We start from the raw sequence: 57,671 nt of genomic DNA on the forward strand, positions 1-57,671 counted from the left end.
TCCTGGGTTTTGATGTTGGTGAGGATCAGGGGAACCAGGGTGATGGGTTTTTCACTCCAGCGGGTGCGGGTAATATCAATCTCACCGGCACAGCGCATTCCGTATTTGTTGAGATAAGCTTCGATCGCATCCCGGGTTTGCCGGCCACCGTTTAAATGAACCAGCTCATCGAGGAAGTTATCGGCTTTTGTTTGTTGTAGATAGTGAATTACTTCCGGGTAGGGGCGAATTACGTCAGCCACATCCAGTAAAGCCAGTCCCATTTCAGAAGTAACGTTATTGGGTACAGATTGAGAAAGGGTATCTGCTACATTTGTTTCACCTAACCACTCCTTCATTTTTTCATTCAACCAAAAGGAAGCGTCCATTGCTGCCAGGATCACATGCAAACTTTGAGGATCGGCTGAACGTTTTACCTGCTGAATATGTTCCACTATAAAATCCAGGAGCGCGGTACCTGATTGGGTTTGAATCTCCTGTTTTAATGTTTCAAGAGCAGTTTCATTCTTACTGATGAAATCAGGAACAAGCGCTGGATCGTTTTTTATCTGGGTACGAAACCCTACTGTGGTTATCGCTTTTTCGTTTTTACCGGCAGGCGTATCATCCGGTAACAGTTTTATAAAATCACCGCGTTCCAGAACGGTAAGTAAGGCGTCTTTTAAAAGTGGGTCCTGTCCAAACGTATGTAAGATCGTTTGCCTCGTTGCAGGCGAAGCCAGTAAGCCGGTAACATCGACAAACAATCTTCCACCGGCAATAGCCATGGGTTTCGGCGTGGTCAGGTTCCAGAAAGAAAGCCCCAATGGTTTAAAGGGGTCGGTCATCATTTGGTTATGACCAACGGAGACATACACATGATTTTCTTCGTCATTCGCTACAGGAACGGGAAACAGGGTAGTGATCGGCCGGCTTTGAACTATGTAAAATTTATGATCTGCCAGGCACCATTCGATGTCTTGTGGGGAACCGAAATGGGAGGATATCTTTCTGCCCATTTGTTCCAACTGTATAATTTGTTCATCGGTCAAGGTTTGTTGGCTTTGTTGTGCAACCTCGATGGCCTGTTCTTTTGTACCACCGCCAGGCAACGCATAAATGGCGAGTTTTTTGGCAGCTATCATTTTATCGATCACCTGGCCGTTGCGCACTTTGTAATTGTCTGCGTTTACCAGTCCGGCCACCAGCGCTTCACCCAGGCCAAAGCTGGCATCGATGGATACCACTTTTCTGTTGCCATTCACCGGATCGGCCGTAAACAGAATTCCAGCTGCCTGTGGGAAGACCATCCTTTGAACCACTACAGCCAGGTGTACCTGCCGGTGGTGGAACCTGTTTTGCATGCGGTAGGTAACAGCGCGTTCGGTAAACAGCGAGGCCCAGCACTTACTGATGTGCTGCAGGACGGACTGCTTACCAATAACGTTCAAATACGTATCCTGCTGACCGGCAAAGGAGGCTGTGGGCAGGTCCTCTGCCGTGGCGCTTGACCGTACCGCCCAGGCATCCTGTTCATTTAAATAACCTGCAATCGCGGCTTCGATCTCTTGGGGGATAGGAATGCTTTCTATGGCCATGCGGATGGTTGCACTAAGTTCGCCGATGCGTTTCCTTTCTTCCGGCTTCACGAGCGTTAGTTCTTCCAACAAGCTGTTCAACGCGGGATTGGCTGCCGTTACTTTTTTATAGGCTTCCGTGGTAATACAAAAGCCATCGGGTACCAATATGCCATCGATCCCTGACAATTCACCCAGGTTAGCGCCTTTGCCGCCTGCTTCCATCAGGCTGGTGCGGTTGACCTGCTGAAAAGAAAGTACGTATGAGGTCATGGTTTTAGTGCTTTTCGTGATACAAATTAGGGCGAAGGTGCACAAATACCCTGCTGTATCCCAGGCTTTTGGGATATCTTTTTTATTGAAAACAATGGCGCTGTTTCGTTGTTATAAAAGTAAAGAAGTGGTCATTATTGCCTTTGGAAGTTGAAACTTATGGGGTATCTTGCGAACCCATAATCCATGAAATTTATGACCACTAATTTGTACGATATAGTTGTTATTGGCGGCGGTTGTGTAGGGTTATCTACGGCCTATAAGATCAATCAAAAGTACCCTGACCTGAAAATTGCGGTTTTGGAAAAAGAAAGTCAGGTGTCTGCGCATCAAACCGGTAGAAATTCCGGCGTTATCCACTCAGGTATTTACTACAAACCCGGTTCCTACAAAGCCAAAAATTGTGTTACCGGACGAAGAGAACTGGTTGCTTTTGCAAAGGAATATAACATTAAACATGATATATGCGGTAAGATCATAGTAGCTTCTAAAGAAGAGGAGCTGGCGCATATGAATAAGGTTTTTCAGAACGGAATAGCAAACGGCATAGAAGACATCCGGATGATCTCTGCAAAAGAAATAACGGAGATTGAACCTTATTGTGAGGGAATAGCCGGAATATGGGTAGGATGCACCGGGATCATCGATTATGTTGGTTTCACAAAAAAACTGGCAGAGCTGATAGAAAGCAAGTTTACCGGCAGCAAAGTATTTTTAGAGACAGAGGTAAAAGATTTTATAAAAGACGGTCCTATAACCACGGTAAAAACCAACCGCGGCGATTTTACTGCAAAAAATGTCATTGCCTGCGCGGGCCTCCAAAGCGATAGAATTGCCATCAAAGAAGGAACAGGCACAGATAGTGCGATTGTAGGTTTCCGTGGCGACTATTACGACCTAAGTGAAAAAGGAAAGAATAAAGTGCGGAATCTGATCTATCCTGTACCTAACCCGCAGTTCCCTTTTCTGGGTGTGCATTTTACCAGAATGACAAACGGCAGCGTAGAGTGCGGGCCCAATGCCGTGTTCGTATTTAAACGCGAAGGGTATAACAAAACAGATTTTAATTTAAAAGACACCGTACAGGCGTTGGGGTATAAGGGTACGAGGAGATTTTTTGCCAAACACTGGCGTTTCGGGTTAGATGAATACCGGGGTGCCTTCTCCAAAGCGTACTTTTTAAAAAGGCTGCAAAAGCTTATTCCCTCACTTCAGTCAGATGATATTGTTCCCGGCCGTGCAGGCGTACGGGCTATGGCCCTTTCAAGGGAAGGTAATATGATCGATGATTTTAAGATTGAAGCAAAAGGGAATGCGATTCATGTGCTCAACGCACCGTCTCCTGCTGCTACTGCGGCACTGGCAATTGGTGCTGCGATAGAAGAAATAGCAACGAAGCAGTTTAACCTGGGGTAATAATAACTACTTATGTAAACATGCTCTTTGCTGCATCAAGACTATAAAATCAAGTGACAAGACCCATATTTTTTCTTTTGGCAGGTCTGATTACCTGTTTCCTGATAGCGTGTGCCTCCACAAATAACATCCCGGGCAGGTATCGCTCTAAGTTCGCCGTTTACGGTTTCTTTGGTACTGTAATTAAATTGAACCCGGATTCTACATTTGGGTATCGAATGAGCGGCGATATGCAGTTCGATACCTCTAACGGAGATTATAAGGTAAAAAATGGCTATGTGATGCTTTATCACAAGCCTTTTACGCCCGACACTTTTGATGTACTTGCTACGAACAGACACCAGCATAGTCCCGGAAAATATTTACCTGGACACAAGAAATTATTTGTTTGTGATACTACCGGCCACGTCATTAGAAAACAGTCAGGCTATTCAAAGCGTCGCCAGTATATATTTTTTGGTAAACATTACTATAAAAGGCGGTATTACTTAAAACGGGTTGACTGATGAATACGGAAATATTCAAACAGATATCGATAAGGGGACGCTTTGCCTTTGGACTGACTTGTGTAGAAAAAATAATTGATCACTATCGGATAAAAGATGCATTGCTGGATTCAGTCATCGAAGGATTTTGGAGATTTACAAGCGCTGAGAAATGGGGTGAATACGAGGGGTATTTATATAACAGAGATCCTGATTGTGTTTTGTCAGACTTTCCTTCATTGAAAATACAACCTGAAAAGAAACACGAGTTTGGCTATGATGATATTTCTTATTCAGAACTGGAGTCTATCTATGAGCTCTATTTAAAATTACCACCACACATAACAGGTATTTTGACCCATTTGACAACAATAGCTAATTCCAATATTTCAGCAGGCTGCGGTGAATACAGCGAATGTACATTTGCGCCTACTTTGGAGATCTTAGCTATAATTGAAGATTTTGATACTATAGATTTTTATAAACCGGCAGACTTTCTGTTTTCAGGTTTTGATCAGCAATCCGGTTGGGGAGATGAATTTTCAAAAGCGGATATTGAAAGGAAAAAATAGCTGCTTATAGCTCATTGCTGCATCATACGATTTCCAGGCTTTTGTCTATTGATTCCCATGTCTGAATGCAGTTTACTTTATGTGATATTCGGTGGATAGTCGATGCTTATTCCACCAACATCCCGGCAATATGCCACTGTAATGCCACTGTACAGTGGCATTACAGTGGCATTCTGGTGGCATTACAGTGGCATTATTATCGGGGAAACGATATATATGTCAGCAATCTGACTAGAACCTGACAGGAGTCAGACATGGAAAATGGTAGACAGTCTAATGAGTTTGAAGGCGAATGGGGCGCCGTAGTGCGTAATAGGCGCTTTTGGGTGGGTTTGGCTTCGGATGTGGATTTTCCTTCAAAATGGCTTAGGGGTGCTCCAATCGGCTCTAATCAGCAATGAGGCTGTGCGGGTTACCGTCAGTTTTCCCTTATGGACATAGCATTTGACGTGGATTTCTGTATTTGGGTCATAGCGTCGGCATATCGCTTGCCTAGTTTTCTGGCTGATGGCGTATCAAAATGAAGCTGATCGCCTTTGTCAGTAAGGTCTTTTGCCGAAACAACAGCAGTATAAGGAACCAGATCCGGTAAGTGATTAAGAACAGGATTTATAATGTTCTGTTTGTTGAAGTAACCAATCTCTCCTGCTACGAAAGGCAGTTTAGGGTTATTGAATTCGGTTCGTAACCGTGTTATAAGGGTTTTTAATTTTTCGAGATATACAATGGCATGCGCCGAATCGTTGTCGGATTCGCCCTGATGCCATAACACTCCTTTCAATTGCCCACCCTTATGCAGGGCTATCTTTACACGGGCAATCGCGTCATCATAAGGATGCCAATTAAAATAAGTGGCTCCGGGTTCCCATACGTTTATTGGTGAGCCGCCCAGCGCACAGGGAATTAATGCGATCATGATGTGTTTATCTTTGCCAGTCATTTCTTTGGCAAAAGAAATGGCCGGACCAACACCCACTAGTTTGGGTTTATCAAAATGAACCGGGTCTGTAGCTGTTTTCCATTGATTGAGTGAGTCGAGCATAATTATCCGGGGATTCGGATGGTTATCTGCCGAGTCCAAGGGCCCTCTGCCTGCCATGTTAGATTGCCCGATCAACAGATAATAATGAACCTCATATTCTTCCGGTTGAGTTTGTGCTTTGCTGTAAAATGGAATTAAATAAAAAATAAAAAGCAGTAATGAATGTGAAAATGGCAAAAAGTATCGTTTCATACGAATTAAAGATAACGAAATTGAAGGATACTTTTTGTTCCTTCGATGATGAAAGCTTCAGGCCTATTACCTGAAGCTTTTTTTCTTGCACTCGTTAATTAGATTTCGGCGAATTTGATGATATCCCCATCTCTGGGAATAACCACTTTATCGGCAATACCCATTTCATTTACATATTCGTGAAGCTCCCGTCTGCTCAACAGGCAGTGATTGAGTGCTTCCATATGTATCGCCACTAATTTTGCTGCCGGAACAATCTGGTGGACCCGGTAAAAGTCTTCTTTACCCATTATGATGGCACCGTATTTTTCCAGTGTAGCAAAGCCGGCATTGATAAGTACCACATCAGGCGTATGTTCTTTTAAAGTAGCTTCAATGGCAGGGATCCAAATACTGTCTCCGATCATATAAACCGTTTTTTCTGCGGGATGTTTAAAAAGTAAACCAGAAGCCTGTCCGAGAAATTCGGCAAGCCAGGTCACTGAATAAGCTTCGTCAGAGCCATGTTGACATTCTGTTCCAAAGAAACTGACTCCTTCAAAAGAACCCCCGTTTGCAAAAGAACGAACCTGTTGAAAGCCTGCTGCCCTGATCACCGTTGCATCGGCTTCATTTTGTGCGAAAACCGGTTTATTCTTTGGAAGTGTTTGGATAGCTACTTGATCCCAGTGATCCGCATGCAGGTGCGTTACAATTATTGCATCTACATCATATAAAGAGGCTGGGTTTACCGGCAGTGCCTCCAACGGATTACGCAAGTGTGAATTTATTGTGCCCGGAAAGCCAGCATATGCGCCTTTATCTGCCAGCATCGGATCAATGAGAAATTTCTTGCCTGCATAGTGTAATACCACCGTCGCATTTCTAATCAACTGAACACTTGAGTTAGATGACATATTTTTTTATTTAGTACCAGACAAAGGTATACGGGCAATGCTGCCGGTCTTATACCAAAGCGTGGCTGTTTACTACCATTTTGATAACCCGTTTAAAGTAATTTACAGGAGGTATATCTTTGCTATAAAATTACCGGACGTTGAAAACGATTAAATTTCATAAAGGAGAATGTGGGGTTGAATTTCTTTTAAACGTGTTGCCAGGTGGACGGGACAAGGGAAACTATAGAGATAGTGATTTTTTTAATACCGACTTTTTTGAAATAGTTTTCTTTAAAAAGGCAAAAGGGATTTTGATAATAAATCAGCAAAAGATAGAGGTAGCTGATAATAGCCTGGTATTTATATCGGCCTATCAGGAACGGCGGTGGGAATTAGATCCGGGCCATTTAGAATTTACGACCCTGGTTTTTCAGGAAGCGTTTTTAAATGATTTTTTTGCAGATAAGCTTTTTACTTACCGGCTTCAATATTTTCATCAGCTAAAATATCCATTAAAATTGTCGGCCACGGTGGAGGAAATTGAAAAATATTGTGCATTACTCACTGAGATCAAAGCTGAACTCATTACCACCAGGCCAGATAGTGAACATGTCATCCGGTCACTGCTTTATTATTTACTGCAAGCGCTTAACAGGAAATATTCCGACCAGTATAAACTTCCATTACACAGAACAGAGAATAATATTGCTTTTCAGTTTAAAAAAGTATTGGAATCCCGCATCTGTAAAAAACAGCGCATCAATGATTATGCAGCATTGCTGGGGGTTAGCAGAATTCAATTGAATAAAGTAGTGAAGGCGCAGTTTAACATTATCGCTTCGCAAATGATGAAGCAACGGTTATTGTTTGAAGTGCAGCACCTACTCATTTATTCGGGTAAATCGATCAGTGAGATTGCGGATGAATTGGGTTTTTCTGAACCCAATCATCTTATGCGTTTTTTCAAATCACATACAACCTTTACCATATCGCAGTATCTCAACAATTTCCATCAGCAAAAAAAGATATAAAAGAAAGCGCGCCCATTGAAAGCTTCGATGGCTTTGTTCTGAGCCAGGATGGATGGAACTTTTGTATTGGCATCTCTGTTGACTGTGCGTTGGCCCAGCCTTGCGATTGCTGCTTTCCCTTCGGTTTGGCTGATGGCTGCTGTATCGTAAAACAAGTGTAATAACATTTGCTGTGGTGTAAGCTTTTCCTTGTTTTCAATTACAGGTCCATTGTCTGTGATATCACCACCCTCTGGTCCGGTTCCGGCAAGGATCAGTTTATTTACCAGGGCTGGTTCATTAATTACAATCTTTTGGGCAATAAAGGCACCCAGCGAAAAACCGAGCATATCTACTTTTTTCAATCCCAGCGCATGAATGAAAGCGATAGCATCGTTTGCCATGGCATCGATGGTTTCAGGTGCTTCCCCTTCAGAACTGCCAACCCCGCGGTTATCAAATAAGATCACGCGATGTGTTTTGGCTAGTCCATCGGTTAATTCAGGGTCCCAGTTATCCATGGTTCCGGTCAGTAGTTTTAGTTGAAAGACCGTCTGAATTCGAGTGGGGAAGTATTGGTTTTTGTTTTAAAGAATTTACTGAATGACTGCGGGGTAGTAATTTTGGATTAAATGCGTAAGCCAATGATGTCGATTGAACCCTTCATTAAGAATGTTACCAATAAAATCCAATTGTCTCAGGAAGACCTCGACAAACTCATCTCAGCATTCAAAGAGATGAAAGTTGCCAGGAAACAATTGGTTATTCAACCCGGTTTCGTTGCCAGAAACAGGATGTATGTATTGAAAGGCGCTTTCCGGTCGTATGTAATAGATGAAAAAGGAAATGATTGTACCATACAATTTGCTATCGAAGACTGGTGGATCTCGGATTACAACAGTTATATTTATCAAACACCGGCAACGCAGTTTGTAGTAGCCCTGGAAGACAGTGTTGTAATGCAGATCAACTACCAGGATGAACTGGCCCTCAAAGCCTCCAGTCACGGGTTGGAAACCCTTTTCCGAATGATGGCAGAAAAATCGGCTGCGTTCTACGCCAGACGCATTGTTTCAAACCTTACACAGAATGCCGAACAACGTTACAATGAGTTTATTGAGCAATACCCGCAGGTAGCACAACGCCTTCCTCAATATGCACTTGCATCCTATCTTAATATGACCAGGGAATTTCTTTCCAAGATCCGCCATGATAAAGTAAAGAAAAAGTGAACTAGTTCACCTGCTTTTATTAAAGTAGTTCATTTTTGCCGGCTTCCCGACAAGGTAGTTTTGTGGAGTAATTAAAACACATAACAATGTCAGGAAAATTAAAAGGAAAAGTAGCTGTTGTTACCGGTGGCAGCAGCGGTATTGGTTTAAGTATTGCGAAGCGCTTTGCCGAAGAAGGCGCCCGGGTAGCCATTACAGGCCGTAATCAGGCCACAATTGATAAAGCCATTAAAGAGATCGGTCCAAACGGCTTGGGTATACAGGGGGATGTGTCCAGGCTGGATGATCTTGTAGGTGTCTATAAAATTGTTGGTGAAGAACTGGGAAAAGTAGATGCCCTTATTGTAAACGCCGGCGTGTACATACTGGGACCACTTGCGGAATTTACCGAAGAACAATTCGATAAGGTTAGTGACATCAATTTTAAAGGTGCTTTCTTTTCCGTGCAGAAGGCGTTGCCGGTATTGAAGGATGGCGCTTCTGTTGTGCTGCTTTCTTCCACAGCTAATGGAAAGGGATTTCCGAATCATGCGGCCTATTCTGCTACCAAAGCTGCAATACGTTCCCTGGCCCGGAGTTTCTCGGTAGAATTATTAGATAGAAAGATCCGGGTGAATACACTTTCTCCTGGCCCGGTTGATACACCTGTGTTTAGTACTCTTACAAACAATGAAGGGGAAGCAAAAGCAATGATGGAGGCAATGGGCAATTTTACGCCGCTTAAACGGGTTGCTTCTTCTGAAGAAATTGCGGCAGCTGCTTTGTATCTTGTTTCTGAAGAGACTGCTTTTATGCTGGGCGCCGAATTACTCCTCGACGGTGGCCTAAGAGAACTTTAGTTCATTTTTAATTCTAATAACATCATGGCAAAATTAAAAAATAAAGTTGCCGTCGTTACAGGCGGCAGCAGTGGCATTGGCCTGGCTACTGCTAAAAAATTTGTAGAAGAAGGTGCTTATGTATTTATAACTGGACGCCGTCAATCTGAATTGGATAAAGCGGTAAAAGAAATCGGTAGAAACGTTACTGCTATTCAGGGTGATATTTCCCGGTTGGAAGATCTGGACAGGTTATATACCATTATTAAAGCTCAAAAAGGCTCCCTGGACATTATTGTAGCGAGCGCGGGTTTTGTGGAGATCATGTATACCCCACAGGTAAGTTCCGATCACTTCGATAAGACTTTCGATGTAAATGCGCGAGGCACCTTTTTTACTGTGCAAAAAGCGCTTCCTCTTTTAAATGATAAAGCCTCTATCGTGCTGGTAGGCTCTTGCGTATATCTTAAAGGCTTCCCGCAATATGTAACGTATGGGGCTACAAAGGCAGCCATCAGATATTTTACGAAAGCCTGGGCCGCTGAATTGAAAGATCGTGGTATCAGGGTAAATACCCTGAGCCCTGGCGCGGTAGATACACCAATTGTGGATGGTCAGTTCAAAACAGCTGAAGAAGCAGCCGCTGCCAAAGCGATGTTTGCTCAGTTCACCCCGCTTGGTCGTATTGGTAAACCGGAAGAACTGGCTGCTGCTGCACTGTTTCTGGCATCTGAAGATAGTAGTTATATCACCGGGGTAGATCTTGTAGCAGATGGCGGCATGACGCAATTATAGTATCCAAACACTGTTTTATGGACATGAAAAAACAATCATCAATGGTGGATTTATTTCCAGCCATTGATGAGATACCGGCGGAAATAAGAATGGAAAAGCCATTATTTCAAAAGCATATTTTAGTAAATGGTGAGTTGGTAGAATGGAATGGCCCTAACCACCTGGTTAGTTCTCCCATATATGTACGCGACCGGAACGGTCAGTATATACCTGTGATGATAGGAAGTTACCCGTTGGGTAGCGTTAAAGAGGCCGGGGAAGCCCTGCTGGCTGCCGTGAAGGCTTTTGATCATGGCCGGGGATTATGGCCATCCATGAGCATGCAGGATAGGATAGAGCGGCTGGAGGATTTTACAGCTAAGATGGTAAGCAGGCGCCAGGAAATTGTTAAGCTCATAGTATGGGAAATTGGCAAAACAATAGGTGATGCAGGAAAAGAGTTCGATCGTACCGTTGATTATATCAGGGAGACCATCAAGGCGGCGAGCCGGTTAAACAACCGCAATCTGCGAGTGGTCTCTTCCAATAATTTCATTGGCCATAATCGCAAAGTGCCATTTGGGGTGGTATTGTGTATGGGGCCATTCAATTATCCGTTAAACGAAACGTTTACAACATTGATCCCTGCATTGTTAATGGGCAACACCATTTTGTTTAAGCCGCCAAAACAAGGTACGCTCTTGTTTGCGCCATTGCTGGAGGCATTTGCTGAAGCTTTTCCTAATGGAGTTGTCAATACTGTGTATGGCCGGGGCCGTGATGTAGTGCCGGCGCTTATGCAAAGCGCCTTCGGTAGCTGCATAAGATAAGGGCCCCCTTTTTAGGCGGGCCCTCTATTCTAAATTACCAACTGCCAAAAGAAAGAATAAATACTATTTACCAAACAGGTTAAAGGCAAAACCAAGAGTAAGATTGATACTATTGATGGCCTGGTTATAGGAACTTAATCTTCTGCCGGAATTCACTACAAAATTGTCATAAGCAATATCCACTTTAGGTTTGGTAGAGAAATAGTCGCCATTTGCTTTAATAGCAACTGTTTTGGTAAGCTGGTAGTTGATACCAGCGCCCACCTGGAATCCAAACCCACCGCCGGAAGATTCTTTTTGGCTCATAGCGTTATCAGTATAGTCTTCATAAAAGACCTGAAACCCGGCGAGGTGAGTGTTTACATATCCGCCCAAAACCCTTACATCGACCGAAAATTTATTGCCTGCAGGAATACGGTAATAAGGTCCTATCAATACACTTAGCATATGATTGTTGCCTTTCAGGTAAAGGGTAGTGCTGTCTGTACCGGAATCCTCTTTATAACCATCTGAAAGACTTTGTGAACCGGTATGGCCGAATTGTGAATACCCAACCAGTGCACCTACACCCCAGTTTTTGTTGAAATAATAAGTGCCGGTTATATTGAAATGACCGCCGGTAGTGGCATAACCCGATTTCAGATCGGCATAATCGGTTTTGGAAAAATTTCCTACAGGAATAGCGGTGCCGCCGTTTATGGATAACGTGACTATTTTATTAGCGGCATTTTGTGCAAAAGTGCCAACTGTAGCCATACAGGCGATCAGTATAAGCGTTGTTTTTTTCATTGCGAATATTTTATTCAGATCAGTTTATTCAGATCAGTTTATTTAATAGTGATGTTAAAGTCAACGTCCGCATCAGATGAGCCGGGGTCGCAGCTGCCATTCTTGGCATTGGGTTGGTGGCGCAATTGTACGTTTAAAATTCCTGCACTGGCCAAACCGGTGGTGAACAGGTCCTGTAAGCCAACCTCCAGGGAAGGGGTGTTAGTATCCTTATCTGTTCTTTTTACGGTGAGGTTAGGACCAGCTGGCGTGAAGCACAATAAATGATAGTTCCTTCTGTCATAAATATCCTCCGTAACGTCTCCCGCAGGCTTTTTTGTTTCATCCAGAAATTCTACCGACACATTATATGTGCTGTTTGCCTTTAATACCAGGTCGTGGTGGTCGATGCTGTCCGGCGGGTTTGGGATGATAGTAGTATCGGTGATGCTGGCTATCTGCACATCTGTAGGGTCATCGGTGTTGGTTGCTATCAACCTTACCGTTGTTAAAAATTCATTTCCCGGAACAGGAGGCGATACGATTTTTTCATCTTTCTTACAGGCATCAAAGGCTGTCATGATCAGCAATGCCGTAGCAAAAACCCAAAAAGGCTTTTTCATTTGGTTTTAATTTTTAAGATTAGAAATTATTGACTATTTAAAACATGTATTTCATCCGCAGTACCACATTCAACCCCAGGTCATCGGCATAATACCTGAACCGGTTCAGGTAGTCGCGATAGGCTACATTGGTGAGGTTATACGCTGCCAGTTCAATATGCAAAGGGTGTTTACCACTATACCATTCAAAACCGGTATTGGCATTGAGTAATGTATAACCTTTGGGGGGCTGCACATAATCGCTGTTGGGTGGCGTTCTTTTTTGTTGCAACACCGTAACTACTTCACCGCTGATGTACCAGTGCTGCACCCTTTTCCATGACCCTATATCATATTTGAGGGAATTGACGAACCTGTCTGCCGGCATAAACAGCAGGTAATCATGTATGGTTTTATTCCAGGCCCTTACCAGGGAAACCTTTGCATCAACCGATAATTTTTTAAGCAGACTATAGCGCAGCTCAGCATCGAGCCCTTTCATATTCACATCGGCCTGGGTATAGTTGAACAGGGGATAGGTGCCACTCACCAGTGTAATGGGGGTAAGGGCAGGTTTTGCATAAATAAAATTATTGATGATGTTGTTGTACAAAACCACCTCGGCATAGAACCGGTCTGTTTCATATTTGCTCGAAATGGTAAAGTTGTACGACCGTTCCGACTGCAGGCTGGAGTCGCCTTTTTCATAGGAGGCGGCGCTTAAATGAATACCGTTTATATACAATTCATTTACACTGGGCGCCCGCCAGGCGCTGCCCACATTGGCCGAAACAGAAAAATGATTACTAAAACTGTAAGTGCTGCCAATAGTGCCCGTTATATTCCGGTAATTGGTGGTAGTGTTGTAAGTCTCGAGCGTATTGTTATTTAATTTGTATACACGCAGCCAGCGGTAATCATAACGAATACCCGCCTCCAGCAGCCAGTTGTTCTTTGAATACTTTTCAATGGCAAAAACGCCGCCGCTGTAATTCCTGAAATTGGGCACCAGGTACCGGATACCCTTAAATACATTGCCCTGCGTGGCACCACTGATACCAAACAAACCTGAAAAATGATTTTTGTTTTCCTGCTGGTAACTTAGGTCCAATGCATCTGTTTTTATCTGGAAACTGATCTGCGGACGTTTTAAAATCTCAGGATCCGTTGAGTATGGAAAATCTATATCATACTCATCCCGTTTGTTTTTCTGGTGGCTATACTGCGCTTCAATTCTGTCCCCATTTTTCAGTTTATAAAAAGCCGTCACCTTTAACAGGTCGTGCGTGATCTGTTGATACGTTCTGGCAATGTCATAGGAAAAATAAGAAGCGGTTAAGGGTTTGGTTCGTGCAAAGGCTGCATACAAATCGTTTACATTACCTACATGCGACCCTTCGAAGATGCCCACTTTATTATGAAACTCGCTGTAGTAAACCTCTGCCCCAAGGTTGTTTTGTTTGCTTTTATAATTTGTTGCCAGGGAAAAATCACCTTCCCTAAGGCCGGTGTTCTTCAGGTAATAATTAGCAGTTTTAAAATTACCCGCTTGTTTCAACGTACCCTGTACCCGCCAGTTAACACCATACGGTTTGTCGCTGAATTTTCCTTCCAGCAAGCCGGAAAGCGTTCCAACCCGCCCGTTACTTCCTGCGACTGCGTTCACATCGCCCTGTAATTTTTTTTCGGAACTCAGCGTTTTGGGTTCAACCAATACCACGCCCACAATAGCATCGGAACCATACCGTACACTGGACGCGCCTTTTATAATGGTGATCTTATTGGCAATAAAGGGATCAATTTCCGGCGCATGCTCCGAGCCCCATTGCTGACCTTCCTGTTTAACCCCATTGTTTAAAATCAACAACCGGTTACTATGAAGCCCATGAATAACGGGTTTTGAAATAGAAGGCCCTGTTTGTATAGAATTCAATCCCGGTACACCTTTCAGGCTTTCACCCAGGGTGGCGCCCCTTGTTTGAAAAAGCGCAAGCATTTTTATATCAGTATGCGCATTGGTGGCTATACCCTGTTTTCTTTGACCCACTACCTCAACCTGGGACAACGCCTTACCGGTGTGCATTAAAAAAAATGTTTGTTCCATACTGCTGTCTGCTTTTATAACAGCAGTAAGTGAATCGAACCCGGGGCCCTTAATGATAACGGTATACGTTCCCCGGCAAAGACTGTCTATGGTAAACAGTCCATCCTGGTTACTGAGGAAGGAGATGTTCCGTTCCCGTATATGCACCGAAACAGTTGAAATGTGTTCGCGGGTGTCAATGTCGACTACATGGCCTGTAACGGTAAGGGTACAGGGCTGTGCATGCGCTATGGACATAACAAGTCCCAGCAACATTGCCAGAAATGAAGCTTTCAAAAGGAATAATTAAGAATAAAGCAATGGTATTACCGCTATGCCAATACGCAGTGTAATACTTTACAAGACAGTAAATGGGGAATTAGCTGATGGCAGGCGGCCCTCTGAGCTCAGCAAAGATTTGATGAAAGTAGTAGAAGTTTTCAGGACGTTCTGAAAAGATCAGACTCAGGGCAGGCGGTTCGGGGAGGTCAATGGTGCAATTGTTTTCTATAAACGGAGATTCTACAACCAGGTCTTCCGTATTACAATTGAAACCGGCTTTAACAATTTTTGTGGTAATGTGATCCGCACAGGCCTTGCTGTGGGTATCCCGGTGATTAGCAACCAGGTCGTGTAACACCTTTTTAGGCGTAATACTAAATGCAAACAACACCAGCAAAAAGCCGGACAACACGCGTTGTATGGTTGAATGATTTAGCATTTTTGTAACTGGGTTGCAAATTAGGGTATTGTTTTAGAATTACCAAACCCCTTGCATGATTATCAGATTACAATTACTGCGAGCATAAAAAGTAGTGACAATTGTCAATTTCAAATTGCGTCATATGACTTCGTTTTGGAGGACGGGGTGGTCCTAGTTTTGTTCAATGAAAAAACAAAATGATCCGGTCTATTACCAGCAGGCGTCAACGCTTGCTGAGATGATCCGCAACAAAGAAATAACTTCTGTGGAAGTTGTACAGGCGCACCTCGACAGGGTAGCGGCCATTAACCCTAAAATAAATGCTGTGGTAACCTTAATGGGCGAGCAGGCGTTAAAAGATGCGGCTGCTGCCGACAAAGCTGTTGCCGCCGGCCATATATTAGGCCCGCTTCACGGTGTTCCATTCTCTATCAAAGATGCCATTGATACAGCCGGCGTGTTTACGCAATACGGTTCAAAAATCTTTGAAGGCAATGTTCCTTCAAAAGATGCCACCGTTGTTACGCGTATGAAAAACGCTGGCGCTATACCGTTAATGAAAACAAACGTGCCCGAATTTTCTGCACATTGGGAATCGGAAAACCTGCTTACGGGAAGAACGTCAAATCCCTGGGACCTTAACCGCACACCGGGTGGTTCAAGCGGTGGCGAATCTGCAGTTATCGCAGCGGGTCTTTCACCCATTGGTTTAGGAAGTGATCTTTCTATTTCGGTAAGAGGTCCGGGCGCTTTCACCGGTATTGCAGCATTGAAGGCTACACACGGCCGCGTTCCCTATACCGGGCACTTTCCACGTGTATTGAGCCGGTGGTGGCATATTGGCCCTATGGCGCGTACTGTAAAAGATGTGGCATTGGGTTACTCTATCATAAAAGGCGCAGATGGTATTGACGGTTACAGCATTTTTTCAAACAATGCAAAGCCCGCCAACTTCCGCATACCCGGACAAAAAATACGCGTGGGCTGGGCATCTGAACCTGCGTTTGGCCCGATAGATCCTGAAATTACTGCTGCTGTTAAAAACACGGCCGCCTTATTAAAAGATCTTGGCTGTGATGTTGAGGAAGTAAGTCTGCCTTTTATGGAAGGTACTGACTGGCTGGGCTTATACTTTAAAGTAATTTACGGTGAGTTGGTTCCCTACATGGAACAATTTACCAAAGGCCGTGAGAACGAACTGCATTTCGTGGGCAAATTCACTATGAATGTTCCGCTGCTTAGCGAAAGGGAATATGCCAGAGCGGAAAATAAATTAGAGGAATTAAGAAGCCATTTTGCAAATTACTTTCTGCAATATGACATACTGTTGTTACCGGTAAATCCGATGACAGCAACACCGCATATGTTGGAAGAGGTTACTGTTAACGGTAAACAAATTGCTGCATTGGATTCAAGTAAAGCCACCGCGCCTTTTAACATTACTGGATTACCAGCTATTTCAGTACCGGTAACGCTTAGTACCGAAAAACTACCCATCAGCATTCAAATGGCTGCAAGGTGGTTTGATGAAGCTACCCTGCTGGAACTGGGTGAAAAAATTCAACTGGCAAGTCCTGCATACGGTTCGCACCCTATAGCATGATCTTTTAACCAGGTTTATTACAAGTCCTTCGGTGAAACGGGGGACTTGTATTTCAGGGGTGTTTGGTAAATTCTTTTCGTATTCTGCTGAGCGTTTCTCTTGAGATGCCCAAATAGGAGGCCACCATGTGCAGCGGCACGCGGTTAAATACACTGGGATATGTTCGCTGAAATTCTTTGTATTTTTCTTCGGCTGAATAACTGATTAAAGAAAAGATCCTGCGCTGGCTTGCCTCATAACTTTTAGCGAGTAACATTTCATTGAACTTTTTAAGCGCCGGAATTGTCTCCATCAGTTCACTCCATTTCGCTTTTGGCCAGATGAAAACGGTGCTGGCAGCAAGGGCTTCAATATTATATTCGGAAGGTTTATTGTTATTATAACTTTCCTGGTCACTGATCCACCAGTTATCTATCCCAAACCTAAGGGTATGGTCCCGGCCGTCTTCGCCCAACCTGTACAAACGAAAACACCCGCTGGCAATAAAACAATTAATTCCCCAGATCTCACCCTCCAGCAGAATGGGCTGCCATTTGCGGATTGAACGTTTCACACTCTCCACCCTGATCAGTTCCAACTCATCATCAGTAATAGGAACATGGTTGCGGAGGTGTTTTTCAAAAACGTCAAACATAAGGGTACAAATATAAAAAAAACAGCATGAAGTCTGCATACAAGCTTAAATTACGCTTAATGTTAATGTTATTCACACTGTGAATCAGGCAATTGGTAAAATTATATATTTATAAGTTAACAGACTTGTCAGTTATCTCGGAAGTCGTACTTTTGGGTTATGAAACCAGTAGTTGTATTGGACAAGATCATAGAGACAGCCGACAGGCTGTTTTATGAGCAGGGCTATAATCTTACAGGGATCAATCAAATTATTGAGGAGGCAGGCATTTCAAAACCCTCTCTTTACAATCACTTCAAATCGAAAAATGATCTGCTGCTGGCTTACCTCGACCAGCTTTATACTAAATGGTTTGATGGTTTGGATGCTTATAGCAAAGATTTCGACGCACCTTTGGATAAATTGATCGCCTTTTTCGATTACCGGATCAACAGGCAAATTGCGACAGGATACAAGGGTTGCCCCTGGAATAAAATTATTAACGAGGTACCATCGGAACAATTTGAAATTTTTGAACGTGCCTCAAAATTCAAAGCAGACCTAAAAGCCCGTATCACCCATCTTGTTAAACAATTAAACCGCTCAAAGGATAAACCACTCAATGATGAGGACCTGGTTGAAGTGATCTTTTCAGAATGCGAATCAGGCGTTTTGATGGCTCGTATTACAAAGTCACATACTTACCTGGAAAAAGCGAAGGATCGCGTTCTCAAGCTGGTTTAAACCGGCAGATTTCAATATACATCAATACGAAGATGCTACCATTTAAAAGCCCTGGCTTGCCGGGGAGGGGCTCCTTTTGCCCTTTTAACGATGGCCTTGCTTGTAACAACAACCTCTAAAGTTTTATGAACTTAATTCTTTTCGCGCTCAAAAAGCCGATCACCATTATGGTGCTGGTGGCATCTCTGCTGTTTTTCGGGATCAGCGCAATGAAGTCTGTCAAGATCGACATCTTTCCCCAGCTGGGTTTACCGGTGTTATATATTGCTCATCCATACGGTGGTTTTACTCCCAACCAGATGGAGACCTTTTTTACCAAGCAATATATCAACACGCTACTTTATGTAAACGGTGTTAAAAGCATAGAAACAAAAAACATCCAGGGTTTAGCACTTATTAAACTGAACTTTTATCCCGGTACTAACATGGCTGCTGCGGAGGCAGAGACCTCAGCGGCGTGTGCGCGTGCCCAGGCATTGTTTCCGGCTGGTTCTAACCCGCCATTCATCATTCGATTTGATGCATCAACGCTGCCCGTGGGACAGGTTATTGTAAGCAGCGACAAGCGTGGTAATAACGAACTGCTTGACCTGGCTAATACCTATGTACGGTCAGCGTTTACCAGTATTCCGGGTTTACTTTCTCCACCGCCATTTGGTGGAAACGTTCGTACCGTGGTTATTAAGCCTGATCCTGAATTGCTGCGCAGCCATAATATGACACTGGAGCAAATCATCCAGGCTATTGATCTTAACAACCAGACCACTCCTTCGGGCAATGTGCGTTTGGGCGATAAAAACTTTATCACGCCCATCAACACCACCATACATAAAGTAAAGGATTTTGAAGATATTCCCTTATTCAAGGGCAGTGTGGGCAATGTATACATTCGTGATGTGGCTACCGTAGAAGATGGGGCCGACATTACTGTAGGTTATGCTTTAGTGAATGGCAAAAGATCGGTTTATATGAGTATTGCCAAGAATGCTGACGCATCTACCTGGGAGGTAGTACAAAAACTGAAACAGGCTTTACCTAAAATGCAGGCCCAGTTGCCTGAAGATGTAAAACTTACTTATTCCTTCGACCAATCTGTTTATGTGATCAATGCGGTGAAAAGCCTGATCTCTGAAGGTGCTATCGGTGCTATCCTTACAGGCCTTATGGTGTTGTTATTTCTGGGTGACTGGCGTGGCGCAACGATTGTAATCCTGACCATTCCGACGTCTATAATCTCCGGCACCCTGTTTCTAAGCCTGTTCGGGCAAACGATCAACATCATGACGCTAAGCGGCCTGTCGCTGGCTATAGGCATCTTAGTAGACGAAAGCACTGTAACAATTGAAAACATTCACCAGCACCTTGACATGGGGAAGCCAAAGCGTTTGGCTATCTGGGATGCATGTAAGGAAATAGCTTTCCCCAAACTGCTCATCCTGCTATGTATACTGGCCGTATTTGCGCCGGCCTTTACTATGGGCGGTATACCGGGCGGTCTGTTTCTGCCATTGGCACTGGCAATAGGCTTCAGTATGATCACGTCTTACTTCCTGGCGCAAACCTTTGTACCGGTGCTCGGTAACTGGATAATGAAAGGTCATAGTAAAAAGGTGCGTGCGGTTCATTCATTCCCGGCATCTACTGGCAACCAGAAAGGTGAACTGGCAGAAGCGTTGGAGCAAACACCCGTGAACAGGCTGAGCCGTTTTGACAAGATGCGCCTGCGCTACCTCCGTTTCATTGACCGGATTTTACCCGTTCGCAAGCCTGTAGTGGTGCTTTATTTACTGGCTTCCATAATCGGAGCGGGGATCCTGTTAAACCTTATTGGTAAGGATATTTTGCCCAAAGTGAATGGCGGACAGTTCCAGGTGCGGATCCGTGCTGCCGAAGGGACGAGGATCGAGCGTACCGAAGAAAAAACACTTCAAACCACGCGAATCATCAAGGAAATAGTTGGCGCTGATAATGTGCTGATCACTTCCGCCTATGTTGGAATACACCCTAATTTGTTTTCGACGAACCCTGTTTTCCTTTGGATGGCAGGGCCGCAGGAAGCGGTGTTGCAGGTAGCCTTTAAGGAAGGCTACCATACAGACCTCGATAAACTGAAGGAAAAAATACGGGACCAGGTTGGCAGACAGATACCCGACGAGAAATTATCTTTTGAACCCATCGAGCTCACCGATAAGATCTTAAGCCAGGGATCACCCACGCCCATTGAAGTTCGTTTTGCAGGCCGCAATAAAAAAATGAACGAGCAGTACGCCGCAAAACTGATGGCTAAACTGAAAGAAATCCCCTACCTGCGCGATATTCAGCTGGGGCAGTCCAATAAATATCCATCGATCAATATTGAAATAGACCGCCAGCGAGCTGCCCAACTGAATGTAGATGTAAGTGAGATTTCACGCTCCCTTATTGCTTCCACTTCATCCTCGCGTTATACCAACCGTAATATCTGGACAGATGAAAAAACAGGCAACAGCTATAACGTACAGGTGCAGGTACCGGAAAACAAAATGCAAAGCCTGAGCGACATTGGGGAGATCCCGCTTTTACGTAATGGCACACGACCGGTACTGAGCGACGTGGCCACCATCAAACAAGACACTACTTATGGCGAAAACGATAACCTGGGTGCTTTACCCATACTTTCAGTTACCGCCAACCTGCATAACAAGGACCTGGGCAAAGCAGCTGCAGATGTGCAAAAGGCTATTGCTTCGCTTGGTGAGTTGCCCCGTGGTACAACCGCAGAACTGGTGGGCTTAAGCCACACGCTCACCGATACACTGAGCAGCCTCCAGGCCGGCCTGCTGGTGGCGATCGTGGTGATCTTCCTGATGCTGGCGGCTAATTTTCAATCATTCCGTATTTCGGCAGTTATCCTGACAACGGTGCCGGCTGTGATCATCGGATCGATGGTTATGCTGCTCATCACCGACTCTACACTCAATTTGCAATCGTATATGGGTATCATTATGTCGGTGGGTGTTTCTATTTCAAACGCCGTATTACTGATCACCAATGCTGAGCAGATCAGACTGAACAATGGTAATGCACTCTTGTCTGCCCGTGATGCCGTTTCATTACGCTTACGCCCCATTTTAATGACTGCCCTTGCCATGATCGCAGGCATGATACCCATGGCCAGCGGCCTTGGGGAGGCGGGTGATCAAACGTCGCCTCTTGGACGCGCCGTAGTGGGCGGCCTGATTGCCTCTACGTTTGCCACTCTTTTCATTTTGCCGCTTGTATTTGCCTGGGCTCAGGAGAAAGCAGGTGTTAAATCGGTTTCCCTTGAAGCGAATGACGAGGAAAGTCTGGAATATATAAATTCTTTAAGCGCTTAAACAGAACGTTCATTTATGAGTAAAACTATTTCGCCCTGGCTGGCGTTGGGAATTGTTCTAACCGCGCCACTCTTATCAGTAATCGATGTTTTTATAATCAATGTAGCCATTCCTTCTATTAAAACGGGCGTTCACGCCAGCGATGCACAGGTTCAGCTTGTTATTGCCGCTTACTTATTGGGTTATGCCGCCTTTCTGATCACCGGCGGGCGCTCGGGCGACCATTACGGCCGTAAGCGCACCTTCTTCTGGGGCATGATCGGTTTCACCGTTTTTTCTTGTTTATGTGGTATTGCTCAAACCCCCGACCAATTGAATCTTATGCGCTTTTTACAGGGTGTGAGTGCTGCCTTTATGGTGCCACAGGCTATCGCCTTCATCCAGGTGCTGTTTTCAGATCCCAAAGAGCGCTCGAAAGCCATTGGCTGGTTTGGCATTACCCTTGGGTTAGCATCTGTTATCGGGCAGGTGCTGGGTGGCTATTTTGCCAGCGGACATTTTTTTGTTCCAGGCTGGAGACTGATTTTCCTGATCAATTTACCGATAGGAGTAGCTTCGCTGATCGCAGCCTGGTTATACCTACCGGAGACTGAAAGGCATACAAACACTAAAATGGATATGTCGGGTGTACTGATTCTCACCATAGCTCTGTTCTGCATGATCTATCCGCTCATTCAGGGCCGTGAAGCTGGCTGGCCCTGGTGGAGCTTCGCATTACTGATTGTATCAGGACTGATCTTCTGGTTTTTCTTTTATGACCAGCACAGGAAGAAAGTAACGGGCAGAGCTCCGCTTATAGATACTGACTTATTTAAATTCCGTGATCTTAATATCGGTCTTGCTGCAGTGCTTTTTCATTTCATGATGCATACATCCTATCTTCTGTTGAGCGCAGTCTTTCTTCAAAATGGCCTTGGTGTGAGCGCGCTTACGTCTGGTTTGTATTTTGTTGCACCGGGTATACTATTTACCATCTCATCTGTTGCAGCTTCCCGCCTGATACCCCGGTATGGTACGCCAGTATTACAGGTTGGTATTGCTATCATTGTAGTGACCATTATCCTGCAGATCGTTTACTTTAAGACGGGTGCCGGTGTACCCATGCTATTTACGTTGCAGGCCTTATATGGTTTAGGCAATGGGCTGGTTTTGCCTTCACTCTTAAACATTACGCTTCGAAGCCTGCCTGCTCATTTTGCAGGAGCGGCAGCCGGCATTTATTCAACTGTTCAACAAACATCGTCTGCACTTGGTATTTGTCTGGTGGGTGGATTATTTTATTACCTGATCGATCATGCCAAAAATGTTCAGCTTGCATTTCATTATGGGCTTGCTACCCACATTGGCTGCCTGGTAATTTTAAGTATTTTACTCATGTGTCTGCCTAAGAAGACATCTGGCGTAGCTACAACGCATGTAGCGGAGTAATGTTTTTTGTGCTATTTTACACGCATGGAATATGTAATCCGTAGAAGATTGCCAGCGATGGCTCTGACTGGCCTGATCGTTTTAATGGTGGCCGTATCGTGTCGAAACCGAACAACAACCCCACCGGTTGCAGTTACACCGCCTGATGACAGTCTGCCTGTACCGCGCGCTGTACAAATATTGCCGGATAGCAGCGTGGCCTGTTTGCTCGACTCGTCAGCGAACATAAGGGTGCCGGCAAATTTTGCCAGCCATCCAATTGTAACTGTCTCCGGCGATGTTTTTCTACGAACTGCGGAACATGGGCTTACTATTCAAACTCCTTTGTTTATTATAACTGTACAAAAAAATTCAGGCCTGCACATTGACGCACCGCTGCATGATCCCTGGGCACAGGTAGACGTAGTTAGCGGGCAGGCCTTTATAAAGAAAAGCTATGCGCCCTCAGAGACAGATACCCTCGGTAGTGGGCAAATGGAAATGATCAATAGAAATATCGACCTTATGGAAAAAGAAGTGTTTGACCCGGGCAAGTGGCAAGCCTGGGTGTCGCTTCATCTGAAATCTACCCGCCTGCGCTAAAGCTTCGGCGGGCGAAGGCAGACCAGACGGGACTCCCTATCCAAAAATAATGTATTGAATTACGGTTGCGGTTATATTTTACTCGATTAATTACTCGTGAATTTGTCCTCCTAAAATATTCTTTTGGATGGATTAAAACAGAACAAACTACAATTAAATCTCTCCTTTAAGCAATTCATGAAACCTTAAAAGCAGCTCATTCATCGATCAACCATGTGATGGATCCGGGCTCCGTAATTTTGATTATTAGTATACACAGTACTGTTACTATTCGCTAATTGTTTACTGATATTTAATAATTATTTTTTTTACAACCAATTAACCATTAAACCAAATGAAACAAATTTCATTATTTGTCTTAAGGCATTTTCTCGCTACCACATGTTTATTTTCAGGTTACTTTTTACAGGCACAGTTAATCACCACCGTTGCAGGAGGAAACATTGGAGATGGCTGGCCGGCTACGTCCTACTCTGTTATAGGGATAAGCGGATTAGCAGTAGGCAGTGCAGAAAATCTGTATATAGCAGATTCAAGGAATTTTCGCATACGAAAAGTGGATCCGGTCAACGGTGTTATTACTACTATTGCAGGTAATGGGCAAAACATTTCATCGGGTGATGGCGGCCCGGCTGTAAGTGCCGGTTTGAAGATTCAGGCGGCAGCCGACGCCAAAATTGCCCTTGATGCCTGGGGAAATATTTACATTTCAGAAAGATCACGAATTCGAAAAATTGATGCAGCTACCGGCATCATTAATACTATTGCCGGAAATGGTTCAACATCATTTAGCGGCGATGGCGGGGCCGCAATAAATGCGGGATTTAATGCCAGTGCATTGACCATCGATGCAGCAGGCAATATCTATTTAACTGACAACAATCGTATCAGAAAAATCACAAAAGCTACCGGCATTATTAACACCATTGCAGGCAGCACAACCAGTGGTTATTCCGGCGACGGAGGCCCCGCTATTGATGCCTTGCTGGCAATTCCTAAGTCGCTTGCATTGGATACAGCCGGAAATTTATATATAGCAGATAGCAGAAACTATGTTATTCGGAAAATAGCCGTTGCTACGGGCATTATTGACACTTATGCAGGTGCAGGCCCCGGACATATCTCTGGTGGTGATGGCGGACTGGCAACGGCTGCAGGATTCAACGCATATTCGATTGTATTGGATGCTGCAGGGAACCTGTATATTTCAGACAATAGCAGGATAAGAAAGGTAGATGCAATCACGGGAATTATTAATACCATAGCCGGTAACAATTCATATGGCTATACCGGCGATGGAGGAGATGCATCGCTTGCCACCTTTTACGTGACCCAACATTTAGCGATTTCTCCTTCCGGCAATTTATACGTCAGTGAATTCAATAATTATTCAGTTCGAAAAATAACCGCTGCAACCAACATCATCACTACCGTTTGTGGCGATCACTCCAACGGTTATGGTGGCATTCCCGGCCTTGCCTTAAACGCCCAGCTTTGGACTCCCGGGCATTTTACTGTTGATTGGCATAATAATATTTATCTGTCTGATAATACGAACAATAAGATCTATCGCATTGATGCATTAACCGATAGCATCATCACCGTTGCAGGTACCGGCGTAAAAGGTGTACATCATGGCGACGGCGGGCTTGCCTTAGCTGCGAACATTGCTATTCCTGCAGGAATAGCAACTGATGCTGTAGGTAATTTTTACTTTTTAGATAATGGATTGGCTGTAAGAAAAGTTACTATTGCTACAGGCATTATTTCTACCGTAGCCGGTAACGGCGTTCAGTCGGGATATAATGGAGATGGCGGCCCGGCAACGTCTGCCTCTTTGAACGGTGCAACGGCATTGGCTTTTGATAAAGACGGCAATCTATATATTGCCGACACAAAAAACAATGTTATTCGAAAAGTTGATGCGGCCACCAGCATCATTTCCACTGTAGCAGGAAACGGCACAGCCGGATATTCGGGCGATGGTGGTTTGGCTACCGCTGCTGCGCTTAATCAACCTGTTTCTGTAACTGTCGACCGGTGGGGCAACCTGTATTTAGGAGAATATGAAAATGTGGTACGCAAGGTGGATGCCGCAACAGGTATCATTACAACTGTTGCCGGAACAGGAATTTATGGATATAGTGGGGATGGGGGGCCCGCAACTGCTGCAAGGCTTTGGACCCCATCCGGATTATCTACCGATACTACCGGCAATGTATTTATAGCAGACCAAAGTAATCGCCGGGTAAGAAAGATCTCCATTACAACAGGCATCATCACAACGGTAGCAGGAACAGGTAATTCAGTATTTAACGGAGATAGTATTCCTGCTTTAACAGCTGCATTAGGCAATGTTACCAACGTGTGCTTTGATACAAGAGGAAATTTATATTTAGTTGACGAGAGTCGGGGCAGAATATGTAAAATCATTTACGACACCCTATCGGCAGATATGGCACCTGTTGCCCGCATTGCATCAAAAACAACTTCTTCAAATGTGGGCCAGATAATTAGCACTAAAATTTATCCCAATCCGGCACATGGAAAGGTGAGCATTTTTGTGAAAGGTAAAATTGATGGAATAACAAATGTTTCGCTTACAGATATGAATGGAAAAGTATTGGTCAGCCAAAATGCAGGCATGCAGCATAGCAGTATGTTCACCACTACCTTACCCCTGCAGCGGTATTCAAAAGGAATTTATTTCGTAACGGTTTATGTAAACAGCGTAAAGTATGTTCAGAAACTGATGATTCAATAATTTAAAAGGCAACAAAGCGCCTAAAAAGCAAAAACCTGCAAATCATTGATTTTGCAGGTTTATTACTTTAAGTTTATCTCATAGTCTTTCCAATCTTGAAGACGCCAAGAAAATTCTTAGCTCCGAAATCGATAGACGAGAACAGAGCATTAGCCATTCGAATAAAGAGATCGGAAATGAAAACAATCTATTTAACAATCGTTACTTTAAAATAACTTGCTGTCATGTAAGCCATTAAGGAATTGCCCAATAGAAATATGCCGGGCTTGCCCAGGCGGTTGGGAGTCAGCCATTTTACTGTTGAATTTTTAAAACCGGCTGCTTTAAATAATTTTATCCAGGTGCCGGGTTTCTGATGTTTATGCCATTCTAAAGAGGGTGCGAGTAAATTTTTAACACCTATATCGTTAAAGAAATTTTTACAAGAACAATCAGTCACAATTAAAACACCCCCTTTTTTCATTATCCTGAATACTTTTTCAAAGATGGTTAAATAGGCCTTGTAACAGTTATCATTTTTTAGTAAATGGATGGCTGCCTCTTCGTTAAGATGGTTGATTGAATTGTGCATTATCACTACATCATACATTTCAGCCGCCGCCTCTTCCAAATGTTCCTGTAACGTAAGAGTTCTCAGTTCAACAGGTAGTGATGCCGGAAAACTCTTACGCAAATCATAAAATTTATTTATTATTCCACTTGTCGATCCGGCGAACTCAGGTTCAAGACATATAACCTTTTTGGCGCCTTTAGCCGCCGCATAAAACGACAGTAGCCCACTGCCTCCGCCCACATCCAACACCCGCTTTTCTGCCAGCTTAACATTGGCAAAAAGGGAGTTAAGTTTAAATTGAAGATTTTTTTTGCAGGAAAACATTTTCCTGTCAATCATAAGATCATAAAAATCGCTTACAATTGTCTGTTTCATTGATATGATATTTTTTATACTTCAAAGACTGCTTTTCTTGACCTTCAATCAAATTTGAAGGAGATTCTCGGATGAAACACAGCTTTTATCCTACGGCATATTTTTTCGAATCTGCAATTACCTTGGAACGATTAATGAAAATTTGCATCAATTTTGTAGCCCCAAAACATAGGAGTAGAATTGAATGTCTTTATTGGGAATTTTTGGCATTTATTTTCCTTTGCATATGAAAATTATCATCCAACAATTCAGCCTGGCCCAAAAACAAGAACCTTGAAGGAAGACTTTTTAAGACCATATGAATGATTATGAACAGTTGAAATTAATAAATACCTGGAAAACTAATAAGGTGATTTTAGTCATCATTGGCTAATTACCTCATTTAAACTTACTCTTCAAAACCTTCATGTCCTCACTGATCTTCTTATCCAAAATTTTTGCATAATGCTGTGTCGTTCTCAAATTTTTATGGCCCAGTAGCTTCGATACTGTTTCAATAGGAACACCATTACTTAGGGTTATTGTAGTAGCAAATGTGTGTCTGGCCATGTGAAAAGTTAGCACTTTTTTTATCCCACATACATCTGCGATTTCCTTCAAATAGGCATTCATTTTCTGATTACTGATAACAGGTAAAACCTGGTCATCCAAAACACATTGGGAGCTGTTTTCGTACCGCTTTATTATGGTAATAGCTGGCGCTAATAACGGTATACGGGCAGCGATATCCGTCTTTTGCCTCCGGCTGGTCAACCATTGAGCGCCATCTACTCCTATATAAATATCAAGTAACGCGCACATAAATGGGAAGATCTCCTGCTTTGTAACCTTTTGGCTTTTTCAGATAAAATAGCAAACCAAAACTCTTTTCCATAAACTCATTTTTAATGTTTTAAAGTTACCTCCGAAAAGGTGTTGAAAATTAGAGTTCGGTTCTTGCAAATTGTTAATAAAGTGCGTCTTATATAAGTTTCAGTGAGTATTTATAAAAAGAAGTAATACTCCACGAATTACTCACTGAACTATGCCCATAAAGTGCAGTAAAAGCAGGTATGTCTAAAAAGTAAAAAAGCCCGCAAACACTTGATTTTGCAGGCTTTTTTGTAAAAAGTTTATTTCATTTAACTGATCACAGCGGAAAGAGAGGGATTCGAACCCTCGGTACAGTTGCCCGTACAACGGTTTTCGAGACCGTCCCATTCAACCACTCTGGCATCTTTCCGAAAAGGGGATGTAATTTAAATGATTTAGGCTAACTGGCAAAAAAGCTATTTGGGGCAAAGAAAAGGCCGTCTCATATTGCTGAAACGGCCTTCGTTTTATTGACGCTGTAGGTTATTTTTTAGTTTTCTACCCATGTTACGGGTGTAAATGATTGAGTGGGGTCAGTCTGATATTGCTTATTTCATTGCCCAGGTCTTTGCCAAAACGTATTGAAATTTCCTGGGTAAACCGGTAATGCAAACCTCCATATATTCTTGAAACTGCCGCCTCATTAAGCAATGCCGACAGAGAGGTGAACTTCCGGGCTGGTAATCCCCGCCAATTGTATGCATTGTCGTTTACAGGAATATCTCCATACGCTCTTATTAATGCTTGTATATAGGGCGCGTAAAAGCCCACCAGGCCTGATGTATATTCAGGATAGGGTGGCGTAGGCAGATAAGATAGCCACGCAGTGTCTATGTTCCGCCGAACATAAGTAATGGGTCTAATGAGGTTGTAATGATATTTAGACCGGAACGTATTGATACCGCCGTCTTTTAATGCAATGCCTGTTTTGGCATACACCTCTGCTGCCTTCCATAAATTGGCGTGTTGATCTTCCTGTACCCAGGTAATGATGGAAAGAACGTGATGGGGTGCCGGTATGCCTACGTTGGGACCACCTGCATCGGCCCACCAATTGGCTGTTGCTTTTTGTTCATCGGTTAAATGTATTCCAATATCATATACTTCTTTAACTGCTTTATAAAACAGGGAAGAAGTATCTTCTGAAAATGGAAAAGGCAATGGGGGTGCAAGGTCCGTTAGGCTATATTCCAGGAAGGGTCTTGAGTCGGCTAAGAAAGGACCTACCGGACTGGCATAGGCAAGTGGGGTAGGCACCCAGGAACCGGGGGTAACAGGTGGTGGTACATACCCCACACTGGAAAGATTGAACCCGTCGGTTAAAGACCAGTCGTAAATAGCAGTTGCTATGGACCGCCCGAAAGCTTGTGAACGCTGCAATACATCTTCTGGCGTGCTTGCACTGAACCGGGTGTAATTGGCCATTTCCATGGAGTCGATACTTGCCTTATTCGCATCGGTAAGTACCAGAAACAATTTAAACATGCTTGCCAGGGCTGCATTGGCACTTTCGCTCCAAAGATATTGACTCCAGGTATCCGTCTGTGGCATGGCAGGCATTTGATACAGGCTGCCTGCTAAGCTTTCAGCTCCTATGTTTCCATTACGAACCGCTTCATATAGGCCTACTCCTATAAACCCAAAATTCCTCATATTCTGGATCACTGCAGGCTGTGGATTGGCCGGACGTTGAACGAGTGCTATAAATTTATACCAGTCATACACCACAGTAGCGCTTTCATCTTGTGGTAGTGGTGGCTTGGGAATTTCGACTTTATGACAACTAAAAAGCAGGCTTATGAGCAGTACAGCCAGCAATAATTTTTCAATACGCGTTCTTTTTGTTATAGGTAAATACATAACGACCCATTTAAAAGTGATAAATGAATGATGAATTGGGGTATGCGAAATCGTTATTGTGTCGTAGTGGAAGGATTGGTAGTAAAGGTCGCGTATTTAAACGGGATCATGATCATCTAATCAGCCAAATCTGTCAAATGCTGATGCCGGTCAGGGTTTGGTATCAAATTTTAATTTACAGTTTCCAATTGGTGTATTATTTCCTGAATATCATCATCGACATCTTTCATTTTTTTCTTTTTTACCGCTGTTATAACCTGGTTTAAATAAACATACCTGGTAAGATCGATGTTGTTATCGTAAACACAATCTTCAATGGCCCGTAACACTTTGTCTTTTTTTCCATTGATGAGGTCTGGCGTTTTTCCAGCTTTTAGTACATTGCCTTTTTCGATTTGATTGAAGGTACTGATTACATTTTTGGTTAAACTTTCATAGTCATTCAATAATTTAACCAGTTGTTTTGTTCCTTCCCGGTTTATAATGGGCTGTAAGGTTTTTATGGCCGATTCAATAGTTGCCTTATTGTGCTTATTACTTAAAAGTAATTCAGCCTGCTTGAACAACAACAGATCATTTAATGTTTGGGGAATGTCAGTTTCCTTTGCAAGTGTAGTAAAAACCTGTGAATCGTTTTTAAGCCGGTCGAGCGAGGTTATTTTTAGCAGGTCTGCAAAGGAAACGTCATAAAAACTTTTTAGGTCTGCTAACTGTTTATTATTGGCAGATTTAAATCCCTCCAGCTCAGTGCTGGTTTTAGTTAAATCATTTACTTTGGCAAGCAGGGCGTTTATACTATCCGTTTTTTTTATTAAACTTAGTTTTCTAAATCCATTGCCGGTGGTATCGTTTATAAGATTTGCTGAAAGCTCTTCTGCGTGTTTCGTTCTTTCTTCCAGGTTATTTATTATTTTGATCTTAGGCTGGTATTTAGCACTATCTCCACTTAGTCTGTTTATGCGTTTTGTCAAATGTTCCGTGTTGGTACGTAAAGTTTCAATGAGTGTGTTTAAAGAATCAGTAATCAATTTGCTTCTTAGCTGAAGCGCATTCAGCTGCAGGGTCTTCTGGTCATATTTTTCCCAGCATTCCTGGGTTTTGTCCGCGGCCTGTGTTTGCCCGCAGATCGTATGTTGTAGAGCCCAAAGTAAAATATTAAGGAGTAGTAGTTTTTTCATTTTTTGACTTATTATTAAAATAAAGTTCAGCGGCTTTATCTTCTTTAATCATCATTTCTTTTAGAGTCTCCAGATCAAATAGTGGCTTTTCAACGGAAACGGAGTAGGTGTGGTAGCTTTTGGCAAAAACATCAAATTCATCAAAAATGGGTCTGAATATGGTGTTGTAATAAGTTGGCATGTCTACCTGCGTTTCATATTTTCCTATGCAGTACTCTACTTTTTTCCTAAGATGTGTAAGGTGTTTATCGTACATTAGCCCTGGTACTGCTTCCAGGCGTTTTTGTAACGATTTACAGTGATTTACATAATGGTTTAAGGCATGGTACCCGGCTGCCCTGGTTATATAATTTTTTGCGCTGGCGAGATCAAATTGTTGAGCATACCCGGTGATCGGGACATTACAGGTAAAGCCACTGGCTTCTACATTAAAAGTATTGATCTCGTCAAACTTGGCCAGGATATCTTTTATGCCACTGAGCGTTGTTGTGTTTTTTATGAATGCTGACCTATACAACCTGCTTAATTCAGTACGAATAATATTTATATTACTTCTTTCCCATTCCGATCCTTTGAAGACGAAATAAGATTGGTTGACAAATACCGGGGTATAGGCAAATTCCAATAGTTGCGATAAGCTGTTGTTGAGATTTGCGTCAATCTTATTAGCATTGGTGTATTCTGTAATGTCATTTTTTATGTTATTATATTCATCTATACAAAAGCAGGAAGCGGGAGCGGTTTTTAAATGATCTATTTTTTGTTTGGTGCATTCCGCAAATGGATTGGGACCCGTTCCTGGTTGTGGATCTGTTTTGCCAGGCCCTATTCTAAAAAATTGAAACAGGCAGAAGCCTACTACCCCTACCACCAGAATTGCCAATGTTATTTTTGTGGCTTTCATGTCTGCAAGTATTAATAGTGAAGTAAATTTATCCGCACGAAAAGCGAATTATCTGGTATCTCTTTTCTGTGGGTTATTTTTAAAAACTTAGCGAAGTTTTCCTTTATTATATTGTAATATTTTTTTTGTACTTCCGTCATTCTGGCTAGTTCAAAATACTCATCCAGATCATTTCTGGTTTCAATGTGTCTTAACCTGGCTGCAAAATCAGTAAGCGTGTATTTTGAATAAACCAGTTTTTGTTGAGTTTTAAGCTTAGGAGAAAGAATTGCTTTAGGTTTATGTTTAGGCGGACGCGTTATTAAAGTATCTGCTGCCGGTTTGTTTTCCGGAATATTGTCAATGGTCGATTTTTTTATAGTGTCCTTTATTAAATCGAGATCCGGGCTATTGTTGGAAATAGGATCAGTGGTAGCAGGAATAAGAAATTGGGAGGTAATAATACCCAGCCACAAGACTACCAGAATTGCTAAGGTTATTTTTATAACTTTCATGGCTGCTAAAATTGATGTTTAAGTAAATCTATCCGGATAAAAAGCCGGGTAGTTGGTAAATCTTCCCGGCCGGCTATTTTTAAAAATTTACTGAAGTTGTCTTTTATTATATTGTAGTAGTTTTTTTCCGTATCCGACATTTTAGCTTCTTCAAAGAGTTTATCCAGATCATCTCTTACTTCAATCCTTTTTATCAGGGTGGCAAACTCTTCGAGTGAATATATTTGCGGAGCCTTCGGTTTTATATTGGGCTGTTTTTTAGGATTATTATCCAAAGATTCATGTCTTGTTGCTTTAACTGCATCTTCTGCCAGCTGTCTTCCCTGTTCTATTCTTTCATTTCTTAACTTATCCGCTTTTATTTTTTTTGCTTCTTTATCCCGTATATCGTTTATTTTATATTGAATGGTAGAGAGCGCTAAGCCGGATCTATTGTCGATTTTGGAAAATATTTCAAAATTATTTTGTATCAGGGTCAATAAATCGTTTTGAGGATCTAAAAGCCCCGGAATATTAGTATATGCGTTTTGGATGTCTTCTTTGTCAGTACAGCTATTGATCGCACTCCTTAATTTAATGGCATTTATCAACCTGGTATAAATTTCATTATAGGAACTATCTGGATGATTTTCCAACTGTTCCCTGTAATCATTTAATTTATTCAGAGACAGATCCATACCATTTACATAAGACTCGATAGCTCTTTTAAGATTGGGATCAGGAAAAGTGGCAGATGAAGAATGTGTAGTTTGGGATTGAGTGGGTGATTGATTCACCTCCTCTTTTGTAGTTGATTGATCATTTCGATAAGGGGGATCTAATGTCGTTATTGCAAGCGCCACTAAACCCATTATGAGGGCTAAAATGCCAAGTAAAACAAACCCAGGACTGTTAAGTTTTTTAAGTATAGGAAACCTGCGTTTCCTTTTTTTCAGTTCAAAAAAAACTGAGCCATACAGTTCATCCTCTGGTACAATTACTCTTGAGGCTGATGCGTATTTTTTCCTGCCATTAATATGAATTATCCAGCTTTGAGTTATGCCTTCTCCATCAAAGATGATGGTACTGTTCGGAACGGAAAATGATTCCGCGGAATTTTTTTTGTTGAAAGTAATACTTATATCTTCTCTTTTTACAACCCCATCCTCATCAGTGACATTGATGACAAGCTCTTTTTTATTAATCTTAAGCGACTGACTTTTTACAATAAATTTCCTCTCACTATGATCAACTTTAAATATGGAAGGATCCGTTTTTACAAGCTCTTCATACGTTCCAGTATATGTTTGGGGGATATGGTATAGTTTGGAATATTCTACATGCAGTTTCGTTTCCCTTGTTATTTCCTGCTTGTCCTCAATGGCTTCATTTTCTACCTTTATTGTAATAGTTTTTGTATCCTGAATGCAAAGCTGATAAGTTGGGTTTTCTATATCAACTTTATGGGTAATGTCCTCTGCTCCTTTTATAGCCGACAGGATGTTGTTGTCATGTCGCTCCTTTTCATTAACCAACAATATTTGCCGGTAATTTTTATACTGGCTTTGGTAAATTTCTTTAAAATAGACAGGTAGTTCGGTATCTGCGTAAAATATATAGGCTGCATCTTTTTCACCCTGTGAAAAAGTAGTGGGATTTGGCTCCTTCTCGAACACATATTTCTGTAAGGTGACTTCTATGAATGACCAGTCTTCAGGCTGAATACCCAGTTTATTTTCAATAGTGTAAGACAGGTACGTTTTCATCAATTCATTGAGCAATTCCTGTATTTGTTTACCACTCAGCTTTTGACCAGCTGGTATAAACAGGGAAATGCCTAAAAAACCAACTGCCATATTCCGGGGACCATCATACATGGCCCGGTATATGGTATATACTTTTCCACCGGGTGAAAAGGAAATGCCATAACATTGTTTGCTAATAGCGTTTTCTGAAGGCGAAGACAGGCGGATATCGTACCCGATGGACATTTTATCTGTTTCAGGTAACTGAGGGCTTACGTACAATGTCTTGAATCCATCTTTTGTACCCTGTATTATTATTCCTGCGTTTGACATAGTTATTGTTTAAAGAAATCCCAAAGCTTACTTTTTCCTCTAAGGATACCGGTTTTGTTTTTCAGTATCGATACGATCTCTGCGGATGAGGTATTATTGAACCTGCATATTTTATTAAAGTATACTTCCCCTAAACTAAATGGTAAAACAGATAAGTCGCTGTTGTCATTGATCCTGTAGTCTCTGCAAACATCTTTAAGTCTGTTTACAAACGAAGGATAGTTGGTATTTAAATAATCTTTTGCTTTATTAAGCCGGACTTTATAAAGTTGCGCAGGATCTAATGCTACATCGCCTTTCTTTTCCAGCAGATCGATCTTGGTTACTACCACATAAATAGCATCCGTAAGCTCTTTGAAAATATCATTATCCTTAAAATATTTCTGTGCGGCAGTTAAATAATCGTCCTGGCACAGCCCGTTGTCATCTTTTTCCTTGGGGTTCTTTCCAAAGTCGAACACGAAGAAATGGATCTTCCTGTTTTTGCTATTTAGAAAATTGGTTACCGTAGTAAATGTTTTTCTATGCTTATCGCTGGTGAATTTTCTGTTAGCCATTTCATTGTAGTAGCAGGTAAAGATCTCGCCAGACAATTCAATAAGCGCAATGGGGTGCTTTTTCCCATGATCATCAGTTAATTCAAATGGTAAACACTGGGTCAGTTCTGTAACAGTGGCTGCTGGCAGGAACCCAATATTAGTATTGAAGATATTCTTCAAGTGGGTCATATAGTGATATCCGGGGCCGCTTCCAATGCCAAACGCGGCTGATTTATCGGCATGGCTAAGAATGCCAGATAAGGCGCAGGTTTTACCTGAACCCGGAATGCCCCAGAAATAAACTTCTGTAAAGCCTTCCGGAATGAACTCAGGGATCTCTCCTAATTCAAGGGTTGGTTCTTTGAAGAAAGCCAGCGATTCAATCACATCCAGTGGAACCCCTAAATTGATTAGATCGGTTTTTGTGATTTTCTCCTGTGTGAGGTATTCGCTAATGATCTTCGGGGTGAAATCACCATTGAGGTTTGCCTTTAGCTTGTCGAGCAGGTCTTTCTTAAATTTGTTTTCATTGGCCTCTTTTTGCTTTAATGTCTCAATTCCAAATTCTGCTAACTGAATATGCTTTCCGGTGGGATAAGCTAAAATATATTTTTCATACGCTTCTATGGTGGACTGTTTTAATGTTTCCACCCAGCATTCCTCTTCCCGGGCTTCATCCTGCGCAATCAGGTCTTCAATTTTTCTTCGTTTGCTGGCTTCCAGCCTGCCTGTATCTTTTATTTTTGAGAATGGGATGTGGCCTGGTTTTATATATTTAAAATAGAGGTCTTCTGCTGAAATATTTTCTATATTATCCATCACATTCCTTTTTTCAGATTCACTCATATATTCTTTCATACATGTATTTGTTAGTAATTATGAATTTTTATAAAATGGCTCCCCGCTCTTCTGTGACTGTCTTTTTTCTGAATAACAGGTCTATTATTCCCGGGTTTCTCGGGTCCCGGTCAGCGGCAAAGTAGGGGATCAATAAAATAAGATATAATAAGGAGGCTATAACGATGGCGGTTACGGCAGGGAATTCACGCTGGGTAAGCTCGCCTTTTATTGAGCCAAATGTAAGTGGATAATCAAACGGGGTACTTTGCGCGTTTGAAGTTGAGTTATCGTAGCGCTTTAATTCTGTCAGCCAACCGTTCGCTGTTTTCTCAACGTTGTTTATGACGTTTAAAAACCTTACGGGCAGGATCCAGTTTGTTGCCAGCTGTTTATCCTGGTTTATTAAATTTATAGCATATTTTTTTGTGGAGTCGTATTTCGATGGCATCAAATCATCTTCGAAGATGGTCATTAACCGGTTTTTCTGTATGGTTAACGATTCACCATTATTTTTGAATCCTTCATTAATAAAAACGCTATAATTTAAATCCTTGCCTGCTATCGCTGCGTTCAGTTCGTATTCATATTTATTCATTCTATCTTTTGCAAACTCTTCATACCTCGTAAACATGTTTGCTACATTATCCAAATCGGTTTCGATCTTTCCTTTCAGCTGATCTTTTTTATTGAGGACCGTAAAGTAATGAGAGAAAGGAATTAAGAATATAATGCCTGCCGTTAGGAATACAATAAGCATGAGTATTTCCAGAAATGCGTTTTGCAGAAAGTTCCTTCTTACCGCCTTTATCTCTTTTAAGACCAGCACAAAACATACAAGAATGAAACTTAGGCATAAGGCTAATAATATGCTTTTTTGCAGGTTGCCATAGGTGAAAAAATACAGGCTAAAAAAGCAGACAGAGGCAAATAGTAAGGAGGCTATAAGACTGATTACTGTGCCAATAGATATTTTGAAGTTCATGTTCGTTTATTTATGTTCACTGATTTGTTGCTTTGTACCTTATAAAAGTTGCTTTGCGGATATTCTGACAGTTCGGCTTTCTTTAATGCTTTTCCCAATTGGACCATATTTCCTACATCGCCTGATACTCGCAAACCTGTTGACGTGAGTATGTTTTTGATCTCAGCTACGCTCAGATTCCGGTTTACGCTTTTTAAAAGCGCTACGGCGCCGGTTACAATGGCGGTGGCTGCACTGGTGCCGCTTAGGTAGTTGTAACTTTTTTTCCCGTAGGTGGTATAGATATTCACACCCGGCGCCGATACCGTTGAGCGTTCGCCAAAATTTGAAAACCGGGTTTTGGAATATGGTCTTTTTGATTTATTTACAGCGGCTACAATGATTGGCTGTGATGACCGCTGTAAAGGATCTACGCCTACCAGTATATTCCCATTACCTGCGGCTATTACTATAGCGGTATTATGTTCATCGGCAATCCTGAATACTTCTTTCCACAACCGCTCTTCTTCCTTAAAATGGTATTGTATAAAATTCCGTTGGGCTGCTCTGGAATAATTAACCAGTTTTTTGGTAAAGGACATACCAAGGGAAATATTTATCACATCTGCCCCGCTATATATCGCAGTTAAAATCCCTTCTACAACGGAAGTGATTGTCATGAGGCCTTTGGAATCTGCCACCTGAACGGGCATAAAGCTGCAATTCGGCGCAATGCCGGAAATGCCTATTCCGTTATTACCCCTTGCCAGCGCTACACCGGCCACCCTGGTACCATGGTCCCAGGCAGAAGGAATGATGGTGTTTGTTTTGTTCCATACGTTAAACGGTTTCACTACTTTTCCTGCCAGCTCCGGGTGATTGAGATTAAACCCTTCATCAATAATGGCCGTCACAATCTCTCGCTTTCCTAATGTTATGTCCCAGCCGTTCCGTACCTGGCAGGCGTTTATATGCCAGCTCCGGGATTTGTTTTGTAAGGCAGGGTCGTTCATTTGGAAAAAGTTTTCAAACAGCGATTCGTCCCAGATAAACACGCTGTACTTGTTCAGTTTTTTGGGTAGCTCCTGTTTTACCAGGTCCCGCTGGGTAGCCGGGATCTCTATTTGCAGGCTCTTTATCTGGGGATCATAATAGATGATCTGGTATTCATTGGGGGGATAAGCATTTTTAAAATCTATAGCAAACTGATAGATGGACGCATTTCCATCCAGGAGTAAATTCAATCTGTTAGTCACAATGTTAACAGCCTTATCGGATCCGATGCCAATGTGTAAGGTGTCTAACGAAATAATAACCCGTGGCTCCGGGGGCAGGTTTTTGCGGATGGGGGGAGGGGTAGTAGTAGAAGTATTAGGACCAGTAGGGATGGTAGGAATGGTAGGAATGGTAGTAGGAAGCGTATCCTTCCCTCTATTCTTATCAGCTGGAATCGGATAGATATACCTGTAAAATATAGTCAGCAGGTAAACTAAGATCACTATCAAACCCATAATACCTATGTAGCCCAATCTTCCGGGTTCGCGCCGGGGTGGTTTCTTCTTACCTGTTTCACCGCTTGGGGAAGCTTGTTGGGGAACCTGTTCATATTGCGCTGTGAATTCGATATCATCAGTTATTTTGATGTTGAGCGGGTTTGGTAGCCAGCCTTTAAAAATATACCCCAAAATTGCTTCAGCGACAGGTATGCCCGACATGGGTAGCTCTTCTCCGCTTTTGACCTTCACCACTGCTGTTCCTTTTATTACTCCCTTGTCACCTGTTATAAAGGATGCCTCATAAAAATCGGGTGATGGGGGATCAACCGGTAGATCAGTTTCCTTTTCCCGGTATTGGGCGGTGAAGATTTTTGTTTCAGTGGCTAAATACACTTCCGGGTCTTCATCCCAACCAATAAATTCAAAATTGCCCAGGGGTATTACAAATGGTATTTCGTCTTTACCAATGTGGGTGTCTTTATCTTTGAGGATAGTTTCGTGTCCATTGATAGTTCCCTGATTGCCTGCATTGAATATTATTTCTATTCTTGGTTTAACAAGGTAAAGGTCTTTGGTATATTCACCACTGATCCTGTTTTTATCACCTTTTGCTTTCATGCCCCAGATCCCAAGCACCACCTTTCCATCAAAACAATAGATAAAATTTTCGTCAATGAACTTTAATGCCTTCTCCAGGTATTCGTGTTCTTCCGTTTTATTTTCCTGCTGGAGGGCATTGATGATTGTATTGTAATGATCAAGTGTTGCCGTTAAAATGGCGTCATATTTTTTTCTGTCAAAACCAGAGAGTTCATAAATATGCCGGGGCGTTTCCTGAAAGGGTACACTATACCACGTAATAATTCCATTCATTCCTGGTTTCGGTTGCGCGACGAAATGCCGGTAATTTACGGCTACCGTATTTTCAATAACGGACCATAACTCAGCATAGCGATTATACAGCTCCAGTTTCCCCACACCTACAGGGGAGTGAAAATCATTTACGTTGCAGGAACAAATGGCAACTTTTCTGGCCATAATTATTTATTTATGCCGTGTAGTTAATATCACCGTATTCTTTCATCAATGTGCCCAATCGTTCATTGGCTTCAATGTCGTAATTGGGAATATCACATACTGAAATAAAGCCCAGCTTCAACAGATCGCGCCATTTTTTATAGTTGCTGTAGCGGGGGATATTTTTTACGATATCCTGGTTTATTTGAGGCTCGTTTAATAAGTCGGGCAGTTTGTCCAATACATCAAACAGTTCCGCTACATTTTCAGTGGTAAAGGTTTCATGCGAAAGTGCATCGTGGTTTAATTCCAGGCCCAGACTTTTGTTTACATTGGCTGTACGGATGTCGACAATTCTTTCTTCGGTGAAATAGGCAAACCCGATGGTGTTTACAAATTTGTTTATTATTTCAGCGCTTATATCCGCTATCATTTCCTGAACATCTTCTATTTTGTCATATCGGTCAACATACTTTCTGATGCTTTCGGCGATCCTGTCTACTAAATGAAGCTTATGGAAAAGAGAACGCAGCATGGTTGTTATATCCCCAATTTCCGATTCGGAAAATACCTCCTGCAGGTTGGTGTACAGTTTTACTTTCAGGCATTGGTCAAACCAATACGCCTCCAGTTCTTCTGCGAGCGTTTTAGAGTAATTTTTAATTCTGTTTTTATTGCCGTAGAAAAGTTCATGCAAATTGATTCCTTCTTTTTCAAAGTCGAGCCTGCATTGCTCCAATGATGACTTTTCATATGCTTTACGCAATATTTCCAGATTGGTATCGAAATCGTTGGTCAGGCTAAGGTTTGGGGTATTTAACCTGATGGCACTGTATTTTTCAATATTGATATTCTGGTCTATTTCTATACTTCTTAATTTGTTCCGGTAGAAGTTATAAATCTCGCCCTCAGTAATTAAAAAGTTTTTGATCAAATTGCTAAAGAAGAATTCTTCACCAAATTTGGCGTCGAGTTTAAGCTGGATATTACCGGCCATTTCTTTTGCTTTCAATAACTGGATGTCAGAGTTTTTACTATGATAGTGTTTCTCCAGTTCTTCCGTTATTTCATTTTTTATGTGTGCTAATTCCCTGACAAACTTTTCATTTCTGGCCACATTTATGTTCATGGCGGCGATGGAAAGGTTTTCAATAATTAAACCTGTTCCATCCTGGTTCATACCTGCCGACCGGCTCCACGATTCTTCCGGTGAGAGAAAGTGTTTTTTTACAAAATCGTAATTCAGGAAGGAGTCTTTTAAATCGATCCTGAAATCGGGATAATTGAAAGGAATAATCTCTTTTATTTCCTGTTTATCACTGTTGTACCCCTCATATAGTTGATTTTGCAGTTCCGATGAATAATAAAAGTCGCGTAGCAGGTAGATGTTCCTGAAATATTTGTCGGTCGTTGTCCAGTTCTTTAACCAGTCATAGATTTCGCAGTTAAAGATCTCCTTCTCCAGCACTATCGAAAATCTTTGCGACCATCGGTTGTTTAAGGCATCACTGTTTCCCTTTTTGTCATTTTGCTCATATTTCAAATCCAGGTTGAACATGGTGCCAATCACAAATAATGGCGGCAGTTTTGACGTAGTAATAAATGCCTGTCTTTTTTCGGGGGTACTACCAATAAAATTTTCAATCCAGCGGTTTAGCAGTTCCGGCATTAATCTTTGAACTGACTGATTTTTGCCATGGCAGAAAAGCAGGGTGTTTATTTTGTAACTGCTGCAGTATTTGTTGAACAGGTAAGCTACCTTACCACGCAACAGCATTTGTGGGATCAACTCGTCCTTAATATTGCTTTCATAAATTTCCATTCGGGCTCTTGCTCCGGGGAAATCAAGCAGGTCTGTTTTTTCTAAAAATGGTTTGCTCTCTTTTAGGTTTTCCGGCAATTTGAATATCAGTTCGGCTACTATGGCACACAGGTATGATTTCGACACATTTTTTTCTACCTTATTGTCGTTTCTATCAATATAACAGATGGGTGTTTCCGGGGTGTAATTTGCTTCCAGATAGGCATGCTGGGGATTTATTTCATTCAGGCGGGCCACATCGAGCAAAGTGCCGAATTCACGAAGAACAGCACTGTAAGGAATATGTGCTTCCGCTACAAATTCAATTTCTTTGAACTTCTGGATCAGTTTACTGAAAATATCGGTGATGCATTTGTTTTTATTCCATAGTATAGAGAAAACAGCAGGCCATTCTGCCGGTTCAAATAGCGATATGGTCAACGATATTTTTTCGAAGTAATCGGAGCACTCCAGGTACGGATTTTTCGATTTAAAGTGAATGTCGAAATAGTTTTTTATTTCAACGACATCATCCTCTTCGATGACCTGTTGGATCGTATTACTCCCTTCCTTTGATCTTACCAATTTATTGATCTCTTTATTAAGATCTTCTGAGTTTATAAGTTTGTGTGAGTTGGAGTCGTTGTAATAAGCGTCACACAGGATCAATACCACATCTACTATGGAAAGGATCTTTATTTTAATAGGGTATTGATTGTTTAGGCTTTTGTGGTGCAATGAAAATCGGGTTACCAGGCCGGTAGCTTCTTTTTGACCGCCAATGGGGTTTATTTCGTTAATAAAATCATAGTTTCTTCCATTGGCATCTGATACACAAAATCGTTGTTCGGGTGTTGACAGCAGCCCACTTACCAGGTAAGATTTACCAACCTGACTTTCGCCATATACGGCTGCTGCGGGATTTTCTCCCATTGCGTCAGCGATCTTTTTCAATTTACCTCTGTTGGTTACCAGCCTGCTGTAAGAGAGTTTCTTTTTTTCCCCATTCAGGTTTCCGTTAACCCAGTCAATTGATTTTTGTAACTTTTCAAGATGTAGGTGAATGGTATTTTTCATGGCTAACTTTCAATTAAGGCCTGGTTTTGATGTCTAAAATAAATTCTCCGGTATCGAGCCAGAAGTTTTCAGGTTCGCTCAAACTTTGAATTTGTAAAGTGAAATAACCAGATGGGAATTCATTGTTGTTATTATCATATACAGATTCCAGGGACAGGGTTTCTTTATCAAGTGCATAATCCTCTCTTGCAATCTTCATATTCAGCGGCATTTGACGGCGGATCTTCAATTTTTCACTTTCTACCATTTCCTTCAATTGCCTGATATTGGTAATGCCATTTTTTTTGAACTTTCGTTCCATGAATTCATCATTGAAATCCAGCACGTAAAAGGCTCTTGTGGGATAGGCTTCAGTGTTCAGTTGTCTGCATCCTAATGTAACAGGCAGGCCTGATACCACAATGGAGGAATAATGTAAATTGGGTGATAGAATAGCAGCGTCTATCCGTTTTGTTTTTTCGTTTATTATTCCAATGTAATCAGCGGTTGATCGCATTTTTTCCCGCAGGGCACTGAGGTCCAGTGAGAACCCTGATAAGCCACCCTGGTCGGAGGCGATATTGCCAATCATGGCACCGATCGTAACGATGGATTTCTGATTTTTAAAATATCCATTTCCATCCTGAAACGGATACCACCTTCCTATCCGGTAATTATTGAGGGTTATCAGTCTGTTGGGTGGTACAGGGAAGTTTTTCTGGAACAGTTCTTCCACTTTTTTTAGCGAGGTAGGCCGGCCGGCTAACAAGACAAAGTCACACTTATAGGCGTACATTAAGGCGGTGACTTTTTTTATCAGCGGTTCAAATGTTTTTACGATGATCAAATTGGCATCATCAATATTATAATTCCACTTTATAGACTTGATGGAAAACCCAAAGTGCTTTTCAAAGTGCGTAAGTATGGTTTCACTGGGGTAATTGCCAGTAGCGAATACTTCATCAAAAGTGAGGTCCTTCGTTTTAATATGCTGCTGAACCAGTTCAAGCAGTTTCAACGCTATGGGCAGTGATACCTGAAGGTTAAAATCGCTTCGATGCTGTCTGTCCCGGGCAGTCATGGAGGAATGGTTCATCCCAAAAAAGTCGAACAACAGGGCAGACGCGCTATCCCCTTTGCCCATTTCTATCAGTTTATTTTTTACAGCGCCATGCGGCCCTTCTATTATAAACTGACGTACAAATTCCTGCAACAGGTCATCACCTGCATAATAAAAACTTTCCCAGAATAAGGGTATCGGTTTCAAAGTTGTTTGGGCTGCATTCGTATTTTCATACGAACAGATCATCAGGTCTGAGGTCCCTGCGCCGATGTCAAAAGAACCTATGGTCAGCGATTTTTGATTGTAACCTGGCAGGTCTTTTCTTACTTTCCCATACAGTTCAAAGTATTCTTTACAGTTGTTAAGATATCGTTTTGAGATTTCAGCGTATAGAAATACAAATTGCGAACAGGTGGCTTCATCATAGGTCCATTCAAGACTTTCTTCTTTATTCGACAGGCTTTTTACAGAAGGAATAATATTGATCTTTGAAGCCAGTTCTTTATATTCAAAGGGAGCATTGTAGGTATTGGCTATAAATCTGTCGAGAATGATGGCTGCTTCTTCAGCACATTTGCGCAAAGAGATCTGTTCCATCTTTGACATGGCGGTGGGACAGGTAATAATGATCCTGTTAATTTTTCTGGGTTTGTCGGCATTGCCCATTTCATCGCGGTACCTGAAACTATTTATTTGCATCCGGGCCTGGGCCAGGATTTCTACAAATGATAGTGTCATCAGGGAGTTTCTTGAATAGGAACTGTTTCTGCCTCCATTTCCTTCCTTATTGATTGACCCGTCACTGTTCAATTGTTGCGATAAACCATTTAACCAGATCGATTCTTTTTCTTCTCCTTTTAACTGAACGGGTTCCCATTCAAATCCATGTTGTCGTTTATCCCATAAATACCGTTTGGGGCTTGAAAACGTAGTAACCTTTTCCTGGCCATTGTTTTCATTAATGGTACTGTAAAGCAAATTATTTGCTTCTTTTCCCAGCCGTACTATGCTTGGATAAATAAATTGTTTGCTCTCCAGCATGTTTATATCGCCAAATCGCGCCTTATGAAAGGCCAGGCGCATATCAAAAGGCTCATGATATTTAGTAACGGGATTGGAAAAATCCTGTAACTCCAGGGGCCTTACCCTGGTAAAATCACCTTCATCGAAAAGGACGGCACTTGTTTTTGAGTTACCGATGTCCAGGGCAAGATCTGCCGTGCACCATTGAACATTTCTGTCCTTATACAGGTTTACGATCGGGAAATTGCAGTTTTGCCGGATATAATTTACCAGGAAAACATAGGATGCCATATACACGAACTTGGGCGGCGTTATGGCAGCAATGTTATCTGTGTGGTGATAAATGCGGAGTATATATTCATTGACCCATTCGCAATTATAATTTTCCGAACAAAAGTCAATCAGCATGAATTCACTTTTACAGGGTGCATAGCTTTTTGCGCTTTCAAACTCACTGGCAAATACAGGTGTTTCGCGGAATTCATCTTCATAATTGCCATCTTCATAAAATGCTCTTGTATCGAAAGCAAAAACCACCTGATATTCCCGCTTACCGGCTATAGAAGCTGCGGTAGGGATCAATTTTATCCTGCACCAATTGGTAGGACCAAAGACTGAATTGTTTTGTTTATTAAGTTCGAAATAAGGAAATGGCAACCAGGTATTTTCAAAGTTTTCGATCTTACATTTATTCAACGACATATTAAAGTTTACGCCGTTGCTTTTGGAGATCTCCTGGATCTCTCTTCTTACAACGTCCCATTCGTCGGTCACTTTACCGTCCTTTAAATACCCATAGGTAAACAGTTCTTTTTTTCTTACCCAAACATCATCGTTGGCATAATAGTGTGCCAGTTCCAGTTTAAGCTTGTTCTCCGTTGAATCGAACCATTCGTAAAAATACATTTTGCCTCTTCCGTCACCGGTATCGATCAATATTTTTTCAGTATGGAATTGAATTCCTGTGTTGGCTATAAGAGATATCATAGACTTCAATTAACAGCAATTAAATTTCTTTTACTAGTTATACTTCAGTAATAGGTATGGAAGGACCTTGTTAGCTGGTAGCTGTGATAGTGTAATTTTACCTATCGGTATATGTTTCCTGTTGCAGTAATGAAGAATTAGATCAGGTGAATTAGATTCCCTGAATGGATGTTGAATAAGGGGCATAATGAGTTAAAACAATCCCAAAAGGATCGCCACGATTTTGATTAGTAATCTGATAAATTAAATAGTAACCAGGGAATCATTTCCTGAGAAACAAAAATTGGTCACGCCTTTCAGATATTGGGGAAGGAATCTCGAATAAGTTGCGATGGTTGGTTGGAAGCAAAGAAAAGCAAGATATGTAAAATAAAATATAATTCAACTATTGTTATGGATAAATTTAGTAAAGCTGATTACTAACGCAGGTTACTGTAACAAATAAAGAACCCGCCGAAGATTGCTTCGGCGGGCTATAACGATACTTCATTTATTACTGTGTTACGGGTACGCTTAATTTTTCTAACTGTTGATCAATAAATCGTAATTCATCGCTTCCAAATGAAAGATCCATAGTTGCAGCATTCTCAATTGCCTGTTGGGCATTTCTGGCGCCTGCCAGCACAACAGAGATTCGGGGTTGCAGGGTTGTCCAGCGTAAAACCAGTTGTGATAGAGATGCCTTTTTATTTTGGGCAATGGGTTCAATAGCCTGTAAGAAAGCTTTTACTTTTTCCAGATCAAACTGTCCAAAGTACCCATTTCGATGGTCATTGTCTTTCAGTTTACTTTCTTTAAAATATTTGCCGGTTAACAAACCTCTTTCCATTGGACTGTATACAATAATGCCTGTATTGGTCTCCTGCGCATAAGGAACCAGATCATTTTCTATTGACCGGTTAAGCATGCTGTAGGAAACCTGATTGCTTGTGAGGTGTAGGGTGCGGTCTGCTTCTTTCATTTGCGTTACACTGTAATTGCTTACACCGGCGGCGCGGACCTTACCCTGTTGTATCAATAGCTCCAGCGCTTCCATGGTTTCACTGATGGGGGTTGAGTTATCGGGCCAGTGCAGTTGCAACAGGTCGACGTAATCGGTACCCAGGCGTTGCAGGCTTTCTTCCAGTTCTTTTATCACGTTGGCTTTGGAAGCATATTTATATATGGGTAGCTTTTTTCCACCGGCTTCTGCATCGAAGAAATATTCACCCTTGCCTTTGTTACTGCCATCCCACACCAGGCCAAATTTGGTCAGGAGTTGAATTGCGGAACGGTCTTTCCCTTTTATCGCTTCTCCAATCATTTCTTCACTTAAGCCAAAGCCATAAAAAGGAGCGGTGTCTATGGTGGTTACGCCACGGTCGAGCGACGCATGTATAGAATCGATAGCTTCTTTTTTTTCTGTGCCGCCCCACATATTGCCACCGATGGCAAATGCGCCATAGGTGATCGCTGACAGTTGTAGGTTGGTATTGCCTAGTTTTCTGTATTCCATTTTAAATCTGTTTAATTATGTTGGTTTATTAACTCGTGTTTGGTGGTTGTTTTGAATACCTGGTTCAGGTGTGCCCGGTACTTTTTCATGTCCCGGTCGATATTGGCGTTCTTTTCTACGTCGTGAAAGTGAAAGCTTTTCAGGGGTTTCATGCCGGTAAAGGCATTCATTCTATGAAACCCAAACAAGGGGCCTTCGTCCACGCTGTGTTCATTAAAGAACTCACCTGGTAATGTGAACGCGGTTTCAGGGGCGTTCCAACTGCTGGTGATCATATACTGTCTGCCATGCAGCATGCCGCCAGTTCCGTAATTGATTGCCGGATTATCTGCTTTTCGACCGTCGCTGTGATAAATACCTTTGTTATGCCCGGCAGTAAATACTTCATCGATGTATTTCTTGAATCCATTTGGCACCTGGAACCACCAGATAGGGGTGTGGTAGATGATGACATCGGCCCAAACGAATTTCTCTACTTCTTCTTTAGGAATATATCCATCGGAGATATTAGTTTGTTTAACTTGCACCTGTTCCTGGTCGCCGAAAAAGGCAAGTGTTTCCGCTGTTACGGTGTGGTTAAACCGGCCACCTGAATGACCGAAATGTTGTCCTGCATTTATAATTAAGATATTTTTCATTTTCCTTCTTTTTAAATTGACAGGGCAAAATTAGACCGGCACCTGGTATTATGGAAATAAGATGATTTATACCTTTGTATCATAAAAATAATAGTTGATGTATGGTTAACCTGGAATGGTACAGGACCTTTAAAGCGATCTACAGAACGGGAACATTAACGGGCGCTGCAGATGCCCTGTTTATTTCACAACCGGGGGTTAGTTTGCATTTGTCTTCGCTGGAGACGTATGTTGGGTACAAACTATTCGATCGTACGGGGCGTAAAATGATCCCTACGGAACGGGGTAAAGTTTTGTACAATGCCATTTCCGATGCATTGACAAAGCTGGAGGATGTGGAGATGAACTTTCAACGGTCAATAGAAAAACATACGCCTACCATTAGTGTAGGGATGTGTTTTGAGACCTTCCAGATCACCCTTGAGCAATATGTTTCCAGACTGCCCTTTAACCTGATCATCAGCTTTGGTGAATATCCTGAGATGCTCGATCAATTAGATAAAGGCATTCTTGACCTGATCATTACTCCCAAAAAAGGAGTTTCCGGAACCATAGAACACGAGGCTTTTTCATCGGAAAATATTGTGCTGGTAGGCGGCAAGGACGTAGACCTCGAAGCGTTCAGAAAAGTTCATAAAACAAAAAACAGGGATAAAACCGAACATTGGCTGAAGCAACAAAAATGGTATGGCACCACGGGCGATATGGAACACCTCTTTAACTTCTGGACGCTGAATTTTGGCAAGAAACCGGAATTCAGACCGAATTATATTGTACCTAACCTGAACTCGATTGTGCGCTGTTTAAGTGGCGGGACAGGCCTGGCCGTGATCCCTGATTTTCTTTGTTATACAGAAATTGAAAGCGGCCAGATAAAGTTGATCTGGGAGGGAGATAAGAAGGTCAAGAATACCCTTTATTTTGGAACAAGAAAGAAAACCACACATCGGGAGGAGATCGACCATATCAAAGTGTTGTTCCGTCAGGTGATGGGAAGGATCAATCAGGGGAAGAAAGGGAAATAAACAACATGGAATCACTTACAAAACATATAGCCGCCCTGTTTAATTTAAGTGAAGAAAATGCCGGGATATTCCTGTCGCAATTATCCAGGATGGAATTAAAGACAAATGAGGTGTTTATTGCTGAAGGACAGGTGCCAGATAGGGTTATTAAAACGGGTAATTGGCGAGCGGTTCAATTTGGGGTTAAAGGCTGGGGGTTAAGCTATTTCTTAGCCCACAGCGGTTTTTTCTTCAACACAATGTTGTAAACGGGACAACCAGGCGCATGAGCTCCGGGCAGGTAACCAGCGCTCATGAGAAACTCATTTACTATTTCGCCGCCGGTGAACTTGAATGTCTTTTTAAACAACTTTACCCATTCTTCTTTTGTTTTGGGATGGTTTTGCTGGAGCCAGTTCTCAAACGAACCAAATTCCTTCTGAAGGGTTACAATGGTTTTGGCATTTTCGATAGCGGCATTTATTTTTAGTTTATTGCGAATAATACCCGCATCGTGCATCAAACGTTCCCGGTCGGCCTCCTTATAGGCAGCCACTTTTTTTATGCTGAAGTTGCTGTAGGCTTTGCGAAAAGATGCTTCCTTCTTCAAAATGGTTTCCCAGCTTAAACCGGCCTGGTTGATCTCCATGATCAAACGGCCAAACAGTTCATCGTCGTCATGAATAGGAAAGCCATAGTAGTTATCATGGTAGTGTTTGTGCAGGCTGCGCCTGGGTTCTTCCATAGATGGGATTACGCTGCAATAAGACATGTGGTAGAGTATTAATGCCTAAAGGTATTAATTGTACGTGGTAATTTTTGTAGCCGGAATGGTATAAGTTGTAGTTGATTGGGTTGGCAAAAAAATAGACTATCCGGGTGGATAGTCTATAAGACAAGAAACCGTCGAACTATATTATTTTTTATATATTTTGAGTGCTGCAGAATATAAGTAGCCGCCTGCCATTTGGTTGTTGGTTCTTAAACCGAAATTTAATTTTACAGGGCCCTTCGGCAGATCCTTTAAAAAATTGACAGTAGTAGATTTTAGTACTCCCTCCTTTGATTGGGTTGTAAGGATTGAATTGGCAATCACCTTGTTATTTGTTTGATCGTATAATTCTACAGAAGTTGTTGCCAGTCCATCGTATGAACTAATATAAGCACTGAATGCAACCGAATCAGCCGGGTAATTTGCGATGTTGAAATCAATGGCCGACAGGGACTCCATTTCATCGGTTAGTTCAATGGCGAGATAAGGACTTGAAGGAATGGGAAAATTTATGATCGTTTCCTTATTGTAAATGCCATTGGCATTACAAACGAAGTCTGTTTTTTGAATTTCGTTGCTGTCCAGCACATTGTTGCTGTTGGCATCGATCCCTGAAACGATCTTGACTCCGCCAACCGCACAATTGACACCGGCTGGTTCAGCTACCTGATTGATCAATGAGTTTTTTCCGGCGGGGCCATCTTCTTTTTTACAGGCTCCGAACATAATACCGGTAATAGCGACGAGAAAAAAGGGCGAACTGATCTTCATAATTACGGTTTGTTTAATAGGATGGTATATATAAACGCAACAAAAATATAAAAGCAAAAAGTCAGTGGCGGATGAATTTGATAAACGTGTCGATTTGGTGGAAAACCGCGCATTTTCTGGCAATAACTGTGTTGCCAACCTTTGATTTTCTAATTTTGCCCCTCCGGTTTTTTACTGCAATTTTGCACCCGAATGGTGCAGATAGGTAATATACAACTCCCTGATTTTCCTTTGTTACTCGCCCCTATGGAGGATGTGAGCGATCCGCCTTTCCGGGTGGTTTGCAAGCGCAATGGGGCCGACCTGGTGTTTACAGAATTCATTTCCAGCGAAGGGTTGATCCGCGACGCCATCCGGTGCCGCCGGAAACTGGATATTTATGATGAGGAACGGCCTACAGGCATTCAATTGTTTGGAGGCGATGAAGAACGCCTGGCGCTGGCTGCGAAGATTGTGGATGTTACGCAGCCCGAACTGCTGGACATCAATTTTGGCTGCCCCGTAAAAGGGATCGTTGCCCAGGGCGCCGGAGCCGGGGTGTTAAGGGATGTTGACCTGATGGTGCGATTGACCGAAGCCTGCGTAAAATCGACCAACCTGCCGGTGACAGTAAAAACCCGCCTGGGTTGGGATGATGATTCCAAAAATATTGAAGAGGTGGCGGAACGCCTGCAGGATGTAGGTATAAAAGCCCTCACTATTCATGGCCGCACCCGCTGCCAGTTGTACAAAGGCGAGGCCGACTGGAGCCTGATTGCCAAAGTAAAGAACAATCCACGAATACATATTCCCATCTTCGGGAACGGAGATATCAATAGTCCGCAGAAAGCGCTTGAATACAAAAACCGCTATGGAGTGGATGGCATCATGATCGGCCGCGCAGTTATCGGGTATCCCTGGCTGTTCAGGGAGATCCGCCACTATCTGCAAACGGGCGAACTATTGCCTGCACCAACCGTATCAGAAAGGGTTGATGTATGCAAACAGCAACTGCATAAATCACTGCAATATAAAGGTCCTGTTGCCGGCATATATGCTATGCGCGGGCATTACCTGCGTTACCTTAAAGGGTTGCCTGGGGTTAAAGAATTTCGCACATCACTAATGACGCTTACGGATCCTGAGGCCATCGCTGCGGTGCTGGATGACATTCTGGTGCGTTATGAAGGGTATACCATGGAGAGAGCGCCTATTGAACTGGTGAACTATCATGAGAATTGTCCTTTGTAATAGGGGGTGATTATTACTTTACAACTTAATGGTTAACACTTGCCGTTACATGTTGCAAGTTACAGGTTGCAGGGCCCGCTTTATTAACCTTGTAACCTGTAACTTGAAACCCGTAACCATTACTTAAGTGTGCCACAAATTGTTTTTACCTCAATGCTGGTTATTATCCAGATTTATATTCACCCGTAACGCTTTCAATCCGCTTACACCCTGTAATTCTTCCAGCTCCAGGAATTCGATTCCCGGCTGTAACAATCTTTTGTTTTGTAAAAACAGGATGTATTCCTGGTATTCCTCGGCTTCTTTAGGGTTGCTGTAAACCATGGCTATCTTTCCCGGTTGTGTTAGTCTTTCCTGGGTACCGCGAATATGTACTTTATCGAGCCTTTTTTTCATGATCTCATAGCGAATGTTATAAGACCCTTCCACATCAAACCGCCGTTCGTCGCGACGGAAGCTGATACTCATGGGTTGGCTGTGTATTAATATCAACTGTGTTGTTTGCAGTGGAACGGGCAGCGTTGGCTGCATGGCGTGTATCATTTGCGCAATCTCGGCCATGGAGGTTAGCTGAAACAACTGAATATTCTTCAGGAACAACATATTGAACGGATTGTGCGGGGCGATGGACTGCCCGATGTAGATCGTGTATTCAACTCCGTCTGTTCTGTATCTTTCAAAATAGTGCGGATACGATTGCTGCATGATGGCCTCCTGCTGCTGGAAGGTTTTTAATACCGCATTGTTGATAGTGGCAAGGGAGATTTCATAGTCGTTCCGGTTGCGATATAAATACCCACTGAAATCATTTACATGAACGAAGTAATTATTGATGATGTCCTGCATTTGCGGGTGACTGCTTTTCAGGTGCTTCAACACCGTATGTACTTCATTGTTGAAGAACTCTGAAATGCGCACTTCATCTTCTGCTGTTACCGTTTGGGCAATGGCCTGCCGGAAATTGAAATTCTTGAATTTTAATCCTTCCAGTAAAGGCAGTGGGAAACGGGTCTGCAGCTGGTCGAACGTTTCATCGACCAGGTCGATGTGTTCCATCAGGTCTTTTTGAAGTGCCCGGCTGCGTTCTACTGAAGAGTTGCGGATATCGATGGCGCCGTATAGCGGGTATACGTTGTCGAATACAACGTTACCCGATACGGGCGCTTCTTTGTATTGCTCTTTGTGCATATATTCCCAGGCCACTTCTGCAAACTTCCATTCCACTGAAGGTTGCAGGGCCGTAAATTTTTCCTTGATGATCTTTTCAATGCGATAGGAAAAGGTATCCCGGTTTTTCAGAAAGGCCAGTGAGATCAACGGCATTGCTTTCTCTACCCGGTTCATAACGTCCTGGTCTAACTGGTTGGGAATGGGCGAGGCCAGTTCCAGGATACCCAGTAAACCGTCGTCGTTTTGTATGGGAATGATGATATAACTCCTTATGCCTGCATCGATGAGTATTTGTGTAAAGGGAGCTACCTCCACCACTTTTTCATCGAGTATGGAAAGCGGCATTGGCGCGGGGTGCTCGCTAAAAAATTCTATGCATTTGTGGTAGGTATTAATACTATCCGCATCTGCAGTTCTCCATTTCTTTCCCAAAATACCATATTGGGAACAGGTTTCATCGAGCACAAACCGGTTGTTGAGTTGTAAAAAAGGTGTTAACCCAACCTCTACATCATTGAGGCCAACAAGTGCCTGGATATTGTTTTTGAGTTCATTAATGATGCCGGTGTCGCAGGCTTCCGAGCGCAACAGCACCCGTTTGATGGAATCCAGTGATTCCTGCAGGGTGAAGTCTTCGGCTATCCATACGCCAAAGCCTTCCACTTCAAACAGCTCGAGTGGCATTTTTTCCAGTTGCCGTTCAAGATCTAAGATGCGCAGTGTATTTAAACATACCCCGCAATCCTGTATTTGCGGCAGCTCGCCTTTGGCACTGATATCGATAAACCGGCGGTCGTACCTCAGTTTGTAATAACGCCGCATGCCGGTAGTTTTATCTACTACCGGGTACACGAGGTAGGGCGCTTCATTCAGTTTTATATTGTAGAACTTTTCGAGAATGTGTTCATACATAAGTGCGCACTGGGCCTGTTTAAGATAATCTTCTGTTGCATTTTCGGGCAACAGAAAATGTTCTTCTGTTTCATCGATAAACAATTTCCTGAACGGAGTAGAGTAGTTGAAGATCGAAAATTCGTAAGGCACACTCATGGTGAACATATTTTTTTCATGTTCACTAACTACGGGGAAAAGCGTGGTACCTAACATATCGAGCAGGTCCTGGTGTTCATCCAGGATATGCGAATCAGTAAGCGGCTGTAATAAAGCTGGTGTTTCTTCAAATTTTTCTATAAGGTAATTGTATATTCTCGACCGGGTATTGGAACCCTCGTGTAGTTTTTCTTTTAAATAATTTACAAATGGCCGGAAGGATATCTTGCTATCGATAGACAGGCTGTTATCAACATGTTCTCTATTAGCTGCAAGGATGTTCACTTTGTTAACAGAGCCTATGGCAGGAGCAAACAGATCCGACATAACGGAAATTTTAGCAGTGAGTAAAAAAATGACTATCTATAAAGTTACTAATTTACCCCTGCTGAAATGCTGACCGCCGTCACTGTTTTGCTCCTGATGTATTGTTATACAACCCTGCCCATAAAGGGATCGGTTTTACCCGGTTGTCCATCCTCCAGGTGGCCGGCAAAACGTTGTTCAAATTGTGTATAGCCTTTTATTTTAATTGTAAAGTCGTACCAGCCAAAGCTTTGGGTGAGCGCGAACGACGTTGCTGTTACATTGAATTGTTTAGCACTACCAGCCATTACAGAACCTTTTATAACAGGTAATTTGTATGCATTGTCAATAATTTCAAATGCTATCTTTTTCGGCTCATAATTCATAAATGAGAACGCAAGTTTAACCGGCTGGCTGGGGCCCTGTACCCTAATTTCAGGGGAGCAGACGATTTCTACACGTGGGTCACCAGCCAGGCCTTTGAATTCTCTAAAGAAGCCATTAGGGCCATACACCTGTAAATGGTAAGTGTTGTTTGCAAAATCATTCAGTTGCCAGTGATCCTCTACAGATTGGCCGGGTGCTACAGCATAGGCCCGGTTGGCCATCGTTTGTTGTTGATATTGGGCTGGTGCGTAAATATGAAAGGGTGAACCAGCCGATTGTTTACCGAAGGTGGTGTCGCTGGTTCCCATTTTGATCTGTACGGTTTTCCTGTCTTCCGATAATTTACAATTGGCATGCAATTCATACGGCAGTGCGCAGGCGTTGCGAATGCCTTTTTCCTGTTGTGGCATCAATGAGGAACTCCAGGGCGCTTTATTGATGGCGGCTATTTCATCGGCCGTCAACTTTTTATAATTGGAAGGCAGTGGGCGGAATTGTGCTTTGTGAATGCCTTCAATAAATTCATCTCTTTCAAGAAATTCGGGGAGCGTGATCTTTTCTCCATCATAAGGCCTGAATACTGAGGTGAGGTCGCCACACACCGTACGCCGCCATTGGGAGATATTGGGTTCTTCGATCTTCTTTCCGGTTTTGTTCGATAAGAACGCTTCGAGAAACTGTATAGAAGAAGTATGATCAAACACTTGTGAATTCACCCAGCCCCCGCGACTCCAGGGCGATGCTACCACCATTGGTACACGATAACCCAGCCCGATGGAACTTTCACGCGCCTGTTCCTTGATGGATTGCTGGTCGTTATTGGCCACATAATCTACACCGGTATTGATGCCGGCTGAGGTTAACCCGGTTGACGCTTTATGCGGATGCGGCGCTACGAATGGCGGGATGTGATCGTAGTAACCATCGTTTTCATCATAGGTCAATATGAAGATGGTTTTCTTCCAAACCTCGGGATTTTGCGTTAAAATATCCAGTACCTCACTGATGTACCATACGCCAAACCAGGCGGCCGACGGATGGTCAGAGAAATTCTCGGGCGCCACCAGCCACGATACGGTGGGCAGGGTACCGTTCTTTACATCGTCCCTGAACTGTTGCAGCACATCGCCCTTAGGGGCCTTCATTTGCCGTTCTGTATCGCCATCTTTATAAGTAATGTTGGTAAGCTCGTGGTAGTTAGGGTCTTTTATATTAGTATCAAATGCTTTTTTGTGCAGGGCTTTTTCCCGGGCTGTCAGGCGGTCGAAATTTTCCCTGGTGTATTTTTTTTGATCGGCTTCTATAACGGCCATTTGTCTTTTGAGTTCATCTAACCTCTTCCTGGTTTTATCCATTTCTGTAGTGGCTGCACCGGATGGCAAAGATTGTAACAGGGCTTCTGTTTTTTTGATTGCTGCTGCTGTGTCCGCTGCTGCCTTGGGCAGGTTGTCGATATAAGCCGGATGAAATTTTACATTATATTGCGTGAAGTATTCCAACGGGTTGTCGCCAAAATTGGCCAGCCAGCTGTCTTCTTCGCCGGTAAAACCAACGCCCACGCTTAACTCATTCTGATACACTTTCCAGGATATGCCATTTTCTTCTAATCTTTCAGGAAAGGTGGTCCAGCTAACCATGGTATTATAATCGGCATCTTCATTCCAAACGTTGGCTTGTGCGTTTTCTTCCTGCTTATCCCTGATGGTGCCGCTCCAGAAGAACAGACGGTTAGGTGTAGTGCCGGTGAGTGACGAACAAAAGTTGTGGTCACACACCGTAAAGGCATCGGCCAAAGCATAATAGAATGGAATGTCTTCCCGGGTATGAAAACCCATGGTCAATGGCATGGCACGGTAATCTTTATTGCCTGAATGTTTAGCCTCCAGCCATTTATCGTAATGGCCGTTGTTGCGGGCATCAACCTGGTTGGCCCAGGAGTGGGGGAGGGAGCTCATCCAGGTGGCTTTGGTGTTATGAATATCGAGGCGGAAGGGCGCATAGGTTTCGCCTTCTATATTGGATTGCAGCCACACCAGGTTCTTATTGGGTAAACGGATAGCCCGCGGGTCGTTAAAACCCCGTACGCCCTGCAGGGAGCCAAAGGCATGATCGAACGACCGGTTCTCCTGCATCAGGAATACGATGTGCTCAGCATCTTTCCAGGTGCTCCCGGCTTCGGGATCGATGGCCAGTGCTTTGGCAATAGAAGCCGGTAATAATTGCATTAATCCGGCGCCACCTGTTAGCAGGGATGCTTTTTTAAGGAATTCTCTGCGGGTATCCATAGTGTATTTTGATTGTTAGTGCCTGATAAAAATAAACGGATTAGCCATTCCGTCTTTTGAAAGTATGAAAAATTAAACAGATGTTAATAAAGGATGGTCAGCACTTACAATAATTGCACAGTATTTGCCAAGTATAATCAAACAAGTCCCTTCCCGCCGTTAATTCGTTAACCTATGACCTATGAAGGGGATCTTTACATTATTATTTTTTGTACTGCTATTGCATCATCTTACGCATGCCCAGGCTGGTACCTGTCCCGCCAATATTAATTTTGAAGCAGGCTCACTGCAAAACTTGAACTGTTATGTAGGAACAACCAGTGTTCAGAATAATGATAATATTATAACGGTCAATCCTTCGGCGCCGGTCACCGGCAGGCATATGTTATATGCCAAAGCCGCTGCCACAGTCGTTGATCCGTATGGGTTATTTCCGGTGAACCCACCCGATGGCAGTGGGTATGCCGTGCGATTGGGCAACAATATCAATGGCTCCGAAGCGGAGCGCATGACCTACGAGTTTACTGTTCCCGCCAATGCGAACGACGCCACCTTTACTTACCGGTATGCCGTGGTATTCCAGGACCCTGGCCATAACCCGAATGAACAGCCCCGGTTTATTGCCCGTATTCTCGATGTGCAAACAAACAGCTACCTGCCCTGTGCTTCCAATGAATATATTGCTACGGCATCGCTGCCGGGGTTTCAGACCTCACGGGTTGATGCAGCCGTGAAATTTAAACCCTGGTCATCCGTATTTATAAATCTCGGTGCATATGGCGGCAAACGGCTGAAAGTAGAGTTTACTACAGCCGATTGTACCAAAGGTGCCCATTGGGGTTATGCGTATGTTGATGTAGGGGAATGTAACGTCACTGCTTGTTGCGCAATCCGGCGCTGGCTGGTATTTTCTCGGGTAATTTTCGACTTACGGGTGCCTATCGCAATCAATGGCAGAGTGTAACGGTGCCTTATAGAACGATGGCGGTAAGTGGCGAGTGTAAAATGTTGCGGGGTTTTTCTAATGGCGATTTTATCACTGCGGGTCTGCAGGCTACCAATGACGTGGCGGGTGATTCTAAATTACAACGTACCCAGGTGTTCCCGGTTATTAATTACCACAAACTGTTGAACGAGGATAAAACCACATTTATTTCCCTTGCATTTATGGGTGGTCCGGTGA

Annotated in this window: 45 protein-coding genes and 1 tRNA gene (2 of these 46 cut by a window edge); 18 read left to right on the forward strand and 28 right to left on the reverse strand. The window is 42.7% G+C overall.

What is annotated here, in order from left to right:
- A protein-coding gene (ppsA, locus tag BMX95_RS09885; protein WP_081204259.1) for a phosphoenolpyruvate synthase crosses the window boundary here: on the reverse strand, positions 1 to 1,829 show its 5' portion. The gene continues 763 nt to the left of window position 1, outside the view; the window shows 1,829 of its 2,592 coding nt (coding positions 1-1,829); its start codon is at positions 1,827 to 1,829; its stop codon lies beyond the left edge, outside the window.
- 195 nt (positions 1,830 to 2,024) lie between these two features.
- Here ppsA and lhgO point away from each other — a divergent pair, with 195 nt between their 5' ends.
- Positions 2,025 to 3,245 carry an L-2-hydroxyglutarate oxidase gene (gene lhgO, locus BMX95_RS09890; protein ID WP_081204596.1) on the forward strand — a complete coding sequence of 407 codons (1,221 nt, stop codon included), beginning with the start codon at positions 2,025 to 2,027 and terminating at the stop codon, positions 3,243 to 3,245.
- A gap of 505 nt (positions 3,246 to 3,750) precedes the next feature.
- Positions 3,751 to 4,302, forward strand: a complete 552-nt coding sequence (locus BMX95_RS09900; RefSeq protein WP_081204263.1) for a hypothetical protein — start codon at positions 3,751 to 3,753, stop codon at positions 4,300 to 4,302.
- Positions 4,303 to 4,720: 418 nt separating this feature from the next.
- On the opposite strand, the gene BMX95_RS09905 is transcribed toward BMX95_RS09900, so the two are convergent.
- Both BMX95_RS09905 and BMX95_RS09910 read right to left on the reverse strand, forming a co-directional pair.
- Complete coding sequence (locus BMX95_RS09905; RefSeq protein ID WP_081204265.1) at positions 4,721 to 5,536, reverse strand: sialate O-acetylesterase; 816 nt, start codon at positions 5,534 to 5,536, stop codon at positions 4,721 to 4,723.
- A gap of 98 nt (positions 5,537 to 5,634) precedes the next feature.
- Positions 5,635 to 6,432 carry an MBL fold metallo-hydrolase gene (locus BMX95_RS09910; protein WP_081204267.1) on the reverse strand — a complete coding sequence of 266 codons (798 nt, stop codon included), beginning with the start codon at positions 6,430 to 6,432 and terminating at the stop codon, positions 5,635 to 5,637.
- A 140-nt stretch (positions 6,433 to 6,572) separates the two neighbouring features.
- On the opposite strand from BMX95_RS09910, the gene BMX95_RS09915 reads away from it, so the two are divergent.
- On the forward strand, positions 6,573 to 7,445 hold the full coding sequence (locus BMX95_RS09915; RefSeq protein ID WP_081204269.1) for a helix-turn-helix domain-containing protein: 873 nt from the start codon (positions 6,573 to 6,575) through the stop codon (positions 7,443 to 7,445).
- Here BMX95_RS09915 and BMX95_RS09920 read toward each other — a convergent pair.
- A complete protein-coding gene (locus tag BMX95_RS09920; protein ID WP_081204271.1) occupies positions 7,427 to 7,945 on the reverse strand; it encodes an alpha/beta fold hydrolase in 519 nt (172 codons plus the stop codon). The genes BMX95_RS09915 and BMX95_RS09920 overlap by 19 nt on opposite strands.
- A gap of 111 nt (positions 7,946 to 8,056) precedes the next feature.
- On the opposite strand from BMX95_RS09920, the gene BMX95_RS09925 reads away from it, so the two are divergent.
- The 4 genes from BMX95_RS09925 (at position 8,057) to BMX95_RS09940 (ending at position 11,078) form a co-directional block, all read left to right on the forward strand.
- On the forward strand, positions 8,057 to 8,656 hold the full coding sequence (locus tag BMX95_RS09925; RefSeq protein ID WP_242673255.1) for a Crp/Fnr family transcriptional regulator: 600 nt from the start codon (positions 8,057 to 8,059) through the stop codon (positions 8,654 to 8,656).
- 86 nt (positions 8,657 to 8,742) lie between these two features.
- A complete protein-coding gene (locus BMX95_RS09930; protein ID WP_081204275.1) occupies positions 8,743 to 9,495 on the forward strand; it encodes an SDR family oxidoreductase in 753 nt (250 codons plus the stop codon).
- Positions 9,496 to 9,519: 24 nt separating this feature from the next.
- Positions 9,520 to 10,269 (forward strand): SDR family NAD(P)-dependent oxidoreductase, encoded by a 750-nt coding sequence (locus BMX95_RS09935; RefSeq protein WP_081204276.1) that lies wholly within the window; start codon positions 9,520 to 9,522, stop codon positions 10,267 to 10,269.
- Between the two features lie 17 nt (positions 10,270 to 10,286).
- Positions 10,287 to 11,078 (forward strand): aldehyde dehydrogenase family protein, encoded by a 792-nt coding sequence (locus BMX95_RS09940; protein ID WP_081204278.1) that lies wholly within the window; start codon positions 10,287 to 10,289, stop codon positions 11,076 to 11,078.
- A gap of 63 nt (positions 11,079 to 11,141) precedes the next feature.
- On the opposite strand, the gene BMX95_RS09945 is transcribed toward BMX95_RS09940, so the two are convergent.
- The 4 genes from BMX95_RS09945 to BMX95_RS09960 all read right to left on the reverse strand — a co-directional run bounded on the left by BMX95_RS09945 (position 11,142) and on the right by BMX95_RS09960 (position 15,252).
- On the reverse strand, positions 11,142 to 11,867 hold the full coding sequence (locus tag BMX95_RS09945; RefSeq protein ID WP_081204280.1) for an outer membrane beta-barrel protein: 726 nt from the start codon (positions 11,865 to 11,867) through the stop codon (positions 11,142 to 11,144).
- 38 nt (positions 11,868 to 11,905) lie between these two features.
- Complete coding sequence (locus BMX95_RS09950) at positions 11,906 to 12,469, reverse strand: hypothetical protein (protein WP_081204282.1); 564 nt, start codon at positions 12,467 to 12,469, stop codon at positions 11,906 to 11,908.
- A gap of 37 nt (positions 12,470 to 12,506) precedes the next feature.
- Positions 12,507 to 14,828 carry a TonB-dependent receptor gene (locus BMX95_RS09955; protein ID WP_133054076.1) on the reverse strand — a complete coding sequence of 774 codons (2,322 nt, stop codon included), beginning with the start codon at positions 14,826 to 14,828 and terminating at the stop codon, positions 12,507 to 12,509.
- An 82-nt stretch (positions 14,829 to 14,910) separates the two neighbouring features.
- Entirely contained in the window at positions 14,911 to 15,252 is a 342-nt protein-coding gene (locus tag BMX95_RS09960) for a hypothetical protein (protein ID WP_081204285.1), read from the reverse strand.
- 166 nt (positions 15,253 to 15,418) lie between these two features.
- On the opposite strand from BMX95_RS09960, the gene BMX95_RS09965 reads away from it, so the two are divergent.
- Positions 15,419 to 16,837 (forward strand): amidase, encoded by a 1,419-nt coding sequence (locus tag BMX95_RS09965; protein WP_081204287.1) that lies wholly within the window; start codon positions 15,419 to 15,421, stop codon positions 16,835 to 16,837.
- 52 nt (positions 16,838 to 16,889) lie between these two features.
- Here BMX95_RS09965 and BMX95_RS09970 read toward each other — a convergent pair whose 3' ends face one another.
- Positions 16,890 to 17,471 carry a Crp/Fnr family transcriptional regulator gene (locus BMX95_RS09970; protein ID WP_081204289.1) on the reverse strand — a complete coding sequence of 194 codons (582 nt, stop codon included), beginning with the start codon at positions 17,469 to 17,471 and terminating at the stop codon, positions 16,890 to 16,892.
- Positions 17,472 to 17,630: 159 nt separating this feature from the next.
- Here BMX95_RS09970 and BMX95_RS09975 point away from each other — a divergent pair, with 159 nt between their 5' ends.
- From BMX95_RS09975 to BMX95_RS09995, 5 genes are all read left to right on the forward strand, one after another.
- A complete protein-coding gene (locus BMX95_RS09975) occupies positions 17,631 to 18,194 on the forward strand; it encodes a TetR/AcrR family transcriptional regulator (RefSeq protein WP_081204291.1) in 564 nt (187 codons plus the stop codon).
- A 125-nt stretch (positions 18,195 to 18,319) separates the two neighbouring features.
- On the forward strand, positions 18,320 to 21,550 hold the full coding sequence (locus BMX95_RS09980; RefSeq protein ID WP_081204293.1) for an efflux RND transporter permease subunit: 3,231 nt from the start codon (positions 18,320 to 18,322) through the stop codon (positions 21,548 to 21,550).
- 15 nt (positions 21,551 to 21,565) lie between these two features.
- A complete protein-coding gene (locus BMX95_RS09985; protein ID WP_081204295.1) occupies positions 21,566 to 22,978 on the forward strand; it encodes an MFS transporter in 1,413 nt (470 codons plus the stop codon).
- A 24-nt stretch (positions 22,979 to 23,002) separates the two neighbouring features.
- Positions 23,003 to 23,560, forward strand: coding sequence for a hypothetical protein (locus tag BMX95_RS09990; protein ID WP_133054077.1), 558 nt, complete (start codon positions 23,003 to 23,005; stop codon positions 23,558 to 23,560).
- A gap of 334 nt (positions 23,561 to 23,894) precedes the next feature.
- The gene (locus BMX95_RS09995) at positions 23,895 to 26,324 is read left to right on the forward strand and encodes an NHL domain-containing protein (RefSeq protein WP_081204298.1); all 2,430 of its coding nucleotides are present in this window, start codon (positions 23,895 to 23,897) and stop codon (positions 26,322 to 26,324) included.
- 187 nt (positions 26,325 to 26,511) lie between these two features.
- Here BMX95_RS09995 and BMX95_RS10000 read toward each other — a convergent pair whose 3' ends face one another.
- The 15 genes from BMX95_RS10000 to BMX95_RS10070 form a co-directional block, all read right to left on the reverse strand.
- Complete coding sequence (locus BMX95_RS10000) at positions 26,512 to 27,252, reverse strand: class I SAM-dependent methyltransferase (protein WP_081204300.1); 741 nt, start codon at positions 27,250 to 27,252, stop codon at positions 26,512 to 26,514.
- 378 nt (positions 27,253 to 27,630) lie between these two features.
- Positions 27,631 to 28,053: a site-specific integrase gene (locus BMX95_RS10005; protein ID WP_081204302.1), complete on the reverse strand. Its 423-nt coding sequence runs from the start codon at positions 28,051 to 28,053 to the stop codon at positions 27,631 to 27,633.
- Positions 28,054 to 28,387: 334 nt separating this feature from the next.
- Positions 28,388 to 28,474, reverse strand: a tRNA-Ser gene (locus tag BMX95_RS10010).
- A gap of 137 nt (positions 28,475 to 28,611) precedes the next feature.
- Positions 28,612 to 29,964 carry a vanadium-dependent haloperoxidase gene (locus BMX95_RS10015; protein ID WP_081204304.1) on the reverse strand — a complete coding sequence of 451 codons (1,353 nt, stop codon included), beginning with the start codon at positions 29,962 to 29,964 and terminating at the stop codon, positions 28,612 to 28,614.
- Positions 29,965 to 30,134: 170 nt separating this feature from the next.
- Positions 30,135 to 31,142 (reverse strand): hypothetical protein, encoded by a 1,008-nt coding sequence (locus tag BMX95_RS10020; RefSeq protein ID WP_081204306.1) that lies wholly within the window; start codon positions 31,140 to 31,142, stop codon positions 30,135 to 30,137.
- The gene (locus tag BMX95_RS34930; RefSeq protein WP_081204308.1) at positions 31,120 to 32,046 is read right to left on the reverse strand and encodes a hypothetical protein; all 927 of its coding nucleotides are present in this window, start codon (positions 32,044 to 32,046) and stop codon (positions 31,120 to 31,122) included. The genes BMX95_RS10020 and BMX95_RS34930 overlap by 23 nt, the downstream gene beginning before the upstream one ends.
- Positions 32,047 to 32,057: 11 nt before the next feature.
- On the reverse strand, positions 32,058 to 32,540 hold the full coding sequence (locus BMX95_RS10030; RefSeq protein ID WP_081204310.1) for a hypothetical protein: 483 nt from the start codon (positions 32,538 to 32,540) through the stop codon (positions 32,058 to 32,060).
- 5 nt (positions 32,541 to 32,545) lie between these two features.
- Positions 32,546 to 34,597, reverse strand: a complete 2,052-nt coding sequence (locus BMX95_RS10035; protein WP_081204312.1) for a hypothetical protein — start codon at positions 34,595 to 34,597, stop codon at positions 32,546 to 32,548.
- Positions 34,598 to 34,599: 2 nt separating this feature from the next.
- Positions 34,600 to 35,994 carry a hypothetical protein gene (locus tag BMX95_RS10040; protein WP_081204314.1) on the reverse strand — a complete coding sequence of 465 codons (1,395 nt, stop codon included), beginning with the start codon at positions 35,992 to 35,994 and terminating at the stop codon, positions 34,600 to 34,602.
- Positions 35,995 to 36,022: 28 nt separating this feature from the next.
- A complete protein-coding gene (locus tag BMX95_RS10045) occupies positions 36,023 to 36,958 on the reverse strand; it encodes a hypothetical protein (RefSeq protein WP_081204316.1) in 936 nt (311 codons plus the stop codon).
- Positions 36,955 to 39,471, reverse strand: a complete 2,517-nt coding sequence (locus BMX95_RS10050; RefSeq protein ID WP_081204317.1) for a S8 family peptidase — start codon at positions 39,469 to 39,471, stop codon at positions 36,955 to 36,957. Before BMX95_RS10050 ends, BMX95_RS10045 begins: the two co-directional genes overlap by 4 nt.
- A 10-nt stretch (positions 39,472 to 39,481) precedes the next feature.
- Entirely contained in the window at positions 39,482 to 42,328 is a 2,847-nt protein-coding gene (locus tag BMX95_RS10055) for a virulence factor SrfC family protein (protein ID WP_081204319.1), read from the reverse strand.
- A 13-nt stretch (positions 42,329 to 42,341) separates the two neighbouring features.
- Complete coding sequence (locus BMX95_RS10060) at positions 42,342 to 45,380, reverse strand: virulence factor SrfB (RefSeq protein WP_081204321.1); 3,039 nt, start codon at positions 45,378 to 45,380, stop codon at positions 42,342 to 42,344.
- A 493-nt stretch (positions 45,381 to 45,873) separates the two neighbouring features.
- Positions 45,874 to 46,875, reverse strand: coding sequence for an aldo/keto reductase (locus tag BMX95_RS10065; protein ID WP_081204323.1), 1,002 nt, complete (start codon positions 46,873 to 46,875; stop codon positions 45,874 to 45,876).
- Positions 46,876 to 46,886: 11 nt separating this feature from the next.
- Positions 46,887 to 47,513, reverse strand: coding sequence for an NAD(P)H-dependent oxidoreductase (locus tag BMX95_RS10070; RefSeq protein ID WP_081204325.1), 627 nt, complete (start codon positions 47,511 to 47,513; stop codon positions 46,887 to 46,889).
- 101 nt (positions 47,514 to 47,614) lie between these two features.
- Here BMX95_RS10070 and BMX95_RS10075 point away from each other — a divergent pair, with 101 nt between their 5' ends.
- Positions 47,615 to 48,538, forward strand: a complete 924-nt coding sequence (locus BMX95_RS10075) for a LysR family transcriptional regulator (RefSeq protein WP_081204326.1) — start codon at positions 47,615 to 47,617, stop codon at positions 48,536 to 48,538.
- Positions 48,539 to 48,543: 5 nt separating this feature from the next.
- Positions 48,544 to 48,786 (forward strand): hypothetical protein, encoded by a 243-nt coding sequence (locus BMX95_RS10080; protein ID WP_081204327.1) that lies wholly within the window; start codon positions 48,544 to 48,546, stop codon positions 48,784 to 48,786.
- Here the strand turns inward: BMX95_RS10080 and BMX95_RS10085 are convergent.
- Both BMX95_RS10085 and BMX95_RS10090 read right to left on the reverse strand, forming a co-directional pair.
- Positions 48,741 to 49,262, reverse strand: coding sequence for a DNA-3-methyladenine glycosylase I (locus BMX95_RS10085; protein ID WP_242673256.1), 522 nt, complete (start codon positions 49,260 to 49,262; stop codon positions 48,741 to 48,743). The two genes, BMX95_RS10080 and BMX95_RS10085, sit on opposite strands and share 46 nt — an antisense overlap.
- Before the next feature lie 171 nt (positions 49,263 to 49,433).
- Positions 49,434 to 50,060 carry a DUF7151 family protein gene (locus BMX95_RS10090; RefSeq protein WP_081204329.1) on the reverse strand — a complete coding sequence of 209 codons (627 nt, stop codon included), beginning with the start codon at positions 50,058 to 50,060 and terminating at the stop codon, positions 49,434 to 49,436.
- Between the two features lie 192 nt (positions 50,061 to 50,252).
- Here BMX95_RS10090 and dusB point away from each other — a divergent pair, with 192 nt between their 5' ends.
- Positions 50,253 to 51,290 (forward strand): tRNA dihydrouridine synthase DusB, encoded by a 1,038-nt coding sequence (dusB, locus tag BMX95_RS10095; protein WP_081204330.1) that lies wholly within the window; start codon positions 50,253 to 50,255, stop codon positions 51,288 to 51,290.
- Between the two features lie 150 nt (positions 51,291 to 51,440).
- Here dusB and BMX95_RS10100 read toward each other — a convergent pair whose 3' ends face one another.
- Both BMX95_RS10100 and BMX95_RS10105 read right to left on the reverse strand, forming a co-directional pair.
- Positions 51,441 to 53,837 (reverse strand): hypothetical protein, encoded by a 2,397-nt coding sequence (locus BMX95_RS10100; protein WP_081204331.1) that lies wholly within the window; start codon positions 53,835 to 53,837, stop codon positions 51,441 to 51,443.
- 104 nt (positions 53,838 to 53,941) lie between these two features.
- Positions 53,942 to 56,488, reverse strand: a complete 2,547-nt coding sequence (locus tag BMX95_RS10105) for a phosphocholine-specific phospholipase C (protein WP_081204332.1) — start codon at positions 56,486 to 56,488, stop codon at positions 53,942 to 53,944.
- A gap of 181 nt (positions 56,489 to 56,669) precedes the next feature.
- On the opposite strand from BMX95_RS10105, the gene BMX95_RS10110 reads away from it, so the two are divergent.
- Together BMX95_RS10110 and BMX95_RS10115 are read left to right on the forward strand one after the other, a co-directional pair.
- Entirely contained in the window at positions 56,670 to 57,452 is a 783-nt protein-coding gene (locus BMX95_RS10110) for a hypothetical protein (protein ID WP_081204333.1), read from the forward strand.
- Positions 57,371 to 57,671 carry the 5' portion of a type IX secretion system membrane protein PorP/SprF gene (locus BMX95_RS10115; protein WP_244898089.1) on the forward strand. It continues 221 nt past the right edge of the window, so only the first 301 of its 522 coding nucleotides appear in the window; the start codon lies at positions 57,371 to 57,373; its stop codon lies off the right edge, out of view. Before BMX95_RS10110 ends, BMX95_RS10115 begins: the two co-directional genes overlap by 82 nt.

This window comes from Niastella yeongjuensis (assembly GCF_900110245.1).
Classification (GTDB): Bacteria; Bacteroidota; Bacteroidia; order Chitinophagales; family Chitinophagaceae; genus Niastella; species Niastella yeongjuensis.

Excerpts from the sequence above, each read along its gene's own strand:
- lhgO (WP_081204596.1), top strand. The coding sequence starts at position 2,025 with ATGACCACTAATTTGTACGATATAGTTGTTATTGGCGGCGGTTGTGTA.
- BMX95_RS09900 (WP_081204263.1), top strand. The coding sequence starts at position 3,751 with ATGAATACGGAAATATTCAAACAGATATCGATAAGGGGACGCTTTGCC.
- BMX95_RS09905 (WP_081204265.1), bottom strand. The coding sequence starts at position 5,536 with ATGAAACGATACTTTTTGCCATTTTCACATTCATTACTGCTTTTTATT.
- BMX95_RS09910 (WP_081204267.1), bottom strand. The coding sequence starts at position 6,432 with ATGTCATCTAACTCAAGTGTTCAGTTGATTAGAAATGCGACGGTGGTA.
- BMX95_RS09920 (WP_081204271.1), bottom strand. The coding sequence starts at position 7,945 with ATGGATAACTGGGACCCTGAATTAACCGATGGACTAGCCAAAACACAT.
- BMX95_RS09925 (WP_242673255.1), top strand. The coding sequence starts at position 8,057 with ATGCGTAAGCCAATGATGTCGATTGAACCCTTCATTAAGAATGTTACC.
- BMX95_RS09930 (WP_081204275.1), top strand. The coding sequence starts at position 8,743 with ATGTCAGGAAAATTAAAAGGAAAAGTAGCTGTTGTTACCGGTGGCAGC.
- BMX95_RS09935 (WP_081204276.1), top strand. The coding sequence starts at position 9,520 with ATGGCAAAATTAAAAAATAAAGTTGCCGTCGTTACAGGCGGCAGCAGT.
- BMX95_RS09940 (WP_081204278.1), top strand. The coding sequence starts at position 10,287 with ATGGACATGAAAAAACAATCATCAATGGTGGATTTATTTCCAGCCATT.
- BMX95_RS09945 (WP_081204280.1), bottom strand. The coding sequence starts at position 11,867 with ATGAAAAAAACAACGCTTATACTGATCGCCTGTATGGCTACAGTTGGC.
- BMX95_RS09950 (WP_081204282.1), bottom strand. The coding sequence starts at position 12,469 with ATGAAAAAGCCTTTTTGGGTTTTTGCTACGGCATTGCTGATCATGACA.
- BMX95_RS09960 (WP_081204285.1), bottom strand. The coding sequence starts at position 15,252 with ATGCTAAATCATTCAACCATACAACGCGTGTTGTCCGGCTTTTTGCTG.
- BMX95_RS09965 (WP_081204287.1), top strand. The coding sequence starts at position 15,419 with ATGAAAAAACAAAATGATCCGGTCTATTACCAGCAGGCGTCAACGCTT.
- BMX95_RS09970 (WP_081204289.1), bottom strand. The coding sequence starts at position 17,471 with ATGTTTGACGTTTTTGAAAAACACCTCCGCAACCATGTTCCTATTACT.
- BMX95_RS09975 (WP_081204291.1), top strand. The coding sequence starts at position 17,631 with ATGAAACCAGTAGTTGTATTGGACAAGATCATAGAGACAGCCGACAGG.
- BMX95_RS09980 (WP_081204293.1), top strand. The coding sequence starts at position 18,320 with ATGAACTTAATTCTTTTCGCGCTCAAAAAGCCGATCACCATTATGGTG.
- BMX95_RS09985 (WP_081204295.1), top strand. The coding sequence starts at position 21,566 with ATGAGTAAAACTATTTCGCCCTGGCTGGCGTTGGGAATTGTTCTAACC.
- BMX95_RS09990 (WP_133054077.1), top strand. The coding sequence starts at position 23,003 with ATGGAATATGTAATCCGTAGAAGATTGCCAGCGATGGCTCTGACTGGC.
- BMX95_RS09995 (WP_081204298.1), top strand. The coding sequence starts at position 23,895 with ATGAAACAAATTTCATTATTTGTCTTAAGGCATTTTCTCGCTACCACA.
- BMX95_RS10000 (WP_081204300.1), bottom strand. The coding sequence starts at position 27,252 with ATGAAACAGACAATTGTAAGCGATTTTTATGATCTTATGATTGACAGG.
- BMX95_RS10005 (WP_081204302.1), bottom strand. The coding sequence starts at position 28,053 with ATGTGCGCGTTACTTGATATTTATATAGGAGTAGATGGCGCTCAATGG.
- BMX95_RS10015 (WP_081204304.1), bottom strand. The coding sequence starts at position 29,964 with ATGTATTTACCTATAACAAAAAGAACGCGTATTGAAAAATTATTGCTG.
- BMX95_RS10020 (WP_081204306.1), bottom strand. The coding sequence starts at position 31,142 with ATGAAAAAACTACTACTCCTTAATATTTTACTTTGGGCTCTACAACAT.
- BMX95_RS34930 (WP_081204308.1), bottom strand. The coding sequence starts at position 32,046 with ATGAAAGCCACAAAAATAACATTGGCAATTCTGGTGGTAGGGGTAGTA.
- BMX95_RS10030 (WP_081204310.1), bottom strand. The coding sequence starts at position 32,540 with ATGAAAGTTATAAAAATAACCTTAGCAATTCTGGTAGTCTTGTGGCTG.
- BMX95_RS10035 (WP_081204312.1), bottom strand. The coding sequence starts at position 34,597 with ATGTCAAACGCAGGAATAATAATACAGGGTACAAAAGATGGATTCAAG.
- BMX95_RS10040 (WP_081204314.1), bottom strand. The coding sequence starts at position 35,994 with ATGAAAGAATATATGAGTGAATCTGAAAAAAGGAATGTGATGGATAAT.
- BMX95_RS10045 (WP_081204316.1), bottom strand. The coding sequence starts at position 36,958 with ATGAACTTCAAAATATCTATTGGCACAGTAATCAGTCTTATAGCCTCC.
- BMX95_RS10050 (WP_081204317.1), bottom strand. The coding sequence starts at position 39,471 with ATGGCCAGAAAAGTTGCCATTTGTTCCTGCAACGTAAATGATTTTCAC.
- BMX95_RS10055 (WP_081204319.1), bottom strand. The coding sequence starts at position 42,328 with ATGAAAAATACCATTCACCTACATCTTGAAAAGTTACAAAAATCAATT.
- BMX95_RS10060 (WP_081204321.1), bottom strand. The coding sequence starts at position 45,380 with ATGATATCTCTTATAGCCAACACAGGAATTCAATTCCATACTGAAAAA.
- BMX95_RS10065 (WP_081204323.1), bottom strand. The coding sequence starts at position 46,875 with ATGGAATACAGAAAACTAGGCAATACCAACCTACAACTGTCAGCGATC.
- BMX95_RS10070 (WP_081204325.1), bottom strand. The coding sequence starts at position 47,513 with ATGAAAAATATCTTAATTATAAATGCAGGACAACATTTCGGTCATTCA.
- BMX95_RS10075 (WP_081204326.1), top strand. The coding sequence starts at position 47,615 with ATGGTTAACCTGGAATGGTACAGGACCTTTAAAGCGATCTACAGAACG.
- BMX95_RS10080 (WP_081204327.1), top strand. The coding sequence starts at position 48,544 with ATGGAATCACTTACAAAACATATAGCCGCCCTGTTTAATTTAAGTGAA.
- BMX95_RS10085 (WP_242673256.1), bottom strand. The coding sequence starts at position 49,262 with ATGGAAGAACCCAGGCGCAGCCTGCACAAACACTACCATGATAACTAC.
- BMX95_RS10090 (WP_081204329.1), bottom strand. The coding sequence starts at position 50,060 with ATGAAGATCAGTTCGCCCTTTTTTCTCGTCGCTATTACCGGTATTATG.
- dusB (WP_081204330.1), top strand. The coding sequence starts at position 50,253 with ATGGTGCAGATAGGTAATATACAACTCCCTGATTTTCCTTTGTTACTC.
- BMX95_RS10100 (WP_081204331.1), bottom strand. The coding sequence starts at position 53,837 with ATGTCGGATCTGTTTGCTCCTGCCATAGGCTCTGTTAACAAAGTGAAC.
- BMX95_RS10105 (WP_081204332.1), bottom strand. The coding sequence starts at position 56,488 with ATGGATACCCGCAGAGAATTCCTTAAAAAAGCATCCCTGCTAACAGGT.
- BMX95_RS10110 (WP_081204333.1), top strand. The coding sequence starts at position 56,670 with ATGAAGGGGATCTTTACATTATTATTTTTTGTACTGCTATTGCATCAT.